The following is a 54,935-nucleotide window of genomic DNA, read 5'->3' on the forward strand; positions in this document are numbered from 1 at the left end:
GTTCGGAGAGCTGGTCCAGCACAGCCTGACCGACCTCTGCCGGATCGTCGGTGTCGGGGACGAGGAAGCGCGTGGGAATGACCTCCTCGAGCAGATTGGAGACGTAGTCCGCGCTCACGCCGCCTCGCAGGGCCGTGAGTGCCGCGATCGCCTTGAGCTGGACCTCGTTCTCCGTCATGTGTCGATCCTAGGAGGACTACGTCAGGCCTTGCCATCGCCGCTCGACCGCACTGAGGGCACCAGGCCTCAACAGGGGGTGTGAGGGGTACCCGCGCATTACCTGAAGCGTCTACTGCGGAGGGAGAGAGCTGATGTCATACCGAGCCCACTTCCCCGAGCCGAGCCTCACCAGGAGGAGGCCCGCCAGAGGCTCTCCGCTGTCGGTTCGGGAGCGGCTGATTCTCAGACGCGTCGAGAGCGAGCTCCGGCACGAAGAGCAGCTTGTGCGTGCGATGAAGGACGTTCCTGATGCCAGGGCGCCGCGTGCACGGCCATGCCTGCCGACGGCTGTGGCACTGCTTGCGATCACGTCGGCCGCGTTGGCTGCCGACGCGGTCGCGAGTTCCGCTCCGGGAGTCATCGGCGCCTTCGCGGTCGTGTGGCTGCTCACCTTGTCGCAGGCGCTTCGGCTGCTCTGCCGATGGTCGAAACCGCGCGCGAACAGATGATCGCGGGCAGGGCGCGAAGCACATGTGCACCGGCCCACCCATGTGGAGGAGACGTACGGCCCTGAGCCGCCGGCGGACGGCGACGTCCGTGTGGACCAGGGCGGCCCGGTGCCACCATCGGGTGAGGAGCGTGAGCAGGCTCGGGCGGACAGCGAACTCCGTGCCGGCGTACCTCGACGACTCGCAGCGGCAGGCGACCGAGGGAACCGGCGAGGTTGCCGGCCTAAATGTGCCGCGGATCGCCGGCCGTCGGTGCCGACTACGGTGCGGGCGGGGGCAGGAAGGGCTGTATCTCGGCGCGCAGGTCGCTGCAGAGTCTGCCTGTTCGCTCCCAGTCCACGAGCAGCTGGGACACATGCTCCAGAGTGATGCCGGTTCGTTCTGACGCGCCGCGCAGAAGGTCGGCGGCGGCGACAGTGCTCATCCGTCCCGCTGTCGCCAGGGCTGATACGGCCCGTTCCAGAATGCCGGCCCCGGGCTGCTGGCCTGCGGGGGCGGGCTCCATGGGCTCAAGCATGAGGACTCCCAGAAGGTCAACATCGCTGGTTCTGTGGTTGGCGGTTCGTGGACTTTTCCCGGCTGCAGGTGGTGACTAGGCGGCTGCTTCGCCTGCTTCCTGCCGAACGCGGGCGCAGCTCTGCCGGAGGAGGCGGGAGACGTGCATCTGCGAGATGCCGAGCTCTCTGCCGATTTTCACCTGTGTCATGTCCCGGTAGAAGCGCAGGTAGAGGATGGTCCGCTCGCGTTCCGGGAGGTGCTTGAGTCCGTCCTTGGCCGCTTCGCGGTCCTCGACGAGGTCGTAGGCGGGTTCCGGCTCGCCGAGGACCTCGGCGAGTGTGTGTCCCCGTTGATCGGAGTGCGACATCTCCGCGTCCAGCGAGCAGGCGTGGAAGCTGTCCAGGGCGGAGAGTCCCTCGCGGACCTCGTCCTCGCTCAGACCGGCCTGATCGGCGATCTCCGCCACGCTCGGCTGCCGCCCGCCGGGCTGCTGCATGAGGGCACGGAGGGTGACGCGCACGGTGTTGCGCAGGTCCTGAATCCGGCGCGGAACGTGCACGTCCCACATGTGGTCGCGGAAGTGCCGGCGCAGTTCGCCGGTGATGGTCGGCACGGCGTACGACTCGAACGCGCCGACCTGGGGGTCGTAGCGGTTCACGGCCTTGAGCAGGCCGAGTGCCGCGATCTGCTGGAGGTCCTCCAGGCTCTCGCCCTTGTCACGGAAGCGGCGCGCGATGCGGTGGGCCATGGGCAGCCATGCCTGAACGGCCTGTTCACACAGCAGATCCCGCTCGGGGCCGGGCTCTGCCTGGGCCAGCCGGTCGAACAGCCGGGCGGTTTCGGGGGCATCGTCGTGATGGCGGCGCGAGCGCCCGTGACGCCGGACGCCGTCGTAGCTGTCGGTGAGCATGAGATGCACTCCTCGAGAGTGGTGCGCCTCTGGACGCGAGAAGCACGGCTCCTCAGGAGCTCGCCGCATCAGCGGGCGTGCCTCTCGCGGGCCGCTGCCTTTGCTCCAAAGCGGCGGTCTAACACGTCTGTACCCAGTGTCTTCGCGGCCATCCAGAAACTCCAGGCACTTGTACACAACGTGTCCGCACGAGCGTCATCGGTTACCGTCGCGTCACGGCGACTGCGCGACGTAGATGGACGGGGGCCGCGCGGTGGCTTCGGCACCGTGCCCGGTCGGGCGGCCAGCTCGGTCAAGGCGGCCTGCCCCCACGCTTCCTGAGGTTTCGGCGGCGTCTGCACAAACAACGGCCGTCGCCTCGCCGAGCGTCAGTCCGCAGGTACGGTCGGCACTGTCGGTCGTCACGAGACCCGGCTCCGCGTACACCCTGCACCGGACGAGCGGCGGTCGAGGGTGGCGGCCACCGCGACGCCGTTGCCGCCGGATACCTGCCCGCCGACTCAGCCGTTCGCGAGCCTCGGCGGAGATGGCACCCATGCCTGCGGCGCAAACATCTCGGCGAAGCTCGGGGCGACGGCGTTCCAGCCGCGGCCGGCCGAACCGGCGTGGCCGGTGGTGAATCCTCTGCGCGCGGCGGGCAGGTCGACGAGGTAGGAAAGCCCCCGGAAGGCAACGAGCTGGCGAAGCAGATGCAGCCGGCACGCTCAGTCCTCTTCCCGCCCTGCGCCTGCGGGCATCGTCTGTCTGGCCAGTGCTCTCCCGCGTCAGGTCTGGGGCATCCGGCCCACCGACGACAGGGATGACCGCCGGGCCGACCCGGCGCGGAGATGCCGGGTCGGCCCGGCGTGATGCCGGAGGTGGTCACTGGCGAGTGGTGGCGACGGTGAATCCGAGGCCGATCAGGGCGATGCCGCCTGCGCCGCCGATCATCGAGAGGCGGCGGTCCGAGCCTGCGAGCCAGTTTCGGGCGGCCGACGCGGCCAGACCCCAAGCGGTGTCGCAGATCAGTCCGATGCCGGCCGGGATCAGGCCGAGGACCATCATCTGCAGCGGGATGTGCCCGGCGTCGCGGTCGACGAACTGGGGGAGGACCGCGGCGAAGAAGACCAAGCCCTTGGGATTGGTGGCACCGACGAGCAGTCCGTCCAGGACGGTACGCAGATCGCTGCGCCGCTCGCCTGTCTGAGCCGCCAGGTCGGTGCGCAGGCGGTCGCGGTGGCGGAAGGCCTGGACGCCGAGGTGGAGGAGGTAGGCGGCGCCGGCCAGCTTCACGACGGTGAACACGGCGGCCGAGCTCTGGACGAGGGCGCCTACGCCGAGGGCGACGGCGAGGACGAGGGCGTAGCAGCCGAGGAGGTTGCCGAGGACGGTGGCGAGTGCGGTGCGCCGGCCGTGGGCGAGGGCGCGGCCGACGACGAACAGGACGCTCGGGCCGGGGATCGCGATCACGACGAGGGACATCGCGGCGAACGCGAGGAGGCTTCCGGTGGTCACCATGGGCCACAGCTTTCTGGTCTCTGGCGCGCGGCCCCTGGGGGCGGAGCGGCGTGTGCTTGCTCTACGTGGGCGAGCCCGGAGGAGCCCGGGACCGCCGGATCGGCTATCGGGACACGGATGCCACCTGGGCGCGCGGGAGGCGTGCCAGGACGGCGGAGTCGATCTTGGAGGGTGCGGTCGGCGGATCCCGCGCCGCAGTAGACGGGCCGAGCCGGTTCGGCGACCGCGGTGTCGATCAGGCACGGCACTCCTGGGCGGTGGCTCACCGGCGGGATGCCACCCGGTTCCAGGCCCTCCGTGGCCAGCAGGTCGGGGTCCGCCGTGCGCAACCGAGAGCGGCTGGTGCCGGCGGCGGCCGCGAGACCGGCGAAGTCCACCCGGTCCTCTGCCCGCAGGGCCACGAGCAGGAGCGGGGTGCCCGGGGTGGTGAAGGCCAGAGTCTTGACGGCCTGTGCCCAGGGGAAGGGCAGCGCCTGGCGCTCGGCGACGCTGTGCGCGGCGGCGTGTTCGTGGACGGTGTACGCGCAGCCGTCCGCGTCCAGCACGGCTCGCCAGGATGGTTCGTACGTGGGCATGGAGGACCTGCTGCTTTCAGCTCAGCGGAAGAACGGGGGCGAAAGGGGGGGGCGACCTCCGGGAAGCCGGTGCGGTCTGCCCCGAGCCTGCTCGAAGCGGCCAGATCTGATCAACTGATTGTGAAATCCTGCAATCGTGATCACGATGCGCTTCACAGAATCCGCCGAGGAGGACGTCGCCTTCTCCGTCTCACCGCTGCTCGAAGCCGTTCATTCCTGGCACGTGCTGACCGACCCCGGACACCACGCCCTGCACGTGCCCTGGGTGCGGCGATGCCGTCGGCTCCCCGCCGCTCTGCGCCGCGGGATGCGCGAGCACGACTTCGTCGTCGCCGACTACATCCCGGCCTTCTTCGAAAGCCGAGCCGGCGGTCACGACGCCACCTTCGAGGACCAGCTCGCCGCCGTTCGTGCCCTGCCGCCCGCCCTGCTGGCCGCCGAACTCGCCCAGACCCTCGTCGACACCACTCGGTACAGCGGACACGACCTCGTCGCAGACCCCGCCGTCCGCGACGCGGCCCTGGCTGAGCTCCAGCAGTCCGATGCCGCCCGCGCGGCACGGCTCAGCCGCGTCCTCGCCGACCCCCACGCCGTCCTGGAGCACGCGCTCACCACCCTGGAGGAGTACTGGAACGTCGCCTTCGTCGACGAGTGGAAGCGCATCGAGCCCTCCCTGTACGAGTCGATCGCTCGGGCGGGATCCCGCATCGCCCACCAGGGCGTGTTTCCGATGCTCCGCACCCTGGTCCCTCAGATCCGCATCGACCCCGCCAGGCGGACACTCCGCCTCGACCGCCCGCACCACCATGACATCGCCGTCACGCGCGAGTGTCCGGTCACGTTCACCGCCAGCCACTACGTCTGGCCTCACGTCCGTGTCACCTGCGACACCCCCTGGCCCCTGCGGATCACCTACCCCGCTCTGCCCCTAGTGCCCGCTTCGGCCACCCGGCCCTCCAGCCAGGAGGACACCCTCACGGCACTACGAGCCCTGGCCGCCGCCCCGCGACTGCAGATCATCAGGCACCTCGCCGCCCACAGCCGCAGCACCCAGGAACTTGCCACCCTCCTCGGCCTGTCTCCCTCCGTGACGTCCCGTCACCTCCACCAACTCGCCCAGGCAGGGCTCACCGAGACCCGACGCGAGGGCTACTACGTCCTCTACAGTCTCGACCCCGCCCGACTCGACCAGATCGCCACCGCCCTCACCGAGCTCACCCTCAGGCCCGATGCCTGAATCGATGCACGAACGCCACCGACCTTCAGCTGCGGCCTGCCACGGTCGTTCGATGTCCGCCACCCGCCTTCGGCGTCGTCGACTTCACCGACAGCGGTGGCGCCGCCTGACACGCCGACCGCGACCGCAGCGCGACGACCGGGCTGTGGCCCCCGGGTCAGGCGCGCCACACCTCGGCGGCGGCGAGGAACGCCGATGACGACGGGCGTTCCGGAGTTCCTCCCCGGCGGATCTTGCCGGGCTGGTCACGGCCGTCGACGCGTGCTCGGGCTTGTCCGCACGGGCCGTTCACCAGGCTCAGGCTGTGTTCCACGCCGGCCAGTGGGAAATGGTCGGTGGCGAAGGCGCGCCGGTCGAGGACCTCGGCCATGTGCACGTCGATGCCTCCGCCGCGGGCCTGCAGCCCGGATGCGAGGTCGAGCCGGACCTGGACCGCGGACCGGTGGAAGCGGGGGGCGGGCCAGGGCAGGCCGTCGAGTTCAGGGAAATGGCGGACGAAGTGATCGGCCAGCCAGAGCGCGAGGTGCGGGTCCTCCCCGACGACCCGCACCCCGTCCGGCCGCCAGAGCACGAGGGCGTTCCCCGCGCCGTGCGTGGACCAGTCCACCTGCCAGGTGGAGAGGTAGGCCGTGCACGATCCTGACGCGTCGAAGAGCTGGAGGCCGGGGTTGGCGCCGACCAGGATCGGCTTGCGCAGCGCAGGATCGCTGTCCGCAGCGACCGACGCCGACGCCGACGCCGGGGTGGTGGCGGCCAGGAGCCCCATCGTGCCGAGGGCGGTGCCCATGCGCACGATGCCGCGTCGACTGACGGCGGCGGAAGACCGGTTGCGGTCGGATTTCACAGGTGTTCGATCGGAGCTCAAAGCGCCTCCCTTGGTCGTGGTGACACGGTCGCGGATAACCATCCGCTGGGGGCTGCGGTGACTTCCATGCATTCGAGACCCTTCGAATCCATCGGCCGGCCCGGGCGGCGATGCGACACTCACGGCATGGCGATGAGGGTGCAGCTGGACGCACGGGCTTGGAGCAGGTCACGTTTTGCCACGTCCGCGGCCGTTGAGGTTCTTGGCCTGCTACGGCACCGCGGCCGGCATCCGGCCGCTCACGCACGACAGTGGTACGCCCTTGCGCGGCAGACGCTCCCGCCGGCGCAACTGGCGCTGCTGGAGGCTCTGGTGCCCGCCGATCACAGCTATGCCCCGGACTTCCTGACACCTGTGCCGCGCCAGGGCGAGTCGATGGGGGAGGTGGCCGCCCGTATCGCGGCGACCCCGGGCGAGGAGGTCGACTACCAGCTCGACATCGCGATCCGCGGCCGACGCATGTGGCCCGACGTCCTCGCGCTGCATCCGAGCGAGGCGGCTTATGAGCGCTGGCGACGACCGATGCCCCCTGTACTCGAGACGCTGGTACGCGAAGGCGGTGCCGCCGTGGCGGCCGTTGCCGCCACGGCGATGGCAGCCCTCTTCGAGTCCGTACTGGCACCGGACTGGCCGCGGGTCCGAGCGATCGCCAACGCCGACATCAGCAACCGTGCCGACAGGATGGCCGCGCACGGTGCGGCGGCTGTGCTCGACGATCTCGGTGAGCGGATGGAGTGGACCGGCACCGAGCTCGTACTGGAGCGCACCTACTCCGGGATCATCGACTGGGCTGACGAGGGAGTGGTCTTCGTGCCGGCCACGACGCACGTCGGCCCGGTGCTGTTCGCTGCCGAACGTCCCCACCCGCCGATGCTCATCTACCGGGCGCGCGGCATGGGCGTCCTCGGGGAGCGTCCGGCGGGCGCGGCGGAATCGGCCTTGGCGGGACTCGTGGGCGTGACCAGGGCCGCGCTGCTGACCACGCTCGACGTGCCCGCGTCCACGGTCGAGTTGAGCCGGAGAACCGGCTGGAGCAACGCGACCGTGTCGTACCACCTCGGCATTCTGCTGCGGGCTGGACTGGTCGACCGCTCCCGCCGAGGCCGCGTCGTCCGCTATGCGAGGACCGCCCTCGGGGCGGCACTCACCACATCCTCGGTGCAGGAGCACGCGTCCCGTGCCGCGCAGTCGCCGCCCGCGATCTGCACCGACGGCCCGACGGCACTCGACGTCAACCGCCGATCCGGTCTCCCGAGCCGAGGCTAGTGCCGCCTCGGGCAAGCCGATTGGTGGTCGCGTCCGCGGACAAGCAGGTGTATTCGGGCATGATCAACCCGGGCTGGGCGGCCGCCAGGGAGGCTACGTCAACGCCCTTGGCTTCCACGCCGAGGTAGCTGCTCACGTAGACGTCGGCGTCTGCGGGTGCCTGCCAGAAGGCGGCCTCGTCGTCGCTGTCGCAGCACACATTGTTCCCAGCCCTGGCTCGATGGCGAGCGCATTGGGATCGGGATGATGAGGTCGTGACCAGGAGCGTCACCTCGCGCATCTGGCGGCTGAGTGCGGTTGCCGCGCGTTCGCGCTGGGCGTCGCTCAGGCGGGAACTCTTGGTGCGCAGCTCGGCGTTGGTGCGCAGAGCGGTCAGTGGGGTGTGCAGTTCGTGTGAGGCGTCGGTGACCAGGCGGCGCTATGCGCCGACGGACTTCTCGAGTTCGTCGCGCTCCGTGTGCTGGCGGATCGATCCCCTGGTCCCGGCCCGGGCCGATCGGCTGAGAGGCAGGTCCCAGGAGTCGGGCCTCGGTGCCCTGCCTGCGGAGGTGGTTGGTGTCTCGTCCGCTTTCGGTCGTAACCAGCCGTTCCGGCACGGGACGGGACGGGACGGATGCAGTGTCGGTCCCGGAGCGGGGCCGTGGGGCCGGGCCGGTAGGAGGCCACGGGTGACGTGGAACGGAAGGGTCCGACATACTGACCCGGAGCATTCCAACGGGGGCGTGCGATGCGTGGGTGGGGAGCGGACAGCGTGGAACTGCCGGAGCGTATCGGCGATTACGCCGTGGAGCGTGAGCTGGGAGCGGGCGGCATGGGGACGGTGTATCTGGCACGGTCCCGGGGCGGACGTACCGTGGCCGTCAAGGTGGCTCGCCCCGAGCTGGCCGCCGATCCGCAATTCCGTGCCCGGTTCCGCGCGGAGGTCGAGGCCGCTCGCAGGGTCGGAGGGTTCCACACCGCGCAGGTGGTCGACGCCGACCCGGACGCGGCGGCTCCCTGGCTGGCGACCGCCTACATCGCGGGGCCGACGCTGTCGAGTCTGCTCACCGAACACGGCCCGATGGACGAGGCCCGACTGCGGCAGCTCGGCGCGGCATTGGCCGAGGCGCTCCAGGCCATCCACCGTTGCGGCCTGATTCACCGTGACCTCAAGCCGGGCAATATTGTCATGGCCGACGACGGCCCACGCGTGCTCGACTTCGGCATCGCCCGCGCCTTGGAGTCGACCCGGCTGACCTCCACCGGCGCAGCCTTCGGTACCCCTGGATTTCTGGCTCCCGAGCAGGCTCAGGGGCTCGAAGTCAGCGGTGCCGCCGATGTGTTCGCTCTTGGCGCGGTGCTGGTCGCCGCGGCTGGTGGCCACGCGTTCGGGGAGGGCACCCCGATGGGGCTGATGTACCGAGCGGTGCACGAGCCACCGGACCTGTCCGCCGTGCCCCAGGGCATGTGCTCGGTGATTGCCGCCTGTTTGGCCAAAGACCCGGCTCAAAGGCCCACTTCCAGCGCACTGTTGGATCTCTTCGCTCTGGAGCCGGCGCCGAGCATGGCCGGACACCCGCCGACGCTGCCCGCCCCCGTTCCGCCACTCGTGCCGACGCCGGCCTGCGGGGCCGCTCCCGCACCGGGCGCCGGGCAGATTGCCGGTGCCGCGACGGCGGCCGCCGCCCCTCGGGCCGATGTCCCGCCTGTCTTCCTGCAGCAGCGGACCTGGGGTGAGGCAGCGAAGACCGTGTTGCCGCGGAGGAAGCGCACCGGGCTGCGTGTCTTCGGTGCGGTCGGGGCCCTGATCGTGATCGGCGGCGGGGGCTACGTCGTCTACGGCTTTTCGGACGCAGCCTTTCCCAAGGCCACGCACGAGCTCGTCACACCCAACACGATGGTGGGGGGTGCATACGAGCGCGACTACGAGCGCGACAACTTCACGGACCCGCAACCGGACGACTGGCGACAGAAAGACGTGCTGCACCACTCCGTCGACTATGTCGGCACCGATAAGGCGCCGGGGTTCGAAACGATGTCGGTGTATGGCGACTCCGGTCGATTCAAATATCCGGAGGGCATGCGCGACAGCCTGATGGAAGCCATGACCGTAACAGGCAGCGAAAATGTCATCGAGCAGCCCAAGACGATCAGTGTTCCTGGCTCGGACGTCGATTTCCGCTGCACGACGGTGGACGCGGCAACCGTGTGCGGTTGGGGCGACGACAGCACCGCTGTCGCCATCGAGTTCACCCCAGCGGCCGACTCGCTCGAACTGGCAGCGGCGGAGACCCGCAAGATACGCGACGCTATACGCAAGCCGATCTCATAGCGGCCTCGACGGCCTCGCCCTCGACGAGCCGTGGGAGGACGGGCCGGAGTCCCACGTGCGGGGCCTGACCAACCGGATCACGGTGGCGACCGCGACCCTGCTGGTGCTCGCCAAGCCCGGGGCGGGAGGGCCGGTGTGGCGGGGCGGGGCGGGGGCGGCCCGCGCTCGGCAGGCTGACGAAAGCGCAATGACAGGGTACTTCGCCACCACGGGCCTCGATGTCGACGTCGCCCGGCTGCGCCCTGACTACCCCGCAGTCAGCTGGCACAGCTTCACCGACTGGGCCGCTGGCCAGGACTGGACTGCGCTCCTGGCCTCCGCGCCCGCGCATCAGTGACCTCACCTGCGTCCTTGACCGGCTGATGCCGCACAAGTACCCAGCCTCACCGCTGAAGGAGCACCTTCATGAAGCCCATCGGCTACTGGCTCACCGCACCGACAAAGCCCTCACCCCGCTACATGAACGACTTGCTGGAAGGGTTCGGTCTCACCAGGATCGCCTGGCAGGTCCTCAACGTGATCCACGGCACCGACTCGAAACCTCGAGAAGGCAGCAGCTCCAAGAGCGCGGTCCGCCGATTCATGTTCTGGCGCGGGCCGCACACAACCACGACCACGACAGTTGTTGCACCGCCCGCCCCTGGGGTCCTCGCGGCCTGCCAGGCTGCGGTGAGGTCCGATACCGCGCTCGCGGGCCCGACTGCATCGGCCGTCCTGGCTCATCCGCTCACCACGACGATGAGGCTTGCCAGGATTGCGGCACACGCCAGGGCCACCATCACCGGCCGGACCGATTTTCCCGCACCCGCTCGCCCGGTCCCGCTCCGGCACGCGCACCGGGTATGGAGGCTTGGGGAGTCGAGCCAGTAGGTGCCGCAGAGGCGGGCGTGCGTGGTGCTGCCTGAGTCGTCCATGCTCCACCAACGACAGTGGCGTGCGCCATGACACCCGGCGTCAGCAGGAGTTGACCGGCATTCACACCTGCGGGGCACCCACCGAGAGGTGTGGGAATGCCCGCACCCTTCAGCTCACGCTGCCGCCTCAGATGATCTGGAAGGTGGTCAACAGGCGCGGCGCAGGTCAGTCGGCTCCACCGCGGTGGCCTGGCGGTCGACAAGGCCGCCGGTCCACCGACCTTCTGCGGGACCTGGCAGTTCTTCCCCTACCCGCAGGTCGATGTCAGCGGCCAGTTGGATTTCCGCACTCGTCGCCACTTCTCCCCACCACGGCCACTTCAACTCCCCACTGGCGGCCACTTCGTCTGCGCAGCGTGAGGTCACCCTCGGCGGTGCGCCCCACCACGGCAGGATCGGAGGCAGGTCGCTCGGCCGAGATGAGGCGGCCTCCGATGAGGGAGGCGGGGTGCCCGGCGATGTGGGGCGTCCGGCGTTGCTGCCCAGGTGCCAACGCACCGGGCCCGGGGAGGAACCCCGCACCGGACACTGATGGCTGGCAGGACCAGCGTGGGGGATCTCTTTGCGCGTCGTTGCCTGCCCCGCCTGAGCCGTTGTGGCAGATTCGGTGGCCGGGTCCGGGGCGCCATCCGGCGCGGCGCTTTCTGGTGCACGTGGTGTGCGCCGGCGGCGTCCCGGCACCTACGTGGAGGCTTCCTTCCACATGCTTGCAACGGCGTTGCGTGGCAGCGCTTCCCCGGCATTGGACGATTCGGTGGCGCGCTGCATCTGCATTGGTGTCAACGGTCTTGTGGAACTACTTCCTTCTCTGGGCCGCTGGAGACGCCCGAGGCTGTGTCGACGACCGGAATGCCGACCACAGCAAGGCATGGAACGAGTCCCTGCGCATGGGCCTGGCCACGACGAGGGCGCCGGCCTCGGCGACCAGGTTCACGGCGCGGGCGAGCGAGGTGTCGTGGGTGTCCGCGCAGAGCAGCGGTGCCGCGGGCAAGTCGGGCAGGGCGAGTACGTGGGAGCGGTGACCGCGGCTCCGCAGGCCCGCGGCGGTGTGCTCGGCCGGCAGAGCGGTACGAGAGGTACGGGAGGGACTGCCGGACAGGGCGAGGACGGTGGCCACGGGAGCTCCTGGAACTGCAGGGGGATGGGCGCTGCAGAGCGGTGGGCGGCGTCAGGCCGCCCGTCCCGTGTCAGTGTGAGTGGTCGGGCATGCCGTAGGCATCGGCGATCAGCTCGGTGGAGCGCAACCGGGCCTGGACGGAGTGGCCGACGCTGCCGATCATCAGCTCGTCGGCGCCGGAATCCCTCTGCACCTGGTTCAGGTGGGCGGTGACCTGTTCGGGAGTGCCGTGCGGGATGTGGTCCAGCCAGCTGTCGACGGCTTGGCGTTCCTGGGCGTCGTAGGCGTAGGCGTCCACTTCCTCGGGGGACGGCATGAGGTAGGACTTGCGCTGGAACATGCGGAGCATGGCGTGCGCGAGGGTGCCGGCCTGGCTGCGGGCCTCACGCTCGTTGTCGGATGCCATGACGGTGAAGCTGACCAGCGTGTACGGCTCGGCCAGGCTCTCGGACGGAGTGAACTGCTCGCGGTACAGCCGCAGGGCGGCCACGACGTCGCGCGGGTTGAAGTGTGCGGCGAAGGCGAACGGCAGGCCGAGCCGGGCGGCGAGCTGCGCGGAGTAGCCGGAGGAGCCGAGCAGCCACACCGGCAGGCGGCCGGTTGGCGGGGTGACGCCGTTGAGCCGGTCCTGGGCGGGGCCCGGGACGGCGTACACCCGGTCGGCGTAGGGGTGTTCGGTGGGGAAGTCGTCGCCGAGGAAGTGCAGCAGCTCGGCCACCTGCTGGGGGAAGTCCTTGGCGTCGCTCGCGCCGCGGCGCAGGGCTGCGGCCGTGGTGTGGTCGGTGCCCGGGGCGCGGCCCAGGCCCAGGTCGATGCGTCCGGGGGCGAGGGCGCTCAGCATGCCGAACTGTTCGGCGACGACCAGCGGCGGGTGGTTGGGGAGCATGATTCCGCCCGCTCCGAGCCGCAGCCTGCTGGTCTCCGCGGTGAGCCGGGCCAGCAGGACCGGCGGGCTCGAGGTCGAGACGCCGGGCATGGCGTGGTGCTCGTTCATCCAATAGCGGGTGAAGCCGCGCCGGTCGGCGAGCCGGGCGAGTTCGATACTGCCGGCCAGCGCCTCCGCGGCGGACTGGCCGGTGCCGGTCATGGCGGAGTCCAGTACGGACAGGGGGGCGGGGGCGGAGCCGTGGCGGGTGCCGCGCATCGGGTCGGTCATGGTGGTGCGGTCCTTCGGTGGTGCGGCGGATGAGGCCGGGTGCCGGGCGACAGCAGCGGAGTGTCTGTGTCGGCCGGCGCCCGGCCGTGTGTGGCGTACGTGGGGTCAGCCTCGGACGCCGAAGTCGACGCGGTCGGCGAGACCGGCGTCCGTGAAGGCGGCGACGAGCTCGTCGCGGCCCTCGGTGAAGTGGGCCCAGCTGTCGTAGTGGACCGGCACGACGCGGCGGGCGTCCAGGATGCGGGCGGCTTCGGCGGCCTGAGCGCTGTCGAGCGTGAGCAGCGCACGGTCCAGGACGGGAGTGCGGACCGCGCCTGCGAACAGTACAGCGGTGTCCACCGGGCCCAAACGGTCGGCGATCTCACGGACCAGGGAGAGCTGGGCGTTGTCGCCGCTGACGTAGACAGTGGGCAGGCCGTCACCGCTCAGGACGAAACCGACGACCTCGCCGACTACGGGTTCGAGGTCCGCGCGTGCTCCGGGACCGTGCAGGGCCGGGACGCCGGTGACGGTGACCGTGCCGCCACCGGGGCGGTCGAGCTCGATGGACTCCCAGTCCTTCAGAGTGCGTGCGGTGCCGCCCAGTCGGCCCGCGCCACTGGGCGTGGTCAGTGTCAGGGGGATATCGGCGAGCAGGGTCCGGCCCGTGGCATCGAGGTTGTCGTCGTGCTCGTCGTGCGACAGAAGCACCACGTCGATACGGCCCAGATCGGTGGGTGCGGCGGAGGCGGGCGCGGTCTTGGCGAGGCCGGAGGGGTAGGTGCCGGGGGCGTCGAAGGTCGGGTCGGTCAGGAAGCGCAGCCCGTCGTACTCGATGAGGGCGGTCGGACCGCCGAAGACACGGATGGGGACCTGCTCGCTGGACGCACCGGTTGCTGCCATGACGAAATCACCTCACGGATAGATTGACTTACATCCGTGACCATAGGCGTTTGTCACGGATGGAGGCAAGCTGTAGCGTGAGATGTGTGAGTGAGATCGATACCGCCACCACCGTTGACTCTGTCGGCCCGGGGCTGCCGCCGGCACCGGGCGCTGAGCACTACCGCGCGCTTGACCTCGCCAACAGCGCCATCGCCCTACCGGGCGGCCAGTTCCTCGATGCGTTGGGCACGCCCTCCGGCGCCAACCAGTGGCTGGTCGACCACAACCTGGCTCCCGCGGGCGCCGGCCTGCAGGAGGTCTGCGCGGCACGTCTGCGCTCCCTGCGCGAGCAGGTACGCGCCTTGATCGCCGCCCAGGTCGGCGGGCATCCGGCTCCCACCACTGCGCTGGCAGCCGTCAACGACGCCCTCACACGGGTCCCCACCGCCTCCCCGCTCGGCTGGGACTCGGTCCGCGGCATGCACCGCACCGCCCCGCACCCCATCGACCAGATCGTCGACCAGGCCCTCGGCATCCTCGCCGCCGACGCCGCCGACCTGCTCACCGGACCTGACGCCGAACGCCTGACGGCCTGCCCCTCCGCACCCTGCAACCGCTACCTGCTCCGCGCCGGGCGCCGCCACTGGTGCTCGGTCCGCTGCGGCGACCGAGCCCGCGCCGCCCGCGCCTACGCCCGCCGCACGCAGAACACCGCCGGCTGAGTCCGGCCACCCCTACTCCGCCGCCGGTTCACCGGACCCGTGCCGGGGCGCGGTCTCGCACATCCTCGAGCCCCCGGCATGGGCGGCACGCCTCGCTCTCGATCCGGTCATTTCCCACGATCGACGAAGGGCCCATCACTGGTTCTCGACCGAGTGTCGATGTACCGCGGCCGACGCGCCATGGCGGAGTCGATCACCTGGGCGCGGGCCGCTGTTTCGGGGGCCTCGTGGAACGTCGTGCTGCCGGCCTGGTTCAGCAGTGCTTCCGACTGAGTCAACGCAACCGGCGCCGCCGCGGCGAGCCGCCACGTGAGGGCGTCCACGAACGCGTCGATCTCGTGCGGCTCCTTGACCCAGGTCGCGAGTCCCAGTTCGAGCGCCTCCCGCGCGTCGATCATGTCGGCGACGAAGGCCAGACGCTTCGCCTGCTGGAGGCCGACGGCCCGCGGCGGCACCCAGGAAACTCCGAAGTCCAGGGACGGTCCTCGCGGGGCGAAGATCTGCGAGAAGCGGGCGGTCGTGGAGGCGACGACCAGGTCGCATCCGAGTGCCAGGGTGCACCCGATCGTCCACGGCTGTGAGGGCAAGGGTGGAATGCGGCAACTGCCAGGCCTCTCGGTCCGTGGCGTTCTTCCGTCGTGGCCGATTGACCGTGAGAGTGAGCGTCGAGCAGTCCGGCCCCGTCCCTGTGCGAATGGGCGATGACATCTGGCGCGGACACGCGGGGTTCTGCGGCGGTGGCGGGTGTCTGAACACCCGCGAGGTATCGGCGCTGACCGGCCGCCCACCGCTTCAGCAAACCCATCGCACCACCTCATTCCAACCGCTGCGCACCGACTGGACGGCCCTGCGGTGACGCGTGGACCTGTCTCCCCGTCGGTGAATGTTCCCGACAGCCGCCCGCCCCACTTCCTGTCGATTCGATCGCCCGGTATGTTCCTCCTTCGAGAGTCCGACCAGTCGGTATGGTCGAACCTTGCCCAGTACACAACGTCGAACACCAGGTCCGAAGCGCCGGAGGTTCCATGTCTGAGCAGGCAACACCGCAGATCCACGGGCACTGCGATGATCGTTTCGAAGGCGTCCGCGCCGCCTTTGCGGACAACTTCCGCGAGCGGGGCGAACTGGGCGCGGCCGTGACCGTCCTGCTCGACGGGGAACCCGTCGTCGACCTGTGGGGCGGCTGGGCCGACTCTGCGCGCAGCCGACCGTGGGAGAGGGAGACCCTCGCCAACGTGTGGTCGACGACCAAGGGGGCCACGGCGCTCTGCGCGCACCTGCTGGCCGACCGAGGCCTGCTCGACCTGGATGCGCCGGTCGCCGCCTACTGGCCCGAATTCGCCGCCGCGGGCAAGGAGAACATTCTCGTACGGCACCTGCTCTCGCACCGAGCGGGCCTGGCAGGTCTGCGGGAACCGCATGCATTGGTCCAGCTGTACGACTGGGAGCTGACCACCACACGCCTCGCGGCCACCGAACCCTGGTGGGAGCCCGGCACCCGCTCCGGCTACCACGCACTGACCTACGGCTTCCTGGTGGGCGAGGTCGTACGGCGTATCAGCGGACAGCTTCCGTCCGCGTTCCTGCACCAAGAGGTCACCGGACCGCTCGGCATCGACTTCTCCATCCGCCTGCCGGAGAAGGAGGCCCAGCGGGCCGCAGAGCTGGTACACCCGCCGGCTGCGGGCGGCAGCGAACAGGAGGCCGCCTTCAGCCAGTTGGAGCCGGTAGCGCTCGCCGCGCTCGCCAATCCGCTCGCGGGAGCCGCCGAGGCGAACACGCCTGAGTGGCGTGCTGCCGAGATACCCGCCGCCGGGGGCCACGCGACGGCTCGAGGGATCGCCGCGCTGTACGGGATCTTCACCGGCCGGGGACGCTCAGACGGCAAGCAGGTGCTGTCGGCGCAGGCCGCGGAGCGTGTTCGCGAAGGCCAGGGCAGCTGCCGGGACCTGGTTCTGGGGGCAGGCTTCGAGCATGACACCGAGATCGGTCTCGGTCTCTGGCTGAGTGGCCGGAACGGCTCGTACGGCCCCAACCCGCGCGCCTTCGGCCACGACGGCTTCGGCGGCTCCTTCGGGCTGGCCGACCCCGAAGCGGGCATCAGCATCGGCTACGTCATGAACCACATGGGCGCACACATCGCGGATGACCCCCGGAAGATGGCCCTGGTCGACGCCGTGTACAAGTCGGGAGCGGCTCCTGCCTGAAGGCGGCACCGCGCTCTACCTGGATCTGATCGAACTCCTGCAGGGAGTAGGTCAGTTCGCGGCCCGGAGCCCAGGTGAACCGCTGGGCGACCGCCTCTCCGCGCCGCTCGAGCCGGCCAGGCATCCATCTGCAGTAGCACGGACACGGCGGCGCGGACAACGAACTGCTCCGCGCGTTCGTGAACACCGTCGCCACCGGCGATCACTCCGCGGTGACCTCCGGCCCCTACGAGACTCTCCGCTCCCACCAGGTGGTCTGGGCCGCCGAGCGGGCCCGGCACCAGAGCACCGTCATGCGCCTGGAGCCGGAAACCGTCTGACCGGAGCCGCCAACGCCGGGCGCCGCCCACCGGACGGGTCCGGCGGATGGCCGGTGCCCTGTACGAGCCGAGGACGCTCAGCAGTGAGGTCCTCGGCCCTTGGACGAGCGTCCTCAGGCGTCCGCGGGCTTCCGGGGGCCGACGACGGCGGCGATCTGCACGCGCGAGGCGACCCCCAGCTTGGTCAGGATGTGCTCGACGTGGGTGTCCGCGGTGCGCTTGGAGATGACAAGGCGCTCGGCGATCTGACGGTTGGTGAGACCGTCACCGATCAGGACGGCGACCTCACGCTCGCGCGGCGTGAGGGGGCCCATCGCGCTGCCGTCGTCCTCCAGCGGCGGCGGCACAGCATCGGCGTCCTGCGCGTGCCCGCAGGCGATGTCGACAAGCTGGGGCACCGGCAGCCGGGCCCCATGGGTGTAGACCTGGGTGAACCGCTCGGCGCCGAGGCCGACCATCAGTGTGTTCTCGATCTCGGTGTGACGCTTGTTCAGCGCCCGCACGCCCCACAGCGCGGTGCCGACCTGACGCCAGAGCGTCGTGGCGCCGCCGAACAGCATCGTGGCGTGTTCGTATCCTTCAGCTCGCAGGCGGACCAGGCCAGGAACTCCAGCGTGGCCGCGAGACTCATCGTCTCTCCCTGGGCGAGCGCCGAGGGCAGCACCTTGCGCCCCGTCGACCGGCTCTCCGCGGGCCGGCCGACCGCCCACAGCGCGAGCACCCGCGCGATCGTCAGATAGTTGCGCCCCCACCGCTCGTGGGGAATGTGGGCCAGAGCCGCGAGCCCCTCCTCCACCTCCCGCAGAGCCCGCGCCGGATCTCCGTGGGCGGCGTGACACAGCGAGGTGTTGATGTAGCTGGCCGCGAGCGGGAAGAGATCGCCCGACCCCCTGAGCCGGCGGCGCGTCGTGTCGTACGACGCCATGGTGCCCTCGATGTCCCCGCTCCACATGAGCATCTCGCACGCCTCGACGTACATCGCCCGCGCGCGCAGGAAGTCGTCGTCCAGCACCTCCGACACGGTCCTGCACCGCCGCACCGTCTCGGACACGCCGCGATCCGCCTGGACAAGCCCGAAGTACGAGCCCTGGCACAGTGCGATGCCCTGCTCGAGGCTCGGCTCGGGCCCGGCTGCCGCCAGCGCCCGGTCGATCCAGCGCCGCCCCTCGGTGAGCTTGCTCTTGCCCAGCCAGAAGCCGCACAGGCCGTTCACCAGCCGCAGTCCCGCCTCGTCGCCGGGATGGGCGATGGCGAAGTCCATGGCCACACGGAAGTTGTCGAAGTCCGCGGCGAGCCGGTCCGCCCACTCGACCTGCTGGTCGCCCATCCACTCCTCGCCCGCGCGCTGCGCCATCCGCAGGAAGAACTCCTGGTGGCGGCGCGCGTACTCCTCGGTCCTGCCGCTCGACTCCAGCCGCTCGGCACCGTACTCACGAATGGTGTCGAGCATCCGGTACCGGTACTCGGCGACCCCCTCCACCCGCTGCAGCACCGACTTGTCCACCAGGGCGCCGAGCAGGTCGAGCACGTCCAGGTCCGCCAGCTCGCCCCCGGAACCCACCTCTTCGACCGCCGCGAGCGTGAACCCGCCGGCGAACACCGAGAGCCGTGCCCACAGTTCCTGCTCCGGCGCTGAACACAGATCGTGGCTCCACTCGATCGTGGTCCGCAGGGCGTGATGGCGCGCCTGCGCGGTGCGCACCCCGGACAGGAGCTTGAACCGGTCGTCCAGACGCCCGAGAATCTGCTCCAGGGGCATCGTCCTCAGTCGGACGGCGGCCAGCTCGATGGCCAGTGGGATCCCGTCCAGGCGCCGGCACAGCGCGATGACCTCGGAACGGTTGTCGTCGCGCAGCCCGAACGACGGCAGCGCGGCCTTCGCGCGGGCCACGAACAGCGCGAGCGCGTCACTGTCCTGTTCGCTCGCGTCCGCGTCCGGGCTGGGCATCGGCGGGATCGGCAGCACGCACTCGCCGGGCAACGCCACTGGCTGACGGCTCGTCAGCAGGAACACCAGACCCGACGAGTGACTCAGCAGGATGTCGACGAAGACGGCCATCGCCTCGACGAGGTGCTCGCACGTGTCGAGGACCAACAAGGTCCTCTTCTCCGCGAAATGGTCGATCAGCTGGTCCATCGGCTCCTGCGAGGCGATCTCCGGCAGGCCGACCGCCGAGGCCACCGTGTTGGGCAGGAACTCGGCATCACGCAGACCGCTCAGCTCGGTGATGAACACACCGTCAGGAAAGTCGACCGCCAACTGGTGCGCCGCCCGCACCGCGACCCGCGTCTTGCCGACACCACCCGGACCGGTCAGCGTGACCACGCGCGCCTGCGTCACCGCCCGCCGCACGGCGTCCAGTTCGGCCGCCCGGCCGATGAACCCCGTCGTCTCGTTCCGTGCGCCCGCCCGCGCCCATGTCCACTGCGTCACGACTTCCTCCCTCTGCGTAACCGAGAGGTTCTCATGCCGAAGCGCCCCTTGTACGGCGGTGCGGAGCAGCACGCCCCTTTCGAGCGGGTGTCCGGAGGGGCCCGGACACCCGCTGTCTGGGGCACGTACGTGCACGTACGCGTCCGGCACCCATACGTATCCCTTCGCGAGCGCTACCGATCTTGCGTACCTCCCCACGTCAGGGGCGCGTTCTGCTCGTCGTAGTCCGCACGCCCTCCTGATGAAAGCGATCTGACGTGAGCAACCTGGTCACCGCTCTGGTGGAAGCAGCCGAACGGCACCCTCAGCGACCGGCGGTGGGCGGTGAGGGGATCACCCTCACCTATGCGGAACTGGACGAGTTCAGCGCCAGGGCGGCCGGAGGGATGCGCGCCCACGGTGTGGATCCCGGATTCCGCGTCGGGCTGCGCCTGCCCTACGGCCCCGTCTACGCGGTGCTCTACTTCGGCGCCCTGCGTGCCGGCGCGATCGTCGTACCGCTGTATCCGAGTCGGCCGCGCCACGGAGTACCCGCAGGCGACGGCGCTTGCGGAGCCCGGCTCGTGTTCGCCGCTCCCGACACGACCGTGCGGCACGCGGCCTGGGCGAGCGGCGCCATGCTCGTCCAGGCCGGTCCCGACTTCCTCGACCAAGTCGCCTTCTGGCCCCGCCACTTCGATGTGGCCGACCGCGCGGACCACGACCCGGCCGTCGTGGTCGGCGCTGAGGGCGCGACGTCGGCGCGGGACATGGTGCTCAGTCACAGCACGCTGCGTGACGCCTCCCGGACCACTAGAACGCTGATGGCGGAGTCGGCCGCGGACGACGGAGACGGACCCGGACGAGCTTCCTGCGGTCTGCACGCAGTGATCCTCAGCGGAGCCTGCCTGCCTGTGTGCGGCCTCGGGCCACGGTCGCCTACCGCATCCGCCGTGAGGCCGGGGCCATGACGGGAATCGCTTCCCGGCCTCGCACCGGGACCTGACACCGCACTGAGGCGTCTCGGCGGCGCGAGCTCAGCAGGAGGCCAGAGCGCTTGCCCCGGGCGGGCGCCGTTGAACCGATCGTGGTCACCCTCACTTCGAAGGCGGGTGACAGAAATCCCTCGCGGTCAGTTGCAGGCCTGCGGCGATCGGTAGTCATGGCGGACTGAGCGCTGTCCTTGCACAGGGACACCCCGTCCTGCCGTGGATGAACGCGGCTGCCGGATCCGGCGAACCGGGAGTCCGGTGTTGGCATGGCGCGCTCCTACTCGACGACCACCAGAATGTTGCCGTCGCGGTCGCGAAGGGTGAACATGGGCGGCACTCCAGGCCACCGAAGCAGATCGTCCACATCCACCCCCTCCTCCTTGAGTCGTGCGTGGACGGCCGGAACGTCGCTGGCGTTGAGCCTGATCCCAGTGTCGATGCCGGTGTGCTCACCAGGGACCAGCGCGATGCTGGTCCCGGCCCCGTCGGGAGCGACGGTGATCCAACGCCCGCCGATTTGCTCCAGCGGGATGTCCATCCGCTTCGTCAGTCCGAGGACGCCGACGTAGAACCCGACGGCAAGGTCCTGGTCGCTGACGGGCACGGCGACGGTGCCGATGCCGGTGATGCGTGCCTGGTTGTGCTCAGTCATCTGTGCTCTCCTCGGTGTAGTCGGCTCACCCTTCAAGACCAGCCAGCCCAGCAGAACTCATCGCTCGAACCTGTTGGTCCGCCCCAAGACCCCTTGGGGGTGGGGTATCGCGGATGTATCGAAAAGCGCATACGTCACCGCAACACGCTTCCGTCTTCTGTGGAGGCATGGACCACAGCGGTCCGTGCCGAGGGCCTGTGCCCCCGGCTCCGGGGAGTGAGCACGACGAGGTGAGAAGGCTGTGACTCATGACGGACGATGGGACCGGCGTTCGCTGCTGCGAGGCGCCGCCGTGGGGCCGGTGCGGCCGCGGCCACGCCGTTGCTCAGACTGACGCCCGAGGACAAGCAGACCAACGAACTTCTGGCCGACTGTTACCTCAGGCAGGACAAGTTCTCCCTCGCCGCACCGCGCTGGCAGGCGGCCTGCGAGGACTCCATGGCGGCCAGATGGTTCGCGCCAGTCCCCAATGACGCGTATCAGATTCAAGGTGACATCGGCCGGGTGCCGTTGAAGCAGATGGACCCGGAGCTGCAGATCGAGGCTTCGGTCAACGGTGGACCACCGAAACGCTTCACCTTCTACGCCGGCGCCTCCCGGCTGGGCCTGTCCTCACGTCCCCGTGAACTGGTCGGCGCAGGAGTCGGCCGACGACGCGCCTGCCACGACCAACGACGGCATGATCGGCACCTGGGTCTTCTACCATCTGCTGGCCACTTTCGACTGCAAGGGCCGGGAGCTGATCCTGCGCCGACCGACCCTCCAATCGGCCAGGACAGTACGCGCCGCCGCTGCGCGGAACGCCCCGGACTTCCTGACACCTGTGCCGCGCCAGGGCGAGGCGATGGGGGAGGTGGCCGCCCGTATCGCGGCGACCCCGGGCGAGGAGGTCGACTACCAGCTCGACATCGCGATCCGCGGCCGGCGCGTGTGGCCGCACGTCCTTGCACTGCATCCGAGCGAGGCCGCCTATGAGCGGTGGCGGCGACCGATGCCGCCGGCACTCGAGACGGTGGCACGCGAGGGTGGTGCCGCCGTGGCGACTGCTGCCGCCACGGCGATGGCGACCCTGTTCGAGTCCGTACTGGCACCGGACTGGCCACGGGTCCGGGCGATTGTAGAGGCCGACATCAGCAACCGTGCCGACAGGATGGCTGCGCACGGTGCGGCGGCTGTGCTCGACGATCTCGGTGAGCGGATGCAGTGGACAGGCACCGAGCTCGTACTGGAACGCACCTACTCGGGGATCATCGACTGGGCTGACGAAGGAGTGCTCTTCGTGCCGGCCACGACGCACGTCGGCCCGGTGCTGTTCGCTGCCGAACGTCCCCACCCGCCGATGCTCATCTATCGGGCGCGCGGCATGGGCGTCCTCGGGGAGCGTCCGGCGGGCGCGGCGGAATCGGCCCTGGCGGGACTCGTGGGCGTGACCAGGGCCGCGCTGCTGACCACGCTCGACGTGCCCGCGTCCACGGCCGAGTTGAGCCGCAGGACCGGCTGGAGCAACGCGACCGTCTCGTACCATCTCGGCATTCTGCTGCGGGCAGGGCTGGTCGATCGATACCGCCGAGGTCGCGTGGTCCACTATGCGAGGACATCTCTCGGGGCGGCGCTCGCGACATCTTCGGAGCAGGAGCAGGCGTCCCGTGACGCGCAGCCGCAGCCCCCGGTGCGCACCGACGGTCCGACAGCGCCCGCCGCCAAGCGCCGATCCGGCCTCCCGGCCCGACGCTGGTAGTCGCAGTCGCCGCACTGGGCGGGGGGCTCGTACATGTCTCGTCTACGGCGCTCGTCGCCACAGCGGGCGAGAAGATGCTCCGGCAGATGGTCCTGCATCTGCCACCACTCCAGCGTGAAGCCGTGCTCGTCCTCGGCGGGCTCGGCGAAGTCGCCCCCGTGAAGTCGTAGACACGGCGGACGTCCGCCACAGTGATGTCGCGCAGGTCGGTGGCCCGCAGTTCGCGCAGCCACAGGTGTTCACCGTGGAGTTCGGGCAGGTGGTTCACCGGGCTGCTCCTGCCGGGACGCGCTCGCGGTCGACGGCGCCGACGAGCTTTTCGAGGTCCGTGTAGTAGCGGCCCGAGGGCACGGGTGCGCCGAGCAGGATGCGGCGCGCGGTGTCGGTGACCAGGGCGCCGCCGAGCGTCACTCCGCTGGCCAGCTGCGGCCGGCTGGACGACCCCGATCCGCCGCGCGAGCAGTCTTCGCTGCTCAGCGGTGGCGATCCCGCACCAGTTCGGCGAGCTGCTCGGAAATACGGTCATGCCGCTCGCGTACGGACCGTAGGCGAGCAGGGAGCCTGATTCTGAAGCGTTCAGTTGGCCAGCGTCACCGATCACACAGTCTGTGCCAGCACCTGAGACCATGCGGCGATGTCAGACTTCATCAAGCAACTTCCCGCCCTGCTCGGGGTGATGATCGGAGCCTTCGGCTCGTACGTGGTGGTCATGCGGGGCGATCGGGCGAGGTTCCGTCGGGAGCACGCGGCCCGCTGGCAGGAGCGGCAGCTCGCGGCCTACACCGACTACGCGCTGACGCTGAAGAAGACGGTCACGCTCCATCGCCGTGTCGCAGCACATCTCGGTCACGACAGTCATCCTCATCCCCTGCCGCAGGCAGACGCGTCCCCTCTCCTGGTCGATGCCGCTGACGCCCGGTCCGCGGCCGGAGAAGGGCTGCTGATGCTTGGCTCTCCGGAGGTCGCTCGAGAAGCAGCGCATGGCTCGGGAGAAGTGCTACACGGCGATCCGTCGCGACATGGAACTGCCGCCCGGCCACTCGGGCCGCTGGCAGCTCCCGCCCACTCAACCTTCCTGAGCCCAGCCGACATGACCCCGGCCTGACAAGCCGCTGAGCAGGTCCAGCCCTGAATGTCACGCCGGTGAGTGGAACAGCCCCAGCTGATCGACTCGCACGATCAGGACGTCGTGGCTGTCGCTCGCTTCCAATATGCCGCGGGCGGGCGTGCACCGTGTCCGACGACGCGTCCAGATTCCGGCCGAGCCACCAACCAACGGTCAAAGGGGCAGGGCACAGCGGCCGGGTCAGTCGGTGGGCGTGTAGCTGAGGCGCACCACCATGTTGTCCTTGAACTCGTCCGAGGCCTCTTCCCCATTGACCACGAGACCCATTGCGCCCGAGTCGCCCAGGACGACGTCGATCCGGTCGGTGTCCGTGAACGTCTTGGTCTCGCCCTTCTCCAAGACTCCGGCGTACAGCGCGTCTCCCTTGCTGTCCTTCGCCGAGACCCACGCGCGGCGGTCCTCGGCGGTGACCTTCACCGTGACGTCGTCCTTGCTCTTGGCTTCATCGTCGGCAGCGTTCCCTTCCTCCGTCGTGGGCGTGACCGGCTGCGACGTCGCGTCCGGGGACTGCTCTGCCGCCCCGGTGGTGGGGGTCTTCGCACCGGCCGACGGGGTGTCGGCCGTACTGCTCCGGGAGTCGAGCAGGGCGGCTGCGCCGAATCCGGCGGCGCACAGGACGACGATGGCAACGGCCGCGATGACCATCCGGGACCCGGGCGTACGGCGGCCGGCTGACCCGGCCCGCTGCGGAACCGGGGGCTGTCGCGGCGGGGCGGGGACGGTGTCGAGGTGGTGGACGCCGTCGCCGGACGGAGCGGTGGGGGCAGGCGGGGCCAGAACGCCGACCGGGACCGGCGCCGTCGCCCCCTCCGTCGTCCGCGTGGGCGAAGTGCTCTGGTGGTGCTGCCGGATCCGCTCGACCTCGGCCTGCATCGCCGCGGCGTCCGGGAAGCGGTCCTCCGGCGCCTTCGCCAGCGACCGGGCGATCAGCGCCTCTATCTCCGGAGGTACGTCTGCGCCCAGCGAGGCCAGGGCGGGTGGCTCGGTGGTGACGTGCAGATAGCCGATCCGGAAGCCCGAGTCGGCGTCGAACGGTACGGCACCGGTGAGTAGTTGGAACAGGACGACACCGGTCGCGTACAGGTCGCAGCGCCCATCGACGGCGCGGCCCGGCTCGAACTGCTCCGGCGCCATGTAGTGCGGGGTGCCGATCGTGAAGCCGGTCCCGGTCAGTGCGGTGCCCTGGTGGTCGAGGGCGCGGGCGATGCCGAAGTCCATGACCTTCACGGCGCCGCCGGCCGTAACCATCACGTTGGCCGGCTTGATGTCGCGGTGAACCATGCCGCGCGTGTGGCTGGCGTCCAGCGCGGCGAGGATGCCGGACACGAGCCGGAGCGCCGTGGAGAGGGGCAACTCGCCCGGCGCGGGCGGCAACCACTCGGCCAGCGGCTTGCCGTCGAGGTGCTCCATGACGAGGTACGGGACACTGCCCGTGGCGAGCTGTTCCTCGCCCACGTCGTGGATGGCCACGACGTTGGGGTGGTTGATGGCTGCCACGGCCCGCGCCTCGCGCCGGAACCGTTCACGACTCTGCGGGTCTGCCGCGACGACGGCGTTCATCGTCTTGACCGCTACGACCCGGTCGAGTTCCGTGTCCCGAGCACGATGGACGGCTGCCATACCGCCCTCACCGATCAGCTCGTCGATGACGTACCGGCCACGGCCCAGCGACCAACCCGGCCCGATGCTTGCAGACATGATGCTCAGCCCTCCCCAAGACCAGGGAAGGATAGCGGTGCTGCCGGACACGCTCGATGGATGTAGCTCCAAGGCGCCGCCGAGGGCCTGGAGCTACTCGCAAGTGTCGGGGTCGGCACCGCTGCGGACTGGGAACGGGTCGGAGATGTGCGGGGCAAGATCCTTCTGGCCGACGACCGGAGCGAGGAGTCGTTGGCGGAAGAGGTCGAGTACATGGTCGAGTGCGCGACGGGTGGGTTGGCCCGGTTCGTCAATGAGGTGTTCGGTCAGGACGGAGTGCGGGGGGATGAGGCCGTCCGGATTTGCCGCGCTGTCGTCGAGTTCCACCGCGATGAACGAGTCGCCGAGTTTTTCACGCAGGAAGGCGAACCGGGCGTCGGGAACGAGCCGATCACCGCGGAAGCGCGTGCCGAGCACGGTGAGGCCGGCCGCGCAGCGTTGCTGGACCGCGCGCAGATCCTCCGGGGATATGTCGATCGAGCGACGGTTGCGCTCGGTGACGGCCAGTGGGAGGGACGGCTGGCTCAGTACCGGGGCGAGGAGGTGGTCGTCCGCGGCCATGGCCAGGGCGAAGCCGCCGGTCAAGCACATGCCGACGGCCCCCACGCCCGGTCCGCCGCACCGCTCGTGCTCGTGTGCGGCGAGGGCCCGTAGCCATGTGACGACGGGGGAGGTTCGGCCTGCGGCCAGCGTGGTGAACTCGCGGCTGACGCAGATCTGGACGGCGGCGCGCAGGCCGGTCCAGGCGGCGCCGGTCCAGCCGTGCGCCTGCGGGTCCGGGTCGCGTCCGGCGACGCCGAACAGGTGGGGCATCACGACGGTGCAGCCGATGTCACGGACCCGTCGCGCGAACTGGGCGACCTTCGGAGTGATCCCCGGGATCTCCGCCATCACGATCACGGCCGGCCCCGTCCCTGAACGCAGCACAGTATGGGTACGGCCCCCGTGCGCGAATGTCTCCCTTTGGAAATCCGTCAGAGCGTCGTCGGGCATGTGTCCTCCTGGCTTGGGGGAAGGCCCCGTGCCACTGGCGCCTGAGCGCAGAGCGGTGCGGCCACATCCGTCCAGAAATATTACTCATTAGTAAGTCGCTTTGCAGGCGCACGGGTTAACGGCCTGTCCGGTCGCACCTTGCGGCACCGGACCGGACAGCTCTCGGTCCGGCCGGGGGAGATCGGGACCCGATGGCGGCGCCTGACCGTCGGCCGTCAGGCTCTCCTCGCTCTGGCTCATCTACGACGCGGCGACGCCTACGCTCGCCTTGCCGCACAGCGCGAACATCCAGGTCCTCGCAGATCCGTTCGGCCGCCTGCCGTGGGCTTCACCCGCGCTGCCCGGTTCCACCCACGACCGGACGGCTGCCCGGCATTCGCGGGATCGTCGAGGCTCTCGCCGAGGCAGGCCTCAAGTGCTGGGCGGACCAGGCGTATCCGGGCGCCGGCAGACCGGTTCGGGGTTGCTTCTCGAGGCCGTCGCCTCAAGCGGTGGCAGCGACGGCACAACTGCACGCACGCCAAGATCCGCTGCCTCGGCGAGCAGGCCGCAGCCACCCTGAAGGTTTGGTGGCTCCCGCGGAAGCTCCCGCCGCGGCACCAACCGTGTCACTGTGATCGTCCAGGCCGTACTCGTCCTTGGAGTCTCACGGTTGCCAAAAGTAGAGTTTCATTCTAGAAAATAGCTCTAGTTGACGCCTACCCTCCGGTAGTTTGGACCCGGTCGGGTTGTGTACATCGCAGGGGGGGGCGGATGTCTGAGCAGGACGGGAACGCGCAGGTCCAGGCCGAGCTGGCGCGGCGGATGGACGAGGCGGCACGGGGGGCGGCTCTAGGGAGGAGGCGGGGCGTCTACGAAGGTGCTCAGCCGGAGAAGAGCTCGATCAGCTTCTCCCTGGGCGCTGCCGTGGTGCTCGCCGTGGTCACAACGGTGCTGGTGGCCGCGGGCATGCCGGGCGGCGCAGCGTTCTCCGTGCTCTTTCTGGTGATCGCGGTCGGCTGTTGGGTCGCCGAGCGGTCCACGGCCGCGAAGAACGCCCGCATTCGCCTCCACCTCTACGAGTCGGGCCTGGTCGCCGCGGTGAAGAAGGGCGTGCGCGCGGTCCGCTACGACACCACCCATGTCCTGCAGAGCAGCCTGCGCCACACAGGTGTGGGCGGCTACACCGAGTACACGTACAAACTCACCGATACCGATGGCGTGCAGGTGGTCCTTGAGGGACGCAAAGGCGGCACGGCGACCGGGAAGTTCGCCCGGCACGAGGAGTGGGGGCATGCCGTCCAGGAAGGAGTGACGCGGGCTCAGCTACCGGTAGCCATCCGGACCCTGAACGCGGGACAACGCGTCGACTTCGGCAAGCTGTGGGTGACCCGGGACGGAGTGGGATCGGCCCGCGACACCGCGCAGTGGCACGAGATCGAGGAACTGCAGATCGTCCAGGGCTTCCTCAAGCTCAAGGTGGCCGGCAAATGGCGCTCACTGACCAACGTCGCGGTTGCCACCATCCCCAACTTCTTCGTCTTCCTCACCATCGCAGACCAGCTGCGCGGGCCTCGGCGCGTCCGCTGAGGCCCGGGGCCCGCACGCCGTCGGCGAGTGCGGTGGCGGCCGCCACTCCCGTCGTTCCTCCACGAGGTGGCGTTCGTTCACGGCGGCATGCCTGCGACGAGGGCGAGTGCCCGCCCGAGGTGCTCCAGTCCGTCCGGGCCCCGGCTGAGGCCGAGTTCGGCGAGTCACTCGAACTCGTGCCAGTCGCCCGGCACCCTGTCCGACACCGCGCGGGGTGTTCTCCTCTGGCGCTGCGGCACGTACGGCCCCCCGTCCGGGTCTGTACCGAGTGCTATGCGCAGGTCCCACAGCCGGGCGCTGAGCGTCCTGGGCGTCCAGGGCTCGGCGTCCCCGAGGTCTTCGCACAGCGGGTCGGCGCTGCTGCGTGGCTTGAGCACCAGCTGCGCGGCCAGTTGGACGCGTCGCGGCGGGAGCAGTTGAGCGACCTGCTCCACCGTGAGCATGCCCAGCATCCGCAGGCGCGGTACGGCGCCCTCGGGCCCGGCTTCGCTCAGCGTGCGATCGCCGGCACGCCGCCGGGGCCCGGAAAAAGAGGGCCTCTTCCGGCGAGCCGGCCGACCACGCCCTCGGCCGCTCCAGCGGCGGACTGACCACGATGGTTCAACTTCCGGCATCGGCGCCGGGGCGCCTATGCCGGGCGTCTCCGGCAGTAGATCGAGGTTGGAGCCTGTGGTGCGTGCGAGCCCGGGTACACGGCTGGTGCGCGCACGGCCTGCCCGGAGGCATCACCTCTCCCGGCGCCGCCACGAGATGACCGCGTACCCGACCAGGAGTACGGCGGTGAAGGCCAGGCCCACGGCCGCCGCCTGCCGCATGTCCGGGACCTCGATCGCGGTGGCGGCGACGGCGAGCACCCCCACGCCGGCCACCACCGCGAGGACGGGACCGCCGCGGATGCTGAATCCGGTGAACTCGGCCGGGTGAGTGTCGCGGTGGCGGCGGAAGGCCACGTAGGAAGCGAGGATCAGCAGCCAGACGAGCAGGACCGCGAACAGCGCGATGGACATCAGGATGCTGAAGATGCCCCCGACGTCGTAGAAGGCGAGCAGCGCGGCGGCTGCGATGCCCAGGGTGGAGGCGGCGAGCGCGACGGCCGGGACGCCGCGGCTGGTGAGGCGGGCCAGCGGGGCCGGGGCTAGGCCGTCGTCGCCGAGGGAGTGCAGGAGGCGGGAGGCGCCGTACAGGTGGGCGTTGGCGGCGGAGACGGCGGCGATGAGCACCACGAGGTTGGTGAGGGTCGCGGCCGCGGGTACCCCGATGTCGGAGAAGACGCGGACGAACGGGCTCGCCTCGACGCTGCCGTTCCCGGCGGCCAGGTGCTTCCACGGGATCAGGGCCACCACCAGGGTGATCGACAGGACATAGAACACGCTGAGCCGCCAGGCGAGTTGGCGCATCGCGGTGCGGATCGAGCGCTGCGGGTCGGCGGCCTCGGCGGACGCGATGGCGACGACCTCGAAGCCGGCGTAGGCGAACATCACCACGGACATGGCGATCCAGACGGCCTCACCACCGTGCGGGGCGAACCCGCCGTCGTCGGTGAGGTGGGCGAAGCCGGCGGCCTCCGTGTCGGGCAGGCCGAAGAGGACGAGGAAGGCCGCGCACAGGATGAACGCGCACAGCGCGGTGACCTTGATGGTCGAGAGCCAGAACTCGGTGGTGCCGAAGGACTTCACGTTGATGACGTTCACGGCAAGGACCACCGCAGCGATCGCGAGGATCGCGCCGCCCATCGGGACTCCGGGCCACCACCAGCGGATGTAGAGCGCGGAGGCGACGACCTCGGTGCCGATGACGACGACGGCGCTGAACCAGTACATCCAGCGGGCGAGGAACCCGGCCCAGGGGCCGAGGTAGGTCCGCGCGATGGTGCCGAAGGAGCCCTGGACCGGATGGGCCGCCGACATCTCGCCGAGCAGGACGGCGATGACAGCGACCAGCAGGGCCCCGACGGCGTAGGAGACGATCACCGCGGGCCCGGCGACGGATATCGCCGAGCCGGAGCCGAGGAAGAGACCGGTGCCGAGCGCCGACCCCAGCCCGATCATGGTGGTCTGGCGGTGGGTGAGCGAGCGGAGCAGGCCCGGACCCGCGGGAGCGTCGGCGGGCGTGAGCGGTGCGGCGGGAGCGGGCGGCGCGGCGGGTGCGGGTCTTTCCGGAGAGGTCATGACGGGGGGCGTCCTTCTGTGCGGTGGTGCGCGGCGGGAGACGGGGTGGCGGTCGGCTCGAAGGCCACCCCCCTGGGCCGGAGGGCCGGCCTGACCTGAACTCGCTGACGTCCTAGAACTCGCTGTTGCGGAACGGCCTTTCGGGCCGCGTCAGGTGCGGCGCGCCGAGCACCTTCGGCGCGGACAGCGCGTAGATACCGTGGTTGGTCAGGGCCCAGGCGATGTTGCGGTCCCATTCCACGTACACGCCGTGGGTCTGGTTGCCGTACGCGTAGTCCGGAGTCTTCGGGCCGTACGCCTTCGGCACGAAGTACGCCTCGATCCGGGGCTTCGCCGGATGCGACACGTCGAAGAACTGCACCCCCGCGTTGTAGAAGCCGTAGCCGAGGACGCCCGCGTCGTGCTTACCCGGGTTCGTGTAGTAGCCGGTGCGCTTGGGGCCGAAGCTGCCACGACGCTGGCAGAAGTCCTGGATGCCGGCGGACCCGGGCGGGGTCGGGCGGGGCAGGACGCCGACGACGCGCGGGTTCTTCGGGTTCTTGACGTCGATCTGGTAGACGTCCTTGTGCGGCTCGTAGCAGTCCTCGGTGAGCGGGTGCCCGAGTAGTAGATGATCCCGGTCCGCTCGAACTGCGAGACGTCGATGTTGTCGCCCTCGGTGCCGGATACGGACGCCGGCAGGTCGAGGTGGCCGACGGTCCTCATGTGCGTCGGGTCCGAGATGTCGAGGACGCTCAGGCCGTAGCCGCCCATGGCGGCGAAAGCGTAGCGACCGCCCTTCTCCACGGGCTTGGGAATGAACAGCGGCATGCGCGCGCCCATCCAGCTCGTGCGGTTGCCGCAGCGCGGGTTCTTGCGGTAGGCGGCGTCCTCGCCGGTGCGCTGCCCGGGCAGATGCCAGGTGTCGAGCAGCCGGGGGTGGGCGGGGTCGGACATGTCCCAGGACTGATAGCCGGCCGAGTGGAGGTTGGTCGGGTACTCGGTGCCGGAGTAGGTGTCGTCCGGCGCGGTGGCGATGAACATGTACCGGTCGCCGGTCCAGTACGGCACGTCCAGTGAGCCGGAACCCTGCTGCGGCTTCGCCGGGTCGGACCTCAGCGGATCCTTCTGGGTGGCGTCGGTGGAGACCGTGGCCAGGAGCTTCCAGTCCTTCTTGAGCGGGCCGTCGAGGCGGAACACCTTGAAGCCCTTGAGCCCGGGCTTCTCGCGCAGCTTCCTGACGCCTTCGCGGTTGTGGTACTTGTCCTGCGCGGGGTCGTCGGTCAGCTCGGTGATCTGCCGTTTGTCCTCGAAACTCATCACCATGACATAGGCGTTGAGCTTCTTGTTCCACTGGACGGTGGAGGCGCCCCAGTAGTCGCCCGGCGCCCAGGAGGCGTTGCCCTTGGTCTCGTCGCCGCCGATGTCGTCGCGGGTCATCTTCTCGACGACCTTCACCTTCTTTACGTCGGTGATGTCGTAGACGCGGCCCTCGGAACGGTCGTACTGGAACAGGTACCGGCGGCCGTGGAAGTCGACGACGTTCTGCCAGGTGTGGAAGAAGTCGGGGGTGAAGTCGGCACCCTCGTAAGCGGCTTCGACCCTCATGTTCTTGATGTACGACTTGGTGTCGTAGTCCTTGTTGCGGCCCGGGAAGGAGTGCTCGTGCTCCTCGTCGACGGGCGTGAGAGCCGGATGACGGAAGCTGCCGTCGAGCTGCATGCCGTACGCGCCCGGGTCGGCGGGCTCGGGGCGGCGGTTCTCGCAGACGTCGACGATGTTCGGGTCGGTGGCGGCGGTGGCGGTCGCGCCCGAGCTGCCGGGCACGAGCAGGGTCGCGGCGGTGGCGGTGACCACGGCGGTCACCAGAGCCGCTCTCGTACGGAGGGATCGCATGGGAGTCCTAGGAGTCTCGGCGGTGAGAGGAAGGGGACGTGCGACATTCCCGATGTGGGGGCGGGGGCTTTCCTGCAGGGCACGCAGGTCAGGTGACCGTGGGGCGCTCCTGGAGCTCGGTGGCCCGGTGGGCTCCTGTGGCGGCGATGTCCCGCAGCTGTTCGACGGCGTGCAGCACGTCCGCGTGCGTCAGGTACAGCGCGTTGAAACCGAAACGCAGCAGGTCGGGGGCGCGCATGTCGCCGATGACGCCGCGCACGGCGAGCGCCGCGACCAACGGGAACGCCTCCGGGTGGCGCAGGGCGACCTGGCTCCCGCGGCGCCCGGCGTCGCGCGGGGTGGCCATGGTGAAGCCAAGTCCGTCGAGGAGTTGGTCGGCACAGTGTTGGAAGAAGCCGGTCAGTGACAGGCTCTTGGCGCGTACCGCCTCCATGGCCACGCCGTCGAACGCCGTGAGCGCCGCCTCCAGAGCGACCAGCGAGAGCAGCGGCGGTGTACCTATGCGGGCGCGGGTGACGTCCGGCGCGGGGGTGTACGTACCGGACATGGAGAAGGGAGCCGTGTGCCCGTGCCAGCCGGTGACCGGGTGGTCGAATCCGGGCTGGTGCCGGTGGGCCACGTAGGCGAAGGCCGGGGCGCCGGGCCCGCCCGAGAGGTACTTGTAGCCGCAGCCGGCCGCGAAGTCCGCCTTGATGGCGTCCAGTTGGAGGGGTAGTGCGCCCGCCGCGTGGCACAGGTCCCAGTGCACCAGGGCGCCGGCGGCGTGCGCGGCGGCAGTGACGGCGGCCATGTCGTACAGCTCGCCGGTGCGGTAGTCGACCGGGGCGTATGCGGCGACGGCGGCCTGGTCGCCCTCGGCGGCCAGTACGGTCACGGCCTCACGGGCGGGCACGCGGCGGACCTCCAGACCCAACAGCCGGCCGACGGAGTCGGCGATGTACTGGTCGGTGGGGAAGTGGTCCGGGTCGGTGAGCAGCAGCCGGCGCCCGGGCCGAAGCCGGACGGCGGCGACCAGGGTGTTGAACAGCTGGACGCTGGTGGAGTCGCCCACGACGATCTGGCCGGGCGCCGCACCGACGAGGCGTCCGACGGCGTCGCCGGTGCGTACGGGCGCCTCCCACCAGCCGTTGGTGTTCCAGGAGCGGATCAGGTCGGTGCCCCACTGCCGGTGGACGGCGTCATCGACAGCGGCGGGAACGGCGGCGGGCAGAGCGCCCAGGGAGTTCCCGTCGAGGTAGGTGACGCCCTTGGGCAGGACGAATCGCTCGCGGAGGTGCGCGAGGGGATCGGCGGCGTCGAGCGTGGCGGCGCGCTGGTTCAGCATGCGGGTACGTCCTTGGTGTCGGTGGCCCGGGAGCGGCCCAGGTCGAGCGCGATGTCGGGGAGCAGGTCCTCCTGGCCGCCGACGAGCCGGCGGCGGCCCGCCTCGACGAGCAGGTCGCGGGCGGCGAGGCCGTGGCGCGCGGCGATGGTCTCGGCGTGCCGCAGGAAGCTGGAGTACACGCCGGCGTAGCCGAGGGTGAGCGTTTCGCGGTCGACGCGCACGGGTCGGTCCTGGGTGGGGCGCACGAGCGCCTCGGCGGCGTCCATCAGCGCGAACACGTCGCAGCCGTGCTCCAGACCCATCAGGTCGAGCACCGCGATGACGGGTTCCAGTGGTGCGTTGCCCGCGCCGGCGCCCTGTCCGGCGAGGGAGGCGTCGACGCGCACGGCGCCCGCTTCGACGGCGACGACGCTGTTGGCGACGCCGAGGCCCAGGTTGTGGTGGGCGTGGATGCCGATCTCGGTCTCCGGGTCGAGGACGTCGCGGTAGGCGCGGACCCGTGCGCGGACGCCGTCCATGGTGAGCCGGCCGCCGGAGTCGGTGACGTACACGCAGTGTGCGCCGTAGGACTCCATCAGCTTTGCCTGTTCGGCAAGTCGGGCGGGCTCGGCCATGTGGGACATCATCAGGAACCCGGCGACATCCATGCCCGACTCCCGTGCCGCGGCGATGTGCTGGGCGGCGATGTCGGCCTCGGTGCAGTGGGTGGCGACGCGGACCGAAGTGACGCCGAGGGCCTGGGCGCGGCGCAGGTCCTGCAGGGTGCCGATGCCGGGCAGTAGCAGGGTGGTGAGCCGTGCCCGGTCCAGGACGTCGGCGGCCGCCTCCAGCCACTCCTCGTCGGTGTGGGCGCCCGGGCCGTAGGTCACGGAAGAGCCGGACAGGCCGTCGCCGTGGGCGACTTCGACGGCGTCGACGCCCGCGGCCTCCAGGGCTGTGGCGATGGCGCGGACCTGCTCGGTGGTGTAGCGGTGGGAGACGGCGTGCATGCCGTCGCGCAGGGTGACGTCCTGGACGTAGAGGCGGGTCATCGGACCAGGCTCCGCTCGGCCAGGCGCTCGGCAGTGCGCAGCGCGGCGGACGTCATGATGTCGAGGTTCCCGGCGTAGGCGGGCAGGTGGTGGGCGGCACCCTCGACCTCCAGATAGACGGAGACCAGGAGCCGTCCGCCGCCGCTGAGCGCGACGAGCGGATCATCGGCGGTCAGGGTGCGAAACTGGGGGTCCTGCTTGAGGCGGTAGCCGGGTACGTACCCGGCTACCGATGCCGCCATCTCTTGTACGGATGCGGTCACTTGAGCCGTGTCGCAGTCGTCGGTGACGCAGTGGACGGTGTCGCGCATCAGCAGGGGCGGCTCGGCCGGGTTGAGCACGATGATGGCCTTGCCCCGCCGAGCGCCACCGACCTGTTCCAGGGCGCGGGCGGTGGTCTCGGTGAACTCGTCGATGTTGGCGCGGGTGCCGGGCCCGGCCGAGCGGGAGGCGATGGAGGCGACGATCTCGGCGTGGTGGACCGGGGTGACGCGCGAGACGGCGGCGACGACGGGGACGGTGGCCTGGCCGCCGCAGGTGACCATGTTGAGGTTCGGGGCGTCCAGGTGCTCGTCGAGGTTGACGGGCGGCACGACGTAGGGGCCGATGGCGGCCGGGGTCAGGTCGATGAGTGTCTTGCCGTACGGCGCGAGGGCGGCGGCGTTGGAGTGGTGGGCAGCGGCGGAGGTGGCGTCGAAGACGACGTCGACGTCCGCGAAGCCGTCCATCGCGATCAGCCCCTGGACACCGTCGGCACTGGTGGGCACGGACAGCCGGCGGGCCCGGGCAAGGCCTTCGGAATCGGGGTCGATGCCGATCATCGCGGCGGCGGAGACCGCGCCCGCACCACGGATGATCTTGATGAGCAGATCGGTGCCGATGTTGCCGGAACCGATGACAGCCGCCTTCGTCACGAGGCCTCCTTCACCAGGTCGTGCAGGCCGAAGAACCGGATGGCGTTGCCGCCCAGGACGGCGGCCTTCTCGGTCTCTGTCAGCGCGCTCTCCCGCACCAGTCGGCCGATCGCCTCCTCGCCCAGCGGAAAGGGGTGGTCGGAGCCGAGCAGCACCCGCTCCGCGCCCATCACGTCGACGAGCAGGCGCAGTGCCCCCGGGTCGAAGACGGCCGAGTCCACCGAGAAGCGGCCGGTGTAACTGGACGGCGGCGCGGCACTGTCGGCGCGCACCAGATCGCGCCGGTGCCAGGCGTTGTCGGCGCGCCCGAGCAGGTACGGGAAGCTCCCGCCGCCGTGCGCGAACAGCAGCCGCAGCGAGGCGGGCAGCCGCTCGAAGGCACCGGACAGGATGAGCGACAGGATGGTCAGGTGCGTCTCGGCGGCCATGCCCGCGAGCCAGCCGAGCATGTAGCGGGAGGAGCGCGGCCCGGTGGGCAGGTCCCACGGGTGGACCAGGACCGCGGCGCTCTCCTGGGCGCAGTGCGTGAGGAATTCGAGCAGCGCGCCGTCGTCGAGGTCACGGTCACCGAGGTGATTGCCGATGTGCACGCCTCGGAACCCCTGTCGCATCGCCTCGGACACCATGGCGCAGGCCGACTCTGTGTCCTGCAACGGCACCTGGCACAGGGGCACGAGCCGCTCGGGAGCATACGAACAATGCGTCAGCGTGCGGGCATTGACGACCCGGCACCAGTCGGCAGCCGCTTCGGCCTCCAGGTCGTAGCCGAACAGCAGTGGCGTGCTGGACAGCACCTGCACGTCGACGCCGAGCCGGTCCAGGTCCGCGACGCGTGCGGCCGGGTCCCACAGGGAGCGGCGCACCGGCCGGTACTCGTGTGTGCCGGCCATCATCATCCCGGTATCCGCACCGTCGGACGTCCGCAGCCAGGGCCCCTCGTCGGACCCGGTCAGCGCCCGCGACTCGGCACGGCTGATCTCCGGGAAGACGTGCGCGTGGATGTCGACGACGCTCACGCGGTCACCCCGCCCCGCCGCGTCGTCGGGCGCAGCGCGTCGGGCCACCGGCGGCCCGGGTGCACGGCCTCGCAGTGCCGGCAGGTGCGGGCCGACTCGTCGTCGTGGAACGCCGTGAAGACGGGCGGCAGATCCTCGACGATCGACGCGAGCTGCAACTCGCTGCGATGCACCAGGTGGTGGCACTCCATGCAGTACCACTCGAAGGCGTCACGACTGCCCTGCGGCCGGGCGAACTCCACGACCAGGCCGATGCTGCCCTCCTCGGGCCGCTGCGGAGAGTGGCGCACGTGCGGCGGGAGCAGGAACACGTCGCCCTCGCGGATGTGGACGTCCCGCGGCGGCTCTCCCTCCGCGTCCATCACGCGGAGCACCATGTCGCCCTGGAGCTGGTAGAAGAACTCCTCGGTCGGGTCGTCGTGGAAGTCGGTGCGCTGGTTGGGACCGCCCACGATCGTGACCATGAGGTCGGCGTCACGCCAGATCTGTACGTTGCCGACCGGTGGCCGCAGCAGGTGGCGGTGCTCCTCGATCCAGGCGTTGAGATTGAACGGGGGCATGGTCATGCGGGCTGCTCCTGGTTCGTGCGGCCGATCGGCAGGTGGGCCACGGCGCTGATCTCGATCAGCAGGTGGGGATGGGGGAGTTGATGGACGGCGACGGTCGTGCGGGCCGGTCCCGTCTCGTCGAAGTACTCCGCGTAGACCTCGTTGTAGCCGCCGAAGTCGTTCATGCTCACGAGGTACGTGGTGACGGACACCAGGTCGCCGAGCCCGCCGCCGACCGCGCCGAGCAGTCCGGAGATGTTCTCGACGACCGCCCGGGTCTGGGCCCGGATGTCGAGGTCGGTGACGCCCATGGGGTCGACGCTCGCGCCGGCGAAGGAACCGTCCGGCCTGCGGCAGCTGGTGCCGGAGACGAACACGAAGTCCCCCGCGTGGCGCAGATGGGGGAAACGGCCGCGCGGCTGCGCCGCGCCCGGGACGATCACGCGGACCCCCGCATGGCGCCGGGGTGCGCGGGCTCCGACCGTCCCTTCCCGGTGCTGAACTGGACGGCCCCGAGCCCCGCGACCACGGCGCGGACATGGGTGTCCGGCGGAAGCGGTACGGCGGCGGTGGCCGCGCCCGCGAGGATCACGGTTCCGGAGGGCAGCTCCCCGGCGAGCCGGGCCGCCGAGGCCAGGGCCCGCAGCGGGTGCCCCAGGATCGCGGCGGTCGACCCGGCCTGCGCCGGGCGGCCGTCGAGTTCCAGGAGCACGCCGAGATTGTCCAGGTCGCGAGGAGCGGCCCAGGGGCCGACGGCGTACCTGGCCGCGGAGGTGTTGTCGGCGATGACCTCGGGCAGCGAGAACCTGAAGCCGTCGTAGCGTGAGTCGATGACCTCCAGGGCAGGTGCCACCGCGGCGACCGCGGCCATCGGGTCGGCGCCGGGCCTCAGTGTCGCCCCGAGCAGGAAGGCCACCTCGGGCTCCACGCGAGGGTGGATCAGGCGCGCGATGTCGCAGCGTCCGCCGTCGGCGACGGCCATGGCGTCGGTGATCCGGCCGTGGATCAGGTCGGACACCCCCATCTGCCGCATCTTGGCGAGGCTGGTGAAGCCGAGCTTGAACCCGGTGACCCGCTCACCACGGGCCAGCTTCCGCGCCACCAGAGCGTCTTGGACGGCGTACGCGTCGACGGTGGACGTCAGCCCGGGCGTTCCGCCGGGAAGTGCGCGGCCGGCGAGGGCGGCACGGTCGAGCCGCCCGGCGAGCGCGTCGATGTCAAGGCCGGGATGACTCATCCCCGTTCTCCTTCCCTTGCCCGGGTGTCGTCGCCGAAGGCCGCGCGGACCGAGCCGAGCCCGTCGATGCGCGCTTCGAGCACGTCTCCGGGGGCGACTGCTGCCATGGGCCCGAGCGCGCCGGTGAGCACGGTGTCCCCGGCCCTGAGCGGCCGTCCGAGGCGTACGAGCGTGTCGGCGAGCCAGACGGCGGCGTGCAGCGGATGTCCCAGGCAGGCCGCGCCCGCACCGGTCGACACCGGCTCCCCGCGCCGCTCCAGGACCATGCCCGCGCCGCGCAGGTCGAGGTCGCGCACCGCGACGGGCCGGTTGCCCAGGACGTACGCGCCGCTGGAGGCGTTGTCGGCGATAGTGTCGACGGCGGTGATGTCCCAGTCGCGGATTCGGCTGCCGACGATCTCGATGGCGGGCAGTGCGAACGCGGTCGCCCGGATGACGTCCGCGACGGTGTGGCGCTCGTGGTCCAGTCCGTGCTCCAGGACGAGGGCGACCTCCGCCTCGGCCTTCGGCTGCAGGACCGCACCCCAAGGCAGGTCCGCGCCGTCGGGAAGCGCGGTGTCGTCGAGCAGCGCGCCGAAGTCGGGGGTGTTCACGCCGAGTTGGGCTTGCACGGTGGCAGAGGTCAGGCCGACCTTCCAGCCGGTGATGCGGCGGCCTTCGGCGAGACGCCGGTCGGTGAGCAGAGACTGGACGGCATACGCCGAGTCCAGGTCTCCGGCGGGCAGGATGTCGCGCACGGGGGAGCAGGGGACACCGGTGTGCCGCGCCTCCTCCAGGCGCTCGGCGGCCCGGGTCACGGGGTCGGTGGCGGTGGTCACAGCTTCACGCACACATTCATCGGCTCGGAGAAGAAGTCCAGGGAGTGGTCGCCGCCCTCGCGCCCGATGCCGGACGCCTTCACACCGCCGAAGGGTGTGCGCAGGTCACGCAGGTTCCAGGTGTTGACCCAGGCAATGCCCACGTCCAGGGCGGGAGCGACCCGGTGGGCGCGGGCGAGGTCGCCCGTCCACACGGTGGCGGCCAGCCCGTACGGACCGGCGTTGGCGCGCCCGAGGACCTCCTCCTCGGTGTCGAAGGGCGCCAGGTGGACGACAGGGCCGAAGATCTCCTCCCGTACTGCCGGATGGTCCTCGGCCAGCCCCGTCAGCACGGTCGGCTCGACGAAGAAGCCGCCGTCACGCTCGTCACCGAACCGAGGCACACCCCCGCCCGCGAGGACTTCGCCGTCGGTGGCGGCCCTGGTGAGGTGGCCGATGACCTTGTCGCGATGGGCGGCCGAGATCATCGGCCCGTAGCCGCGGAGCTTGCGGGACTCCTCCACGAGCCGCCCGGCGAACGCTTCGAATATCGGCCGTTCCACGTACAACCGTTCAGTACACAGGCACACTTGGCCGCTGTGAGTGAAGGCGGAGCGCACCGTACCCGCCACGGCCTTCTCCAGGTCGGCGTCGGCGAAGACCACCCCGGCGTTCTTGCCGCCCAGTTCGAAGGAGATGGGCGCGAGGCGGGCCGCGGCCGCGCGCATGATCGTGGTGCCGGTGGCGGACGCGCCGGTGAAGGCGACGGCGTCGACGCCGGGGTGCTCGGTCAGCCACTGGCCCGCGGCGCCGCCGCCCCCGCCGTGAACGAGGTTGAAGACACCGGCCGGCAGCCCCGCCTCGGCGATAACCTCGGCGAGCAGGCAGGCTGTGCTCGGCGTCATCTCGGAAGGCTTGGCGACGACCGTGTTGCCCGTGGCCAGGGCGGGCGCGACCTTCCATGTGAGCAGCAGCAGGGGCAGGTTCCAGGGCGAGACGACCGCGACCACGCCGAGCGGCTTGCGCACCGTGTAGTTGAGCGCGCCGCGGCCGTCCGGCGTCGGTGTGTGCCAGGACTGCTCACCGCGCCCGGCCAACAGGTCCGCGAAGTTACGGAAGTTGGCGGCGGCGCGCGGGATGTCGACGTCGGCGGCCAGCTCGTGCGGCTTGCCGGTGTCGGCGCACTCGGCGGCGACGAACGCGTCGAAACGCCTCTCGATGCCGTCCGCGATCCGGTGCAGCACCTGTGCACGGTCGGCGGGGCTCCACGTGGCCCAGGGCCCGCGCAGTGCGTCGCGGGCGGCGCCCACTGCGCGGTCGACCAGTTCCTCGGACGCTGAGGGCACCTCTCCGGCGCTGCGCCCGTTGACAGGGTCGACGAGCGGGATTGGATCACCGGAGGCGTCGAAGACACCCCCCACGTAATGCCGCACAGGCGAGCTCAGCATGCAGATCTCCCTTGCTGGGCCGGGGGCGTCTGGTCCGCGCCCCCGGAGCGTGCAGGCATCATGCGCCGAGTCCGGGGAAACTCATCTTCGCCGTTTCAGGGCGTGCGCCACACGGGGGAGCTCCTCGTGGAGGAGACGGCCGGCCAGCGCGCCGCCGAGCACAACGACACCGACCCCGACCCCGACCAGCCAGGACTGGATGAGCAGGACGGTTCCGATCGGGCCGTAGGTGACTGCGCTGGAAGGGACCGCCAGAAGAACAAAGTGCCGGTCAGCACCGTCACCAGGCTCCGGGCCGGAGCCGCGCGCCACAGCGGTGTGACCGCGGACAGGCAGAGGACTCCGATGAGGACAGCGAGCCACTCCACCTGGCGCCTCTGGCCCACCAGCGGGTCGGGGCAGATCCCAGACCTTCTCGCAGCCGCTCTGCACCACCGCGCCGAACGACACACCGAACAAGGCGAGCACAGCGAGGCAGAACGCCGTCGTGGTCCGCAACGTCTGCCCTGGCAGAGCGAACAGCCACTCGATGTCCTCCCTGGCGGCCTCCGAAACGCTGTGCCCGTCCCTCAGACACTGTGGGAATCCTCGCCCACTCGCCGGGTCTGCCGCGGACACGACGATCAGCAGCGGTACCAGTGTCAGGCATCCGAGCGCAGAGAGGATTGCTGCGGAGCGACTGCGTGGCTGACGGTCGTGTGGCGGACAAATGGGGAGCGTGCGTCGAGCCGGCCACGCACGCGCTCCAGCGACGAAGCCCGGGTGCCGGCGGGGTGAGGTGCCGGCACGCCACCCACGTGGCCTCCCGGCACCCGCCACCATCTGGTCGCGCCTGGTGCCTGGTCTCACCGTCCGCACAAGGGCTCTGGCGCCGTGGTCGAGAAGGGCCGTTCGGACCACTGTGGTTCACGCGCCGCACTCCCGATGGCTACCAGAGCCACACTCGCGGCCGGGACGCTCCGCCCATGACCTTCGCGACCTCTCACGTCCGCGGCTCCGTCGCGGTGACCGTCGGCATGGCGGCTTCCCTCAGCCTCTTCATGCCCGCGACGCACGCCCAGGCTGTGTCCAACGCCGTCCCCTCGTACGAGGTGAAGATCAACCTCACCGCCGCCGCGCTCGATGCATCCCACGCGCCCAGCGCGGCGGTGCGCTCCGCCTTCGGGATCACGGGATCTGGGAAGAAGCGCTCCTACTCCTACTACGACACGGTTCCGCAGGACTTGGCGGGCCAGGGCTGGAGCGTGCGACTGCGGCACAAGGACGGGGCGTCATCGTTCGAGGAGACGTACAAGAAGCGCTTCCCGGTGTCCAACGGTGACATCGACGCCGCGCTCACCCAGGCCAACCAGGCCGGCTTCACCAGCAGCGACACGAACTACAAGGCCGAGGTCGACTGGGGCTACGCGAAGCAGACCCTGAGCTTCAGCAATGACAAGACGCACAGCGCGAGCGGCTACTCCGGCACGTCCCTGCCGAGCAGCGACACCGGCCGCAACTGGCTGGCGGCCGACATCCCCGGGAAGCTGGCGAACTGGGGGAGCACGGGGTGGGGCGCGGACGCTCTCGGGTCCTCGCGTGCCCACGGTCCCGTGACCTCGAACGTGTACTCCGGCGCCTGGGGGCCGTCGGACGACGCGAGCATCGAGGTGCTGCCGGTCGTCGGCGCCTCCGGCTCGGGCACGGAGTACGTCATCGAACTCTCCTTCAAGACCGACGACTTCACGGACGCGGCCGCCCTGCACAAGGACGCACTTTCCGTCGCCGAACAGAACGGCTGGCTCTACAAGGGCGACATCCTCAAGACCGACCTGATTCTCGACCGGTACTGACTGATCCAGCCACCCGCAGATCGGGCCGATCGAGCCGGACGGCGATGTGCTCTGCGCACACGGCTCGGACGTGCGCATCGTCGTCCTCGCTGCCGCCCCCGGCAGCGACGCGGCCGGCAAGCTGCGCCTCCTGTCCGACCTGGCCGGCGGGAACATGCCTGTGCCAGCCGCACCGGAGGGCACGTCAAGCGAGGAGAGCGTCCGGTAGATCGGGAGGAACTCTGCGGCGTCGACGTCGAGGACCGAGCACATCCGCCGCGTCGGCGAGTACGTCGGCCACGTACCCGGAGGTCGTCCTTCGGGTACGTGAGTGGCGCTGGTCGTCTCGTCGATCTCTCAGCCAAGTGATGTGCTGGCCGCGCGCAGTTCGTCCAGCGCGGCCCGCAAGCGGCCGGTGAGCTCGTGCGCGGCGTCGCCGCCATCCTTGGACCACCGGGCGAACGCCCGCTTGAACGCGAGCACGCCCAGCTCGCCGGCCAAGGCTGCGGACGTCTCGGGTGCACCGCGGGCGATCAGCGCGGTGGTCATCGCGGCCGCGAGGCCGACGCTCTTGAGGGCATCGGGCTCCTGCAGCTCGGCACTGGCGGCCACCGCCGCCCTCAGCCGAGGGCCGAGTTCGCGATTCATGGAACCCATCGATGTCGAGGCACGGACCAGACCGGCACCGACCGCCGCGAGCAGGCTGGAAGCCGCGGGCCCCAGCATTCCCCTCTGTCATCAGCCGGCTCAGTGTCTCCTGTCCGGCAGCCAGCAGCTCCCGCTTGTCGGGGAAGTGCCGGAAGAAGGTGCTCTTGGTGACTCCGGTGCAGACGCGCAGGTCACAGCGGCAGTGTCGGCGGCGAGGCACGCCGACGGCTGACCGGAGACGACCCCGGACGCCGGGGGTGCGGCGAGCTGTCGTGATCCCGATCAGCACTCAGGGAGCCACGGCGCCAACGGCTCACGACTTCGAATGCGGACGTGTCCGCCCTACTGTCAACAACGCTCGTGATCAGTACACCTGGTTTCAGGCGGTCGTGCGGGGGTGCGCTCGTGCGGGGGTCCGGGGCCGCGGGCGAATTCGCCTCGTTCGCCGTCCGGGCGGGTACGTTGGCCGGATGGATGCGGAGTGGGGTGCGTTTCAGAAGCGTCTGCGGGAGGCCCTGACCGGGATGGTCGCGGGGGAGACCCTGGTGGTGTCCGAGCCTGATCCGGAGCCCGATGCCGGCCGCGGGCTCTGGCGGCGGTGGTCGAAGTCCCGGCGGTCGGTCGGGCGCTACGTCCAGTTCATCGCGTGGGACGAGGGGATCAGTGCGGAGTGTGTGTCTCGTGCCCACCGCGCCACGAGTGACGAGCAGGAGCGCCGATTGCTCGAGCTCGGCTGGTCTGACCCGAGGACGCATCCGCGACGCAGCGGGCGTTCGAGCAACCACGAGATGGAGATCGGCCTCGACGAGGTCGACCGCCTCGCGCACATCTGCGCCCAGTCCCTTCGCGTCCTGGACGAGGATCCGCCGAACGAGCGCTGGACCTGGCAGAAGTTCTCGTCGGCGGACACTGCCTGAGCGACGGCAGCCGAATGAGCGGGGAGCATCGCCCGCTGTCACAGACGCGGCACGAGCCGGGCCATGGAGAGGAAAGAGGCGCGATGTGCGTGCCCAAGACGCAGACGTCCCGATTCGGCTGGACGGCGACCAGTGGCGCCGAGGGCACGACCGTGTCCGTGCTCGATCCGCAAGGGCATCGCCGGGCGGCCTGCAGGCGGCAGGAGCCAGAGGCCCGTCTGCAGGTCATCCGCCTCCGGCCGAAGGAGCAACAGCCGGTGCAGCTCTTCGTCGGCGAGGACCAGGCCGGTGGGGCCGTCGTCGACAACGTCCGGCACGCCGGCGCGATCACAACGGGTCGATCGGACTGCACGGCCGCAGGCACGGCGTGCGGCACACACGGAGCTGGCGCTCGACGCTGTCGCTGGACGGCCGCATCATCGCCGTCGGTCGCAAGGGCTGGTTCGGCAGGTCCGTACTCGAGCGTTCCCAGACCTTCGACCCGACAGACGAACTCGCCCTCGCGCTCCTCTGGTTCGCCGTCACTCCGGGCCGGCCGGGGAGGATCTGGATGACCTTCGGGGCCGTCTGATCCAGGGCCCCGGCGATGCCGGCCGCGACGCCGGCACGGAAGTTGTGCCAGGGCCCGAAGAATGACGTCACTTCGTCGGACGGGCCGCCGCCCGTGAAGGCAGCGGCCCGTCGAGGATGGGACTGCAAGGAGTCAGAACCCGTCTAGTACTCCAGCCGGACTTCGATGTTTTGCCTGGTCAACGGCTTGGGCTTGGGGAGTGTAGCGGGGCGGTGGCGGAGACGGGAGGGGTTCTTCCGGCTCGTCCCGCGAAGGTGTGACCACGCCGCGTGTAGTGACAACGATGCGGACAGCCTCCGTGCGTGATCGATGACGTACCCGCCACCGTGTGGGACCAAGGGCTGGAAGAACTCTTCCTGAGGATCGGGCACCGCTTTCCCCGGATCGAGCGGCGGCGGCGGATGCGGGACTACGTCCGCGGCCTGCTGGGCCCGGTGGGCCGCAAGAACTCCTGGCAACTCGCCGAGTTCGTCGGCCACTCCACCCCGGACGGACTTCAGCACCTGCTGGCCAAGAGCCGCTGGGAGCCCGATGAGATCCGCGATGACGTCCAGGCATACGTCGCCGAATATCTCGGCACCACCGACGGCGTCTTGATCATCGACGACACCGGATTCGTCAAGAAGGGCATCACCTCAGCCGGCGTGCAACGGCAGTACTCCGGCACCGCCGGCCGCACCGAGAACTGCCAGATCAGCGTCTTCGCCGCATACGCCACCGTCCGAGGCCACGCGCTGGTCGACCGCGAGCTCTACCTCCCCAAGAACTGGACCGACGATGCCGAACGCTGCCGAGCTGCCCGCATCCCCAAACACCGTGGCTTCGCGACCAAGAACGACCTAGCCCGCGCCATGGTCCTGAGGGCCCAGGCCGGCCCGCTGCCCTTCGCGTGGGTCACCGCGGATGCCGCCTACGGACAGGACTCCCGCTTCCGCCGCTTCCTGGAGGACATCGGTCTGTCCTATGTCGTCGCCGTGCCCAAGTCCCAACAGGTGCACGGCCCTCGCATCGATCACCTCATCGGCCAGGCGCCCGCCGAGGCATGGCAGCGCCTTACCTGCGGCGACGGCGCCAAGGGGCCACGGCTCTATGACTGGGCCGCCGCCCGGCTGCCGGCGGTGTGGGAGTTCGACGGCGACCAGCCCACCCGCCAGCGCTGGATGCTGGCTCGCCGCAGTATCAACAAGCCTGATGAGATCGCCTACTTCCTCGCCTCCGCACCCCTGCAGGCCACCGTCGCCGACCTCGCGCTGATCGCCGGATGCCGTTGGAAGATCGAGGAGTGCTTCCAGTCCGCGAAGAACGAGTGCGGCCTGGACCAGTACGAGGTCCGCCGCTACGTCGGCTGGTACCGGCACATGCTCTCTCGATGCTCGCCCACGCTTTCCTGGCCGTCACCGCCGCCCGTGAGCGGGAAAGGGGGGAGACCGAGGTGACGCGCCCGACCTCGTGGACCTCACCCCGGCCGAGATCCGCCGTCTGCTGGCAGTTGCGCACCGACGTTCTCCTGCACGCGCAGAGCACGCGGTGAACTGGTCACGATGGCGTCGCCGACACCAGGCCCGAGCCCGACGTTGTCACTACACGCGGCGTGGTCACACCTTCGCGGGACGAGCCGGAAGAACCCCTCCCGTCTCCGCCACCGCCCCGCTACACTCCCCAAGCCCAAGCCGTTGACCAGGCAAAACATCGAAGTCCGGCTGGAGTACTAGGCGTCGAGTGCCTGATTAAATAACACTCGGCGTCAGCAGCAATGGCAGCGCTTCACACCTCTGGGGTATCCATCGCGAGGCGACGCAATGCCCGCACGCCCCAGCTCCGTGTGGTCGGGCGTGACACCCGTGGGCCATATGGCAACGGTGAGGGCCTGGTGCTGACGGGGGATGCAGCACCAGGCCCTGCTCGCCACCGTAACGCTTCCCTGCAAGTCCGGTTCGGCCGGGGCACGTTCAGTGTCAGCGGACCGGAGAAGAGACAGACGCTGGCGTTGCCCTGATGACCGAGCTTGGGCACGACCCGCGCCCGTCGGGCGGTCTGGGTGTGGTGTGCCGCTTCTACTACTCCGGCGACACGCCCTGACCCCGGCCGCCGTCCCCGGCCCCTGGCTTGCCCTCGGTCAGCTGGCTGGCGGTGTTCTCGATCCACAGCAGCGCCCACTCGACACCGGAGCGCCACCCGGGCTCCTCGCTGTCGTACCGGCTTTCGGTATCGGCACGGATGTTGGCCGCCAGGGTCCGCAGGTCCTGCTGCAGTCCCTGCCGCTTGGCTGTGTCCATCGCCTGGATCATGTCGACGGTGATGTCACCGGGTCGGAGCGCGCTCATCTCCCCACCTTGGACGACCAGTCCTGCTGATGGCCATACCGGCCATACCGGGAGGTCAGCAAGCGGGGGTGTCGCCCCGACGCCGCCTTGAGTGAGGGGGCCGGTGTCGACTGGCTGGCCGGCCGCACTCTCAGTTGTCGAGCGGCCATAGTTGCAGCAGCCATTCCTCCACGCCGTTGTAGAACAGTTCCTCCCCGATCAGAGCGGCTGCCGCTTCCCGGCCACGGCAGTACGCACGCACGTTGCAGGGGCCTGTGAAGCCTGCCTCCAGCGGGGTACCGACGGGGCTGTGATCCCAGGCGCGGACGTGGACGGTCCCGTCGCAGAGGGCCTCCGCCTCTTCCTGCACATCCCATCCGGTGTCCAGGGCGGCCGGCTCGCCCGGCCATACCTCCACGCGCACCGTGGGGTAGAAGTCGTTGCCGCCGGTGCGGAGCACCAGTCCGCCCTCGCAGGCGATGGCGATGCGTCCTGACTTGGCCCAGCCCTTGGGCGGTTCGATCGGGGCCGAGGAGACGGACAGCAGGAACTGCCGGTACTCGATCCTCGGCGCCACCTCGGTGGCAGCCACGGGGTTGGGGTTTTCTCGGGCCATGCTGTTCGCCTTCCTGTGATTGCGGGGCCAGGAGCACACGCCTCCTGGCCCCGCAGTTGTTCATCCGTCTCGGGCGCCGTGCAGCCTCAGTATTCGGATGGAGGGGTGCCGGTCCGCTACTGAAGCACGATCACGAAGAAGGGATCGTTGTCGAGCACACGCTGACGATCGTAGAACTGGCCGAGCCGACGTCCTGCTGTCTGGTTGTCGGCCGAGTCCAGTGCGCGGGCGGAGTAGCGGTTGTCTCCGGCTGCGGCGCCCTGCAGGGTCGAGGCGAACGGGTACTCGTCGCAGTCCAGTCCCCTGGTGGCGTAGTCCGAGCCGTAGTACAGCTTGCACGTACTGATGGCCTTGCGCCGGTTCGCGTCCCGCAGCGAGGTGTCGTGGTAGGCGCGGTTGAGCGGCTGCGCACTGTCGATGGCGCCGGGGACCGTCTTGCCGGACCACGTCGGCACGGTCAACTCCGGCCGGTACTGGGCGTCCAGGATGTGCTGCGCGCTCTCGTTCACGGTCGAGTCGGAGACGCTGAGGTCGTACCAGAGCTCGATCGTCGAGTCGAAGACACAGCCCTTGGACTGCGCGATGTACGTCGAGGAGTCGCAGCGGAAGGTGTTTTTGCCGAACGAGTCCGATGCGGAGCGCACCTTGACGCTGCCTTCGAAGTCGTACCAGCTGATCAGATCGGCGCCGACGGCTCCGGCCTCGGGCGAGGAGAAGTGGAAGTACGCGGAAGGCGTAGCCTTCCACTCCGCCATCGGATAGGTCTGACGGTTCAGCGCGTCACCGTTACAGGCGGACCCGTTGGTGGCCGTACAGGCAATGTCCAGCGTCACCGGCTCCGTGGCCGCGGTGCCGACGATGGAGATCTGGTCCATGAGCGACACGAACTCGATGTCGCGGGAGCCGTTCTTCCCCATACCTACCGTACTCAGCCGGAAGGTGGCGCTGCCGGTCTCCTGACAGATCCCCCAGGAGTTGCACTCCTTCACCCACACACGGTGATCGCTCACCTTGCACCAGGTGAAGTGATCGATGACGAGACCGATGTCCCGCTTTGCGCTCTCGAGCTGCTGGCAGTCCGTCGGGTCCACGGCCAGCTGCGCGGACACCCCCTGCGTCCGGTTCTGGAGGTAGGCGAGACGCTCCTTGGTCACCGCCGCGCTTTCCTTCGCCGCCGGGTCAGTCTCGCCCTGAGCCGACGGGCTCACACTCTTCCCGCCCGGACGGACGGTCTCCACCGTCACGACCTTGGTCTTCCGGCCGTTGTCTCCAGCCGCCTGGGCCGGCACGGACACGGCCAATAACGCCAGGAGAGCGGCCGCCACCGTGGCTATCGATCTTGTCGTTCTGCGCATGACTTCCTTACGGGTACAGCGACGTCCGCGACACAGACAACGTCCGTGCCGACAGCGTCAGTTGGCGAGGGGTAGCAGATGTCTACGTGCCGCCGTCGCCCCGATCAACAGGAGCAAAGGGGCATCGCCGACGAACCAAGGATCCAGATTGTGATCACAACCACGGTTGTACGGATCAAGGTGGGGAGGCCGTGCGGGTCTCGCGAGGCTGGTGGAGTTTGTAGTTCTCCCGTGCACGTCACCCCGGAGGAGGCCGCCTCAGTGACCGCGCTCCTGGAACGCGCCAACTCCATGCGCTGGACCATCACGGGCATCCTCATCACCACGCCTGACGGCCAGGAAACGGCTGCGGCGGCAGAGAGTACGCTGGACGCCGTCACACCGCCCCCGTCACCCGATCAGTGGCCACACTGAAAACGTTCAGTGTCCCCAAGTCGTCGTCCACGATCCACGGCCGAGTCGTCACACCCACTCGAACCGTCGGATCGTCACAACAGTCACGCTTGACCAGGGCACCTCAGTAAGATCCTTTTACGAGCTCATAAGCCCTGTCCAAGGTTCAGGGCGAAGGCCCCCGCTCGTCGAGGCAGCTGGCAGGCATCGGGCCGGTCGCGCTCGTCTCAGCGACCTGCGGTCCCGAATCACCCACACCGCGCACGCGGGTTCGAGCGCAGGGGGAGCGGGCCTGGTGAGGTGAGGCGCCATAGCTGGCTCCACCTTGAGGACGCCGGTGGGGGATCACCACCGCTGGGCGTACTGAGTCCTCCAGAAGCTGAGGGCGGAGAGGGCCGTTTTAGCCCGTGGGAGTTCCCCTCCGAAGGCGCCGGCGTTCAAGAGCGGCCACTCACTAGTGAGTTCCGCCTTGATCGTGGACGCGAGCCCGTTCTCGTCGTAGCCCCACGTGCTGTTGAGAAGGAATTCGCCTGATCGACGTCGGATCCGGCCCGCGCTACTCCGTGCGCGGGAGCCCCAGGGTGTACAGGTCGAGGGAGCCGACGCCCGGCTTCTCGTTCCAGATCTGGTAGGTCAGGGCGGAGGGGGACGGGAGGCGGAGGGCGTCGCGCAGGCCGGTGACGGCCATGCCGGCCAGGGCCTGGTACTCGGCCGTGGTCGCCAGGACGAGTTCGAACTGCCAGTTGCGGCTGTTGTCGTCGGCGTCCGGGTCCCGCCAGCCGGCGGCCCTGATCAGCCGGGCTCCCTCCTCGCCGGCGCGTACGGCGGGATCGAGATAGGAGTCGCCGACCAGCTCGGCGTAGGTGCGCTCCTCCTCCCGCACGAACTGCACGAAGCGGTTGTGGCCGCTGTCCGCGGTCTCCTGGATCACCACGACGCTCCCGTCGGGCAGGTCGAGCAGCTCCTTGGCCAGACCGGTCGTGAAGGCGGCCCAGGCGTGCTCGGCGTCGTGCGGGTGCCTGTCGTTCATCGCTGTGGGTCCCCGTCCGTTCGTCGCGCGTGCGGTGTGCGGCCGCACCCATCGTCTCCGATGCCATCCTCTACGATCCCGGGATGGAGACCCCGACCGGGTACGGATTCTTCGTGCCTGCGCAGCCGAGATCCTCGCGTGGCGTCGACAGGAGGCAGCGCGCCGCCTATCACCTGGGCCTGCTCCGCTGGGCGGCCTCGCTGCTGCCTGCCGAGGAACGGGCCCGCGCCGACGCCGAGTTGGACGCCACCGCTGCGGCCAGTACGGCGACGGTGTACGACCCGCCGCCCGCGCCGTTCCGGTACTCCGACGCCGGGCGGATCCGCCCCTTTCGTGCGGCGACGAGTCTGAGGCAGTGCGACACGCTGATCGCGGGGGTAGCCCTGGACTGGGACGCCTGGACGGCCGCCCACGCGAGCGAGCCCTTCGGCCCGGTCCAGGCGCGCGCACTGATCGCCCGGCACGACTGCCCCGACGACCTCACCGCCGCCCTGCTCGTCCCCTTCGACCTGAAGGTGGCCAATCGTCTGGCAGCCCGCTCGGCGGTCGTGCCCGGGAGCGGCGTGCACTGGAACGAGCCGCGCCAGTGGGACCGGCCGTGCCGAGACCCCGCCGCACCGCTGCGTGAACTGCCTGACAACGTGCGGCAGTTGGTCCTGCCGCACGTCTCCGGTCTGCGGGCGGCGCTGCTGCGCTACCTGCTGACCCCGGACGGGGCCCGGCAGGTGGTGACCGCGACGCACCGCCTGGACCGGCTGGTGGAGGCCGTGGACGCCGGCGCATACCGGCACCGTAAGCGCGTCCTCGCGTTCTGGGAGGCGTTCGGCGCCGCGCTGCGGGACGCCCTGGGGGAGGACCGGGAGGCGTGGCGGGTGGCCGCGGCCGCCGGGCGAGCGGCCGGGCATCAGGGCGGCCTGGGCGAGTTCGTCGAGCGGCTCGGTGAGCCCGAGGCCGCCGGCGACCTCGATCTGCGGTTCCTGGTCCAGGCGCCGCCGCGCGTCCTCGCCGATCTTGTGGCCGCCCTGGACGACGGCGCCCTGGAGCGGTCGGCCGCCCGCTGCCTCGGCCCCGACAGTGTCCGCACCGGAGACGTTCTCCTCTGCCACGCCCTGGCGAGGCTCGAACAGGCCGGTGTCGCCCCGCGGCCGCTCTTCGCCCACTGGGCTCACGCCGTCCGGGGCCGGCGCGGCCCCGAAGCCGCCGTCGCCGCCTGGCTGTTCGGCCAGGACCCGGATCGGGACGCGTACCTGCGGGGCCTCGCGAACACCCGGCAGGATCTGCGCCGCGCCCTGGCCGGCCGCCGCCCGGAGCGCGAGCCCGCCGCGGACCTGGTCGCCGCACTGCGCGCCGCCGGCGACGCGGTCGAGGCCCAGCGCGTCCTGGACGCCACCGGACCGGAAACGACCCCGTGGCCCCGGCTCGTCGCGGCACACACCGCCGGACCGCTGCCGGAGCCCGTGCTGTGGGCGCTCGCCTCCCGCCCCGGCTTCCCCCCGGAGCTGGGCGAGGCGCTGCTCGGCGACCCGGACTCCCTGGCGGCCCAGGGGCCCGAGGCCGCCCGCCTGGTGCTCGCCCGCCTGTCGGACCCAGCGTCCGCCCGCACGTGGGCCTACTACAGCCCGGCGCGCGGGCTGATCCACACGGTCCGCTCGGCGGGCGTACTCGACGACGCCGAGGTGCTCGCGACGGCCCGCCCCGCGAGCACCGCCCTGCTCTATGGGCGTGACCAGGCGCCCGGCGTCCGCGACGAGGACAGCTGGCGGTCGTCCTGCGCCCAGCTCCTCACCGAGGCGTCCCGCCGCTCCGGGCACGGGTTCTGGGAGCAACTCGCCGATCGTCTGCCGCACTTCGAGGGCAACCTGGCCGAGCTCGTCGCCCTGCCGCCGGACCACACCCGCGTCGGCTGGACCTGGCGCCGCGCCGACGTCGAGAAGCTGGGCGGCGTGGACGACGACGATTTCCTGCACGGTCAGCTGGACCGCTTCGACACCCAGGTGCGCGCGGCCGTCGCCCATCTGCGGCCCGACGCGGACGACCCGGCGGCGCTCGGCTTCCCCGACCGCGAGACGGCGCTGCGCTGGCTGGACGCGGGGACGGGCGAGGTCCTCGACGCCGCCCGGATCGCGAGCGTGCTGCGCCCGGCGCTGGCCGTCGAGCTGCCGCGCCTGCTGGACCGCTATCTGGTGGGGGAGCGCGGTCGCACGGACGAACTGGTCGCGCTGGCGCAAATCGCGGCGCGCACCGCCGTCCGCGTCGGCGACCGGCACGGCGAGGCCGTCGCCCAGGGCGCCCTGGGCGTCGCCCTGATCCACCTGCGCCGCTACGAGGAGGCCGTCCCCGCCAACGAACGGGCGCGCGCCCTCATGCGCGAGACCGGCGACCGTGACCGCGAGGGCCGCACCGGCCGCAACCTGGGCGCCGCCCTGTGCGGGCTCAACCGGTACGTGGCGGCCGTGGAGGCGTACGAGCAGGCCCGTGCCGCTTTCCGCGCGGCCGGGCTCACCGCACGAGAGGGCGTCGTCACCCGTGACCTGGCCCGCGCGTTGGTGCGGCTCCGCCGCCGGGAGGAAGCGGCCGCCGCCCTCCACGAGGCGATCGCGCTCTTCGAGGGAAGCGGCCGCGGAACCGATGCGGCCGCTGCCCGGCGAGAACTCGACGGGCTCGACGGACTCGGTGACTCCGAACGGCCTTAACGAGCTCGTGCATGGTTGTTGGTGGCGCGTCGAAGGCCGCGAAGCGGCCGTGGTGTTCACATTCGCGTACCGTCGGCCGCCATGGCGGTCTGCCGGTGGGAGAGCAGTCCGGCGACGGCTTGGATGATGTCGCTCATGTGTTCTCGGCGGCCGTGGTGACGGGCGAGGGATCGCCAGTTCTTGAGATGGCCGATACCGTGCTTGACCTGAATGCGGCGTGAGGAGTGGGCCTTGCGCTGGCGTTCGTGCATCTGCTCGTACCACTCGGGCGGATTCTTCTTGAACTTGCGATGTGGTGGCGTCACCGCGCGGCCACCGGTCTGGGCGCCCAGGCCCTGATATCCGGCATCGGCCAGGATCTCCACGACGGGCCCGTCTGCCAGGAGGTTGACCAGGCCCAACTTCCGGGCGTGGGTGATGTCCGCGGTGCTGGCCGGCTCGGCCGGGCTGCAGAACAGCAGCCGCCCCTCGGCGTCCGTGACGACCATGGACTTCACGGCGTTCTGCTTGTTCTTCCCGGAGATGAACTTCTTCCGGTGCGCCCGGCGGCCGGGCGGCGGACCCGGATCTCGGTCCCGTCGATGATCCCGGTGCGCCCATCGGCGCCGAGGTAGTCGATGACCTCGGCGAGGGTGCGCAGCCGCCGGCCGGGCGCGATGGTGCAGCCGCGTTCGGCCAGTAGCGGTCTCACTTCGCCGATCGCACGCGTAATGGTGGAGCGGTCGACACCGAACCAGCAGGCCAGCACGTCATGATTAGTGCTGTGCCGCAGGTGCACGAGCGTGGCCAACAACCAGTCCACGAAGACCAGTTTGTGCTTCGCCCCCGCACCCACGGCGCGGCGCCTCGTGCGCGCAACGAGGGATGCCTGGTGACGTTCGTGCCACAACGGGCCAACTTCCGCGACGATTTCGGCGATCACGTCGGGCGACAGCCCGGTGATCCGCTGACTACGGATGATCGCTGCACGAGCCCGGTTCCCCACCACGCAAACATGGTCAACGATCAAGGTGTCGACGCGCCACCAGCAACCATGCACGAGCTCGTTAGGCGTTTTTACAGGGTGCGGGTGATGGTCTGTGTCTACTGGCCGGGGCAGTGCATCGTCAGGTGGGTGGCCTCCGGCGCATTGGCCCAAGGCCATGGCTGCTCGGGAGGAGCCGGGACGGGCTGCTCGCCGTCATCTCCGTCCCACATGCGCCCGTACGGGTCGGGGATGGTGCCCCAGCCCCAGTAGGGCAGTGGCCGGTTGGGGACGATGCCGAGTTCGGCGGCCGGGTCGATCGGTGCGGGTCCGATCTGGCAGGCGTGACGCCAGTTGTCCCCGAGGTCGAAGGTGTACTGGAAGCTCGCGCTGAGCGTGAGGACTTCGTCGACGCGGGTGTGGTCGGCGTCCAGTTCCCGGTCCTCGTCCTCGACGTCCCAGTGCCGGTGTTCGGTGGCCGTCAGGCCGGTGGAGGGGAACTCGAACATGTGCAGGTGGCTGCGGTCCCAGCGGGCGAAGGCGTCATCGATGGCCTCGGCCAGGACGTGCAGGGAGTGCCGGGGATGGACAGCGAAGACTCTTCCGGGACGCGGCCAGAGCTCCCCGCTCGTTCCGCCGCCGAGGAGTTCGACCCGCACGCTCCACCACTGCTCTGTCATGCCTGAAGTCTTCCGCCGCCCGCACCCGGCATGGGCGGGAGCCGGTCAAACCACTCCTCTTGGGGAAGCGCGGCCTTCTGCAGGCGCGGCGGCCGGCCTGCCGGGATAGCGACAGGTCAGCTGGAGCTGAGGTGATATCGGGTGTAGATGCGGCTGTTGACGCTGTCGAGCAGGGGCCGCTTGAGGACCTGGGCCAGTCGAGGGGTGCCGGTGAGGGCCAGGGACAGGGGACGGTTGCGGTCGTCGGCGGCACGCCAGGTCCCGTACGGGCAGGTCAGCCCGTCGGTC

The 54,935-nt window shown here is 70.2% G+C and carries 55 protein-coding genes and 6 pseudogenes (2 of these 61 cut by a window edge); 21 read left to right on the forward strand and 40 right to left on the reverse strand.

Annotated elements, in window-relative coordinates; all coding sequences use genetic code 11:
* Window positions 1-178, reverse strand: partial view of a hypothetical protein gene (locus ACIBTU_RS03110; protein ID WP_399124135.1) — the 5' portion only. Its footprint begins 137 nt before the window's first position; the window shows 178 of its 315 coding nt (coding positions 1-178); the start codon lies at window positions 176-178; its stop codon lies off the left edge, out of view.
* Window positions 179-825: 647 nt separating this feature from the next.
* Between ACIBTU_RS03110 and ACIBTU_RS03115 the strand changes: the two are divergent.
* Window positions 826-909: pseudogene (locus ACIBTU_RS03115) on the forward strand (Hsp70 family protein); the annotation flags it as partial.
* Between the two features lie 18 nt (window positions 910-927).
* Here the strand turns inward: ACIBTU_RS03115 and ACIBTU_RS03120 are convergent.
* The 4 genes from ACIBTU_RS03120 to ACIBTU_RS03135 form a co-directional block, all read right to left on the reverse strand.
* Complete coding sequence (locus tag ACIBTU_RS03120) at window positions 928-1,092, reverse strand: hypothetical protein (RefSeq protein ID WP_399124228.1); 165 nt, start codon at window positions 1,090-1,092, stop codon at window positions 928-930.
* Window positions 1,093-1,260: 168 nt separating this feature from the next.
* Complete coding sequence (locus ACIBTU_RS03125) at window positions 1,261-2,076, reverse strand: SigB/SigF/SigG family RNA polymerase sigma factor (RefSeq protein WP_399124136.1); 816 nt, start codon at window positions 2,074-2,076, stop codon at window positions 1,261-1,263.
* Between the two features lie 861 nt (window positions 2,077-2,937).
* The gene (locus ACIBTU_RS03130) at window positions 2,938-3,573 is read right to left on the reverse strand and encodes a LysE family translocator (protein ID WP_399124137.1); all 636 of its coding nucleotides are present in this window, start codon (window positions 3,571-3,573) and stop codon (window positions 2,938-2,940) included.
* Window positions 3,567-4,148, reverse strand: a complete 582-nt coding sequence (locus tag ACIBTU_RS03135) for a YbaK/EbsC family protein (RefSeq protein WP_399124138.1) — start codon at window positions 4,146-4,148, stop codon at window positions 3,567-3,569. The genes ACIBTU_RS03130 and ACIBTU_RS03135 overlap by 7 nt, the downstream gene beginning before the upstream one ends.
* A gap of 145 nt (window positions 4,149-4,293) precedes the next feature.
* On the opposite strand from ACIBTU_RS03135, the gene ACIBTU_RS03140 reads away from it, so the two are divergent.
* Window positions 4,294-5,385 (forward strand): DUF5937 family protein, encoded by a 1,092-nt coding sequence (locus ACIBTU_RS03140; protein ID WP_399124139.1) that lies wholly within the window; start codon window positions 4,294-4,296, stop codon window positions 5,383-5,385.
* A 157-nt stretch (window positions 5,386-5,542) separates the two neighbouring features.
* On the opposite strand, the gene ACIBTU_RS03145 is transcribed toward ACIBTU_RS03140, so the two are convergent.
* Window positions 5,543-6,172, reverse strand: coding sequence for a hypothetical protein (locus tag ACIBTU_RS03145; protein WP_399124140.1), 630 nt, complete (start codon window positions 6,170-6,172; stop codon window positions 5,543-5,545).
* Between the two features lie 390 nt (window positions 6,173-6,562).
* Between ACIBTU_RS03145 and ACIBTU_RS03150 the strand changes: the two genes are divergently transcribed.
* On the forward strand, window positions 6,563-7,516 hold the full coding sequence (locus tag ACIBTU_RS03150) for an ArsR/SmtB family transcription factor (RefSeq protein WP_399124141.1): 954 nt from the start codon (window positions 6,563-6,565) through the stop codon (window positions 7,514-7,516).
* A gap of 256 nt (window positions 7,517-7,772) precedes the next feature.
* On the opposite strand, the pseudogene ACIBTU_RS03155 reads toward ACIBTU_RS03150, so the two are convergent.
* Window positions 7,773-7,967 (reverse strand): annotated as a pseudogene (locus ACIBTU_RS03155) (histidine kinase dimerization/phospho-acceptor domain-containing protein); the annotation flags it as partial.
* Between the two features lie 300 nt (window positions 7,968-8,267).
* On the opposite strand from ACIBTU_RS03155, the gene ACIBTU_RS03160 reads away from it, so the two are divergent.
* From ACIBTU_RS03160 to ACIBTU_RS03170, 3 genes are all read left to right on the forward strand, one after another.
* Window positions 8,268-9,827, forward strand: coding sequence for a serine/threonine-protein kinase (locus tag ACIBTU_RS03160; RefSeq protein ID WP_399124142.1), 1,560 nt, complete (start codon window positions 8,268-8,270; stop codon window positions 9,825-9,827).
* Window positions 9,828-10,014: 187 nt separating this feature from the next.
* Window positions 10,015-10,164 (forward strand): hypothetical protein, encoded by a 150-nt coding sequence (locus ACIBTU_RS03165; protein WP_399124143.1) that lies wholly within the window; start codon window positions 10,015-10,017, stop codon window positions 10,162-10,164.
* A gap of 68 nt (window positions 10,165-10,232) precedes the next feature.
* Window positions 10,233-10,697, forward strand: coding sequence for a hypothetical protein (locus ACIBTU_RS03170; RefSeq protein WP_399124144.1), 465 nt, complete (start codon window positions 10,233-10,235; stop codon window positions 10,695-10,697).
* 840 nt (window positions 10,698-11,537) lie between these two features.
* Here ACIBTU_RS03170 and ACIBTU_RS03175 read toward each other — a convergent pair.
* From ACIBTU_RS03175 to ACIBTU_RS03185, 3 genes are all read right to left on the reverse strand, one after another.
* Complete coding sequence (locus ACIBTU_RS03175) at window positions 11,538-11,858, reverse strand: NADPH-dependent FMN reductase (protein WP_399124145.1); 321 nt, start codon at window positions 11,856-11,858, stop codon at window positions 11,538-11,540.
* Between the two features lie 70 nt (window positions 11,859-11,928).
* On the reverse strand, window positions 11,929-13,014 hold the full coding sequence (locus ACIBTU_RS03180) for an LLM class flavin-dependent oxidoreductase (RefSeq protein ID WP_399124146.1): 1,086 nt from the start codon (window positions 13,012-13,014) through the stop codon (window positions 11,929-11,931).
* 105 nt (window positions 13,015-13,119) lie between these two features.
* Window positions 13,120-13,896 carry an MBL fold metallo-hydrolase gene (locus ACIBTU_RS03185; protein ID WP_399124147.1) on the reverse strand — a complete coding sequence of 259 codons (777 nt, stop codon included), beginning with the start codon at window positions 13,894-13,896 and terminating at the stop codon, window positions 13,120-13,122.
* An 86-nt stretch (window positions 13,897-13,982) separates the two neighbouring features.
* Between ACIBTU_RS03185 and ACIBTU_RS03190 the strand changes: the two genes are divergently transcribed.
* Entirely contained in the window at window positions 13,983-14,600 is a 618-nt protein-coding gene (locus ACIBTU_RS03190; protein WP_399124148.1) for a CGNR zinc finger domain-containing protein, read from the forward strand.
* Between the two features lie 107 nt (window positions 14,601-14,707).
* Here the strand turns inward: ACIBTU_RS03190 and ACIBTU_RS03195 are convergent, their stop codons facing one another.
* Complete coding sequence (locus ACIBTU_RS03195) at window positions 14,708-15,187, reverse strand: enoyl-CoA hydratase/isomerase family protein (protein ID WP_399124149.1); 480 nt, start codon at window positions 15,185-15,187, stop codon at window positions 14,708-14,710.
* Between the two features lie 438 nt (window positions 15,188-15,625).
* Here ACIBTU_RS03195 and ACIBTU_RS03200 point away from each other — a divergent pair, with 438 nt between their 5' ends.
* Both ACIBTU_RS03200 and ACIBTU_RS03205 read left to right on the forward strand, forming a co-directional pair.
* The gene (locus tag ACIBTU_RS03200; protein ID WP_399124150.1) at window positions 15,626-16,807 is read left to right on the forward strand and encodes a serine hydrolase domain-containing protein; all 1,182 of its coding nucleotides are present in this window, start codon (window positions 15,626-15,628) and stop codon (window positions 16,805-16,807) included.
* Between the two features lie 179 nt (window positions 16,808-16,986).
* On the forward strand, window positions 16,987-17,127 hold the full coding sequence (locus ACIBTU_RS03205) for a hypothetical protein (RefSeq protein WP_399124151.1): 141 nt from the start codon (window positions 16,987-16,989) through the stop codon (window positions 17,125-17,127).
* Window positions 17,128-17,240: 113 nt separating this feature from the next.
* Here ACIBTU_RS03205 and ACIBTU_RS03210 read toward each other — a convergent pair whose 3' ends face one another.
* Both ACIBTU_RS03210 and ACIBTU_RS03215 read right to left on the reverse strand, forming a co-directional pair.
* The gene (locus ACIBTU_RS03210; RefSeq protein WP_399124152.1) at window positions 17,241-17,687 is read right to left on the reverse strand and encodes a LuxR C-terminal-related transcriptional regulator; all 447 of its coding nucleotides are present in this window, start codon (window positions 17,685-17,687) and stop codon (window positions 17,241-17,243) included.
* The gene (locus ACIBTU_RS03215) at window positions 17,618-19,561 is read right to left on the reverse strand and encodes an ATP-binding protein (RefSeq protein WP_399124153.1); all 1,944 of its coding nucleotides are present in this window, start codon (window positions 19,559-19,561) and stop codon (window positions 17,618-17,620) included. Before ACIBTU_RS03215 ends, ACIBTU_RS03210 begins: the two co-directional genes overlap by 70 nt.
* Before the next feature lie 257 nt (window positions 19,562-19,818).
* On the opposite strand from ACIBTU_RS03215, the gene ACIBTU_RS03220 reads away from it, so the two are divergent.
* The gene (locus tag ACIBTU_RS03220; protein WP_399124154.1) at window positions 19,819-20,511 is read left to right on the forward strand and encodes an AMP-binding protein; all 693 of its coding nucleotides are present in this window, start codon (window positions 19,819-19,821) and stop codon (window positions 20,509-20,511) included.
* 298 nt (window positions 20,512-20,809) lie between these two features.
* Here the strand turns inward: ACIBTU_RS03220 and ACIBTU_RS03225 are convergent, their stop codons facing one another.
* Window positions 20,810-21,184, reverse strand: a complete 375-nt coding sequence (locus ACIBTU_RS03225; RefSeq protein ID WP_399124155.1) for a VOC family protein — start codon at window positions 21,182-21,184, stop codon at window positions 20,810-20,812.
* Between the two features lie 622 nt (window positions 21,185-21,806).
* Between ACIBTU_RS03225 and ACIBTU_RS03230 the strand changes: the two genes are divergently transcribed.
* A complete protein-coding gene (locus ACIBTU_RS03230) occupies window positions 21,807-22,922 on the forward strand; it encodes a winged helix-turn-helix domain-containing protein (protein WP_399124156.1) in 1,116 nt (371 codons plus the stop codon).
* A gap of 264 nt (window positions 22,923-23,186) precedes the next feature.
* On the opposite strand, the gene ACIBTU_RS03235 is transcribed toward ACIBTU_RS03230, so the two are convergent.
* A complete protein-coding gene (locus tag ACIBTU_RS03235; protein WP_399124157.1) occupies window positions 23,187-23,333 on the reverse strand; it encodes a hypothetical protein in 147 nt (48 codons plus the stop codon).
* A 223-nt stretch (window positions 23,334-23,556) separates the two neighbouring features.
* Here ACIBTU_RS03235 and ACIBTU_RS03240 point away from each other — a divergent pair.
* Window positions 23,557-24,001: pseudogene (locus ACIBTU_RS03240) on the forward strand (hypothetical protein).
* Window positions 24,002-24,228: 227 nt separating this feature from the next.
* Here the strand turns inward: ACIBTU_RS03240 and ACIBTU_RS03245 are convergent.
* Together ACIBTU_RS03245 and ACIBTU_RS03250 are read right to left on the reverse strand one after the other, a co-directional pair.
* Window positions 24,229-25,746, reverse strand: a complete 1,518-nt coding sequence (locus tag ACIBTU_RS03245) for a RodZ domain-containing protein (RefSeq protein ID WP_399124158.1) — start codon at window positions 25,744-25,746, stop codon at window positions 24,229-24,231.
* 93 nt (window positions 25,747-25,839) lie between these two features.
* Window positions 25,840-26,739 (reverse strand): dienelactone hydrolase family protein, encoded by a 900-nt coding sequence (locus ACIBTU_RS03250; protein ID WP_399124159.1) that lies wholly within the window; start codon window positions 26,737-26,739, stop codon window positions 25,840-25,842.
* A gap of 123 nt (window positions 26,740-26,862) precedes the next feature.
* On the opposite strand from ACIBTU_RS03250, the pseudogene ACIBTU_RS03255 reads away from it, so the two are divergent.
* Both ACIBTU_RS03255 and ACIBTU_RS03260 read left to right on the forward strand, forming a co-directional pair.
* A pseudogene (locus ACIBTU_RS03255) lies at window positions 26,863-27,424 on the forward strand (transposase family protein).
* 68 nt (window positions 27,425-27,492) lie between these two features.
* Complete coding sequence (locus tag ACIBTU_RS03260) at window positions 27,493-28,308, forward strand: DUF6585 family protein (RefSeq protein ID WP_399124160.1); 816 nt, start codon at window positions 27,493-27,495, stop codon at window positions 28,306-28,308.
* A gap of 164 nt (window positions 28,309-28,472) precedes the next feature.
* Here the strand turns inward: ACIBTU_RS03260 and ACIBTU_RS03265 are convergent, their stop codons facing one another.
* Complete coding sequence (locus tag ACIBTU_RS03265) at window positions 28,473-28,751, reverse strand: hypothetical protein (RefSeq protein WP_399124161.1); 279 nt, start codon at window positions 28,749-28,751, stop codon at window positions 28,473-28,475.
* A 62-nt stretch (window positions 28,752-28,813) separates the two neighbouring features.
* Here ACIBTU_RS03265 and ACIBTU_RS03270 point away from each other — a divergent pair.
* Window positions 28,814-28,936, forward strand: a pseudogene (locus ACIBTU_RS03270) (IS5/IS1182 family transposase); the annotation flags it as partial.
* Between the two features lie 97 nt (window positions 28,937-29,033).
* Here the strand turns inward: ACIBTU_RS03270 and ACIBTU_RS03275 are convergent.
* The 12 genes from ACIBTU_RS03275 to ACIBTU_RS03330 form a co-directional block, all read right to left on the reverse strand.
* Window positions 29,034-30,476, reverse strand: a complete 1,443-nt coding sequence (locus tag ACIBTU_RS03275) for an amino acid permease (protein WP_399124162.1) — start codon at window positions 30,474-30,476, stop codon at window positions 29,034-29,036.
* Between the two features lie 112 nt (window positions 30,477-30,588).
* On the reverse strand, window positions 30,589-30,723 hold the full coding sequence (locus ACIBTU_RS03280; RefSeq protein ID WP_399124163.1) for a hypothetical protein: 135 nt from the start codon (window positions 30,721-30,723) through the stop codon (window positions 30,589-30,591).
* The gene (locus ACIBTU_RS03285) at window positions 30,684-32,351 is read right to left on the reverse strand and encodes a hypothetical protein (RefSeq protein ID WP_399124164.1); all 1,668 of its coding nucleotides are present in this window, start codon (window positions 32,349-32,351) and stop codon (window positions 30,684-30,686) included. Before ACIBTU_RS03285 ends, ACIBTU_RS03280 begins: the two co-directional genes overlap by 40 nt.
* Before the next feature lie 88 nt (window positions 32,352-32,439).
* Window positions 32,440-33,675: a kynureninase gene (gene kynU / locus ACIBTU_RS03290; protein WP_399124165.1), complete on the reverse strand. Its 1,236-nt coding sequence runs from the start codon at window positions 33,673-33,675 to the stop codon at window positions 32,440-32,442.
* On the reverse strand, window positions 33,669-34,706 hold the full coding sequence (gene dmpG, locus ACIBTU_RS03295; protein ID WP_399124166.1) for a 4-hydroxy-2-oxovalerate aldolase: 1,038 nt from the start codon (window positions 34,704-34,706) through the stop codon (window positions 33,669-33,671). The genes kynU and dmpG overlap by 7 nt, the downstream gene beginning before the upstream one ends.
* Window positions 34,703-35,620, reverse strand: coding sequence for an acetaldehyde dehydrogenase (acetylating) (locus ACIBTU_RS03300; RefSeq protein WP_399124167.1), 918 nt, complete (start codon window positions 35,618-35,620; stop codon window positions 34,703-34,705). Before ACIBTU_RS03300 ends, dmpG begins: the two co-directional genes overlap by 4 nt.
* Window positions 35,617-36,636, reverse strand: coding sequence for an amidohydrolase family protein (locus ACIBTU_RS03305; RefSeq protein ID WP_399124168.1), 1,020 nt, complete (start codon window positions 36,634-36,636; stop codon window positions 35,617-35,619). The genes ACIBTU_RS03300 and ACIBTU_RS03305 overlap by 4 nt, the downstream gene beginning before the upstream one ends.
* Window positions 36,633-37,202 (reverse strand): 3-hydroxyanthranilate 3,4-dioxygenase, encoded by a 570-nt coding sequence (locus tag ACIBTU_RS03310; RefSeq protein ID WP_399124169.1) that lies wholly within the window; start codon window positions 37,200-37,202, stop codon window positions 36,633-36,635. Before ACIBTU_RS03310 ends, ACIBTU_RS03305 begins: the two co-directional genes overlap by 4 nt.
* A complete protein-coding gene (locus ACIBTU_RS03315) occupies window positions 37,199-37,627 on the reverse strand; it encodes a RidA family protein (protein WP_399124170.1) in 429 nt (142 codons plus the stop codon). The genes ACIBTU_RS03310 and ACIBTU_RS03315 overlap by 4 nt, the downstream gene beginning before the upstream one ends.
* Window positions 37,624-38,421, reverse strand: a complete 798-nt coding sequence (locus ACIBTU_RS03320; RefSeq protein ID WP_399124171.1) for a 2-keto-4-pentenoate hydratase — start codon at window positions 38,419-38,421, stop codon at window positions 37,624-37,626. The genes ACIBTU_RS03315 and ACIBTU_RS03320 overlap by 4 nt, the downstream gene beginning before the upstream one ends.
* Window positions 38,418-39,239: a 2-keto-4-pentenoate hydratase gene (locus tag ACIBTU_RS03325; protein ID WP_399124172.1), complete on the reverse strand. Its 822-nt coding sequence runs from the start codon at window positions 39,237-39,239 to the stop codon at window positions 38,418-38,420. The genes ACIBTU_RS03320 and ACIBTU_RS03325 overlap by 4 nt, the downstream gene beginning before the upstream one ends.
* Window positions 39,236-40,666: a 2-hydroxymuconic semialdehyde dehydrogenase gene (locus ACIBTU_RS03330; RefSeq protein ID WP_399124173.1), complete on the reverse strand. Its 1,431-nt coding sequence runs from the start codon at window positions 40,664-40,666 to the stop codon at window positions 39,236-39,238. The genes ACIBTU_RS03325 and ACIBTU_RS03330 overlap by 4 nt, the downstream gene beginning before the upstream one ends.
* A 965-nt stretch (window positions 40,667-41,631) precedes the next feature.
* Between ACIBTU_RS03330 and ACIBTU_RS03335 the strand changes: the two genes are divergently transcribed.
* Window positions 41,632-42,498 (forward strand): hypothetical protein, encoded by an 867-nt coding sequence (locus ACIBTU_RS03335; protein WP_399124174.1) that lies wholly within the window; start codon window positions 41,632-41,634, stop codon window positions 42,496-42,498.
* A 70-nt stretch (window positions 42,499-42,568) separates the two neighbouring features.
* Window positions 42,569-42,706 carry a hypothetical protein gene (locus tag ACIBTU_RS03340; protein ID WP_399124175.1) on the forward strand — a complete coding sequence of 46 codons (138 nt, stop codon included), beginning with the start codon at window positions 42,569-42,571 and terminating at the stop codon, window positions 42,704-42,706.
* A 128-nt stretch (window positions 42,707-42,834) separates the two neighbouring features.
* On the opposite strand, the gene ACIBTU_RS03345 is transcribed toward ACIBTU_RS03340, so the two are convergent.
* The gene (locus ACIBTU_RS03345) at window positions 42,835-43,125 is read right to left on the reverse strand and encodes a hypothetical protein (RefSeq protein ID WP_399124176.1); all 291 of its coding nucleotides are present in this window, start codon (window positions 43,123-43,125) and stop codon (window positions 42,835-42,837) included.
* Between the two features lie 470 nt (window positions 43,126-43,595).
* On the opposite strand from ACIBTU_RS03345, the gene ACIBTU_RS03350 reads away from it, so the two are divergent.
* Window positions 43,596-44,042, forward strand: coding sequence for a TY-Chap domain-containing protein (locus ACIBTU_RS03350; RefSeq protein WP_399124177.1), 447 nt, complete (start codon window positions 43,596-43,598; stop codon window positions 44,040-44,042).
* A 38-nt stretch (window positions 44,043-44,080) separates the two neighbouring features.
* Here the strand turns inward: ACIBTU_RS03350 and ACIBTU_RS03355 are convergent, their stop codons facing one another.
* Window positions 44,081-44,359 carry a hypothetical protein gene (locus ACIBTU_RS03355; RefSeq protein ID WP_399124178.1) on the reverse strand — a complete coding sequence of 93 codons (279 nt, stop codon included), beginning with the start codon at window positions 44,357-44,359 and terminating at the stop codon, window positions 44,081-44,083.
* A 50-nt stretch (window positions 44,360-44,409) separates the two neighbouring features.
* Between ACIBTU_RS03355 and ACIBTU_RS03360 the strand changes: the two genes are divergently transcribed.
* Entirely contained in the window at window positions 44,410-44,613 is a 204-nt protein-coding gene (locus tag ACIBTU_RS03360; RefSeq protein WP_399124179.1) for a hypothetical protein, read from the forward strand.
* A 326-nt stretch (window positions 44,614-44,939) separates the two neighbouring features.
* Window positions 44,940-46,144, forward strand: a pseudogene (locus tag ACIBTU_RS03365) (IS701 family transposase).
* 526 nt (window positions 46,145-46,670) lie between these two features.
* Here the strand turns inward: ACIBTU_RS03365 and ACIBTU_RS03370 are convergent.
* The 4 genes from ACIBTU_RS03370 to ACIBTU_RS03385 all read right to left on the reverse strand — a co-directional run bounded on the left by ACIBTU_RS03370 (window position 46,671) and on the right by ACIBTU_RS03385 (window position 50,310).
* On the reverse strand, window positions 46,671-46,937 hold the full coding sequence (locus ACIBTU_RS03370; RefSeq protein WP_399124180.1) for a hypothetical protein: 267 nt from the start codon (window positions 46,935-46,937) through the stop codon (window positions 46,671-46,673).
* 130 nt (window positions 46,938-47,067) lie between these two features.
* Window positions 47,068-47,532, reverse strand: coding sequence for a hypothetical protein (locus ACIBTU_RS03375; RefSeq protein WP_399124181.1), 465 nt, complete (start codon window positions 47,530-47,532; stop codon window positions 47,068-47,070).
* Between the two features lie 116 nt (window positions 47,533-47,648).
* Window positions 47,649-48,686, reverse strand: a complete 1,038-nt coding sequence (locus ACIBTU_RS03380) for a NucA/NucB deoxyribonuclease domain-containing protein (RefSeq protein ID WP_399124182.1) — start codon at window positions 48,684-48,686, stop codon at window positions 47,649-47,651.
* 1,150 nt (window positions 48,687-49,836) lie between these two features.
* Window positions 49,837-50,310 (reverse strand): TY-Chap domain-containing protein, encoded by a 474-nt coding sequence (locus ACIBTU_RS03385; protein WP_399124183.1) that lies wholly within the window; start codon window positions 50,308-50,310, stop codon window positions 49,837-49,839.
* Between the two features lie 83 nt (window positions 50,311-50,393).
* Between ACIBTU_RS03385 and ACIBTU_RS03390 the strand changes: the two genes are divergently transcribed.
* Window positions 50,394-53,003, forward strand: coding sequence for a tetratricopeptide repeat protein (locus tag ACIBTU_RS03390; protein ID WP_399124184.1), 2,610 nt, complete (start codon window positions 50,394-50,396; stop codon window positions 53,001-53,003).
* 56 nt (window positions 53,004-53,059) lie between these two features.
* On the opposite strand, the gene ACIBTU_RS03395 is transcribed toward ACIBTU_RS03390, so the two are convergent.
* The 4 genes from ACIBTU_RS03395 to ACIBTU_RS03410 form a co-directional block, all read right to left on the reverse strand.
* A complete protein-coding gene (locus ACIBTU_RS03395; protein WP_399124226.1) occupies window positions 53,060-53,491 on the reverse strand; it encodes a transposase family protein in 432 nt (143 codons plus the stop codon).
* Window positions 53,492-53,496: 5 nt separating this feature from the next.
* Window positions 53,497-53,991 carry a transposase family protein gene (locus tag ACIBTU_RS03400; RefSeq protein ID WP_399124185.1) on the reverse strand — a complete coding sequence of 165 codons (495 nt, stop codon included), beginning with the start codon at window positions 53,989-53,991 and terminating at the stop codon, window positions 53,497-53,499.
* Window positions 53,992-54,086: 95 nt separating this feature from the next.
* Entirely contained in the window at window positions 54,087-54,647 is a 561-nt protein-coding gene (locus tag ACIBTU_RS03405; RefSeq protein WP_399124186.1) for a hypothetical protein, read from the reverse strand.
* 116 nt (window positions 54,648-54,763) lie between these two features.
* On the reverse strand, window positions 54,764-54,935 hold the 3' portion of the coding sequence (locus ACIBTU_RS03410) for a hypothetical protein (RefSeq protein ID WP_399124187.1). It continues 353 nt past the right edge of the window; the window shows 172 of its 525 coding nt (coding positions 354-525); its start codon lies beyond the right edge, outside the window; the stop codon is at window positions 54,764-54,766.

The sequence above is a fragment of the Streptomyces sp. NPDC050145 genome (assembly GCF_044460245.1).
Taxonomy (GTDB): domain Bacteria; phylum Actinomycetota; class Actinomycetes; order Streptomycetales; family Streptomycetaceae; genus Streptomyces.

Excerpts from the sequence above, each read along its gene's own strand:
- ACIBTU_RS03385 (WP_399124183.1), bottom strand. The coding sequence starts at position 50,310 with ATGAACGACAGGCACCCGCACGACGCCGAGCACGCCTGGGCCGCCTTC.
- ACIBTU_RS03245 (WP_399124158.1), bottom strand. The coding sequence starts at position 25,746 with ATGTCTGCAAGCATCGGGCCGGGTTGGTCGCTGGGCCGTGGCCGGTAC.
- ACIBTU_RS03350 (WP_399124177.1), top strand. The coding sequence starts at position 43,596 with ATGGATGCGGAGTGGGGTGCGTTTCAGAAGCGTCTGCGGGAGGCCCTG.
- ACIBTU_RS03140 (WP_399124139.1), top strand. The coding sequence starts at position 4,294 with ATGCGCTTCACAGAATCCGCCGAGGAGGACGTCGCCTTCTCCGTCTCA.
- kynU (WP_399124165.1), bottom strand. The coding sequence starts at position 33,675 with ATGCTGAACCAGCGCGCCGCCACGCTCGACGCCGCCGATCCCCTCGCG.
- ACIBTU_RS03285 (WP_399124164.1), bottom strand. The coding sequence starts at position 32,351 with ATGCGATCCCTCCGTACGAGAGCGGCTCTGGTGACCGCCGTGGTCACC.
- ACIBTU_RS03185 (WP_399124147.1), bottom strand. The coding sequence starts at position 13,896 with ATGGCAGCAACCGGTGCGTCCAGCGAGCAGGTCCCCATCCGTGTCTTC.
- ACIBTU_RS03120 (WP_399124228.1), bottom strand. The coding sequence starts at position 1,092 with ATGAGCACTGTCGCCGCCGCCGACCTTCTGCGCGGCGCGTCAGAACGA.
- ACIBTU_RS03395 (WP_399124226.1), bottom strand. The coding sequence starts at position 53,491 with ATGGTCGTCACGGACGCCGAGGGGCGGCTGCTGTTCTGCAGCCCGGCC.
- ACIBTU_RS03275 (WP_399124162.1), bottom strand. The coding sequence starts at position 30,476 with ATGACCTCTCCGGAAAGACCCGCACCCGCCGCGCCGCCCGCTCCCGCC.
- ACIBTU_RS03310 (WP_399124169.1), bottom strand. The coding sequence starts at position 37,202 with ATGACCATGCCCCCGTTCAATCTCAACGCCTGGATCGAGGAGCACCGC.
- ACIBTU_RS03135 (WP_399124138.1), bottom strand. The coding sequence starts at position 4,148 with ATGCCCACGTACGAACCATCCTGGCGAGCCGTGCTGGACGCGGACGGC.
- ACIBTU_RS03320 (WP_399124171.1), bottom strand. The coding sequence starts at position 38,421 with ATGAGTCATCCCGGCCTTGACATCGACGCGCTCGCCGGGCGGCTCGAC.
- ACIBTU_RS03330 (WP_399124173.1), bottom strand. The coding sequence starts at position 40,666 with ATGCTGAGCTCGCCTGTGCGGCATTACGTGGGGGGTGTCTTCGACGCC.
- ACIBTU_RS03335 (WP_399124174.1), top strand. The coding sequence starts at position 41,632 with ATGACCTTCGCGACCTCTCACGTCCGCGGCTCCGTCGCGGTGACCGTC.
- ACIBTU_RS03370 (WP_399124180.1), bottom strand. The coding sequence starts at position 46,937 with ATGAGCGCGCTCCGACCCGGTGACATCACCGTCGACATGATCCAGGCG.
- ACIBTU_RS03130 (WP_399124137.1), bottom strand. The coding sequence starts at position 3,573 with ATGGTGACCACCGGAAGCCTCCTCGCGTTCGCCGCGATGTCCCTCGTC.
- ACIBTU_RS03170 (WP_399124144.1), top strand. The coding sequence starts at position 10,233 with ATGAAGCCCATCGGCTACTGGCTCACCGCACCGACAAAGCCCTCACCC.
- ACIBTU_RS03200 (WP_399124150.1), top strand. The coding sequence starts at position 15,626 with ATGTCTGAGCAGGCAACACCGCAGATCCACGGGCACTGCGATGATCGT.
- ACIBTU_RS03375 (WP_399124181.1), bottom strand. The coding sequence starts at position 47,532 with ATGGCCCGAGAAAACCCCAACCCCGTGGCTGCCACCGAGGTGGCGCCG.
- ACIBTU_RS03180 (WP_399124146.1), bottom strand. The coding sequence starts at position 13,014 with ATGACCGACCCGATGCGCGGCACCCGCCACGGCTCCGCCCCCGCCCCC.
- ACIBTU_RS03125 (WP_399124136.1), bottom strand. The coding sequence starts at position 2,076 with ATGCTCACCGACAGCTACGACGGCGTCCGGCGTCACGGGCGCTCGCGC.
- ACIBTU_RS03390 (WP_399124184.1), top strand. The coding sequence starts at position 50,394 with ATGGAGACCCCGACCGGGTACGGATTCTTCGTGCCTGCGCAGCCGAGA.
- ACIBTU_RS03225 (WP_399124155.1), bottom strand. The coding sequence starts at position 21,184 with ATGACTGAGCACAACCAGGCACGCATCACCGGCATCGGCACCGTCGCC.
- ACIBTU_RS03345 (WP_399124176.1), bottom strand. The coding sequence starts at position 43,125 with ATGAATCGCGAACTCGGCCCTCGGCTGAGGGCGGCGGTGGCCGCCAGT.
- ACIBTU_RS03405 (WP_399124186.1), bottom strand. The coding sequence starts at position 54,647 with ATGACAGAGCAGTGGTGGAGCGTGCGGGTCGAACTCCTCGGCGGCGGA.
- ACIBTU_RS03145 (WP_399124140.1), bottom strand. The coding sequence starts at position 6,172 with ATGGGCACCGCCCTCGGCACGATGGGGCTCCTGGCCGCCACCACCCCG.
- ACIBTU_RS03250 (WP_399124159.1), bottom strand. The coding sequence starts at position 26,739 with ATGCCCGACGACGCTCTGACGGATTTCCAAAGGGAGACATTCGCGCAC.
- ACIBTU_RS03165 (WP_399124143.1), top strand. The coding sequence starts at position 10,015 with ATGACAGGGTACTTCGCCACCACGGGCCTCGATGTCGACGTCGCCCGG.
- ACIBTU_RS03210 (WP_399124152.1), bottom strand. The coding sequence starts at position 17,687 with ATGCTGTTCGGCGGCGCCACGACGCTCTGGCGTCAGGTCGGCACCGCG.
- ACIBTU_RS03265 (WP_399124161.1), bottom strand. The coding sequence starts at position 28,751 with ATGCTCACGGTGGAGCAGGTCGCTCAACTGCTCCCGCCGCGACGCGTC.
- dmpG (WP_399124166.1), bottom strand. The coding sequence starts at position 34,706 with ATGACCCGCCTCTACGTCCAGGACGTCACCCTGCGCGACGGCATGCAC.
- ACIBTU_RS03260 (WP_399124160.1), top strand. The coding sequence starts at position 27,493 with ATGTCTGAGCAGGACGGGAACGCGCAGGTCCAGGCCGAGCTGGCGCGG.